50 protein-coding genes (1 of these 50 cut by a window edge) are annotated in these 57020 nt (G+C 68.5%); 25 read left to right on the top strand and 25 right to left on the bottom strand.

Annotation, left to right across the window (positions count from 1 at the left end; all coding sequences use genetic code 11):
• On the bottom strand, nucleotides 1–972 hold the 5' portion of the coding sequence (locus AOZ53_RS00315) for an SPFH domain-containing protein (protein WP_054431665.1). Its footprint begins 66 nt before the window's first position; the window shows 972 of its 1038 coding nt (coding positions 1–972); the start codon lies at nucleotides 970–972; its stop codon lies beyond the left edge, outside the window.
• Between the two features lie 44 nt (nucleotides 973–1016).
• The gene (locus AOZ53_RS00310) at nucleotides 1017–1403 is read right to left on the bottom strand and encodes a DUF350 domain-containing protein (RefSeq protein WP_006390571.1); all 387 of its coding nucleotides are present in this window, start codon (nucleotides 1401–1403) and stop codon (nucleotides 1017–1019) included.
• Nucleotides 1404–1501: 98 nt separating this feature from the next.
• Here AOZ53_RS00310 and AOZ53_RS00305 point away from each other — a divergent pair, with 98 nt between their 5' ends.
• The 4 genes from AOZ53_RS00305 (at nucleotide 1502) to AOZ53_RS00290 (ending at nucleotide 6780) form a co-directional block, all read left to right on the top strand.
• Entirely contained in the window at nucleotides 1502–3013 is a 1512-nt protein-coding gene (locus AOZ53_RS00305; RefSeq protein WP_054486563.1) for a polyamine aminopropyltransferase, read from the top strand.
• The gene (locus AOZ53_RS00300; RefSeq protein WP_054486562.1) at nucleotides 3013–4650 is read left to right on the top strand and encodes an NAD(P)-binding protein; all 1638 of its coding nucleotides are present in this window, start codon (nucleotides 3013–3015) and stop codon (nucleotides 4648–4650) included. Before AOZ53_RS00305 ends, AOZ53_RS00300 begins: the two co-directional genes overlap by 1 nt.
• A 146-nt stretch (nucleotides 4651–4796) precedes the next feature.
• Entirely contained in the window at nucleotides 4797–6047 is a 1251-nt protein-coding gene (locus tag AOZ53_RS00295; protein ID WP_054486561.1) for an NAD(P)/FAD-dependent oxidoreductase, read from the top strand.
• A 28-nt stretch (nucleotides 6048–6075) separates the two neighbouring features.
• Nucleotides 6076–6780, top strand: coding sequence for an aspartate/glutamate racemase family protein (locus AOZ53_RS00290; RefSeq protein ID WP_082380539.1), 705 nt, complete (start codon nucleotides 6076–6078; stop codon nucleotides 6778–6780).
• Between the two features lie 94 nt (nucleotides 6781–6874).
• Here the strand turns inward: AOZ53_RS00290 and AOZ53_RS00285 are convergent, their stop codons facing one another.
• The 3 genes from AOZ53_RS00285 to AOZ53_RS00275 all read right to left on the bottom strand — a co-directional run bounded on the left by AOZ53_RS00285 (nucleotide 6875) and on the right by AOZ53_RS00275 (nucleotide 9922).
• A complete protein-coding gene (locus AOZ53_RS00285) occupies nucleotides 6875–7669 on the bottom strand; it encodes an ABC transporter ATP-binding protein (protein ID WP_054486560.1) in 795 nt (264 codons plus the stop codon).
• 1 nt (nucleotide 7670) lies between these two features.
• Nucleotides 7671–8561: an ABC transporter permease gene (locus AOZ53_RS00280; RefSeq protein ID WP_006390578.1), complete on the bottom strand. Its 891-nt coding sequence runs from the start codon at nucleotides 8559–8561 to the stop codon at nucleotides 7671–7673.
• A gap of 389 nt (nucleotides 8562–8950) precedes the next feature.
• The gene (locus AOZ53_RS00275) at nucleotides 8951–9922 is read right to left on the bottom strand and encodes an ABC transporter substrate-binding protein (protein WP_054431670.1); all 972 of its coding nucleotides are present in this window, start codon (nucleotides 9920–9922) and stop codon (nucleotides 8951–8953) included.
• Between the two features lie 242 nt (nucleotides 9923–10164).
• Between AOZ53_RS00275 and AOZ53_RS00270 the strand changes: the two genes are divergently transcribed.
• Complete coding sequence (locus tag AOZ53_RS00270) at nucleotides 10165–11121, top strand: aldo/keto reductase (RefSeq protein WP_054486559.1); 957 nt, start codon at nucleotides 10165–10167, stop codon at nucleotides 11119–11121.
• Between the two features lie 27 nt (nucleotides 11122–11148).
• On the opposite strand, the gene AOZ53_RS00265 is transcribed toward AOZ53_RS00270, so the two are convergent.
• The 10 genes from AOZ53_RS00265 to bktB form a co-directional block, all read right to left on the bottom strand.
• Nucleotides 11149–13584 (bottom strand): TonB-dependent siderophore receptor, encoded by a 2436-nt coding sequence (locus AOZ53_RS00265; RefSeq protein ID WP_054486558.1) that lies wholly within the window; start codon nucleotides 13582–13584, stop codon nucleotides 11149–11151.
• A 123-nt stretch (nucleotides 13585–13707) separates the two neighbouring features.
• A complete protein-coding gene (locus AOZ53_RS00260; protein ID WP_054486557.1) occupies nucleotides 13708–14670 on the bottom strand; it encodes a FecR domain-containing protein in 963 nt (320 codons plus the stop codon).
• Nucleotides 14664–15170 (bottom strand): sigma-70 family RNA polymerase sigma factor, encoded by a 507-nt coding sequence (locus tag AOZ53_RS00255; RefSeq protein WP_054431674.1) that lies wholly within the window; start codon nucleotides 15168–15170, stop codon nucleotides 14664–14666. The genes AOZ53_RS00260 and AOZ53_RS00255 overlap by 7 nt, the downstream gene beginning before the upstream one ends.
• Nucleotides 15171–15242: 72 nt before the next feature.
• Nucleotides 15243–16217 carry a Bug family tripartite tricarboxylate transporter substrate binding protein gene (locus AOZ53_RS00250; RefSeq protein ID WP_054431675.1) on the bottom strand — a complete coding sequence of 325 codons (975 nt, stop codon included), beginning with the start codon at nucleotides 16215–16217 and terminating at the stop codon, nucleotides 15243–15245.
• A 160-nt stretch (nucleotides 16218–16377) separates the two neighbouring features.
• Complete coding sequence (locus tag AOZ53_RS00245) at nucleotides 16378–17919, bottom strand: malonate--CoA ligase (protein WP_054431676.1); 1542 nt, start codon at nucleotides 17917–17919, stop codon at nucleotides 16378–16380.
• Between the two features lie 5 nt (nucleotides 17920–17924).
• Nucleotides 17925–18716: an enoyl-CoA hydratase/isomerase family protein gene (locus AOZ53_RS00240; RefSeq protein ID WP_054486556.1), complete on the bottom strand. Its 792-nt coding sequence runs from the start codon at nucleotides 18714–18716 to the stop codon at nucleotides 17925–17927.
• A 45-nt stretch (nucleotides 18717–18761) separates the two neighbouring features.
• Nucleotides 18762–20078, bottom strand: a complete 1317-nt coding sequence (locus AOZ53_RS00235; RefSeq protein ID WP_054431678.1) for a malonyl-CoA decarboxylase domain-containing protein — start codon at nucleotides 20076–20078, stop codon at nucleotides 18762–18764.
• On the bottom strand, nucleotides 20029–20778 hold the full coding sequence (locus tag AOZ53_RS00230) for a GntR family transcriptional regulator (RefSeq protein ID WP_054477745.1): 750 nt from the start codon (nucleotides 20776–20778) through the stop codon (nucleotides 20029–20031). The genes AOZ53_RS00235 and AOZ53_RS00230 overlap by 50 nt, the downstream gene beginning before the upstream one ends.
• A 185-nt stretch (nucleotides 20779–20963) precedes the next feature.
• A complete protein-coding gene (locus tag AOZ53_RS00225) occupies nucleotides 20964–21734 on the bottom strand; it encodes a class I SAM-dependent methyltransferase (protein ID WP_054431680.1) in 771 nt (256 codons plus the stop codon).
• A gap of 101 nt (nucleotides 21735–21835) precedes the next feature.
• The gene (gene bktB, locus AOZ53_RS00220) at nucleotides 21836–23017 is read right to left on the bottom strand and encodes a beta-ketothiolase BktB (protein ID WP_054431681.1); all 1182 of its coding nucleotides are present in this window, start codon (nucleotides 23015–23017) and stop codon (nucleotides 21836–21838) included.
• A gap of 369 nt (nucleotides 23018–23386) precedes the next feature.
• Here bktB and AOZ53_RS00215 point away from each other — a divergent pair, with 369 nt between their 5' ends.
• Genes AOZ53_RS00215 through AOZ53_RS00190 form a run of 6 tightly spaced genes read left to right on the top strand, consistent with a single transcriptional unit; the run spans nucleotide 23387 to nucleotide 30456 of the window.
• Nucleotides 23387–24655: a carbohydrate porin gene (locus AOZ53_RS00215; protein ID WP_054431741.1), complete on the top strand. Its 1269-nt coding sequence runs from the start codon at nucleotides 23387–23389 to the stop codon at nucleotides 24653–24655.
• Between the two features lie 26 nt (nucleotides 24656–24681).
• The gene (xylF, locus tag AOZ53_RS00210; RefSeq protein ID WP_054486555.1) at nucleotides 24682–25698 is read left to right on the top strand and encodes a D-xylose ABC transporter substrate-binding protein; all 1017 of its coding nucleotides are present in this window, start codon (nucleotides 24682–24684) and stop codon (nucleotides 25696–25698) included.
• A gap of 14 nt (nucleotides 25699–25712) precedes the next feature.
• On the top strand, nucleotides 25713–27260 hold the full coding sequence (locus AOZ53_RS00205; RefSeq protein WP_054486554.1) for a xylose ABC transporter ATP-binding protein: 1548 nt from the start codon (nucleotides 25713–25715) through the stop codon (nucleotides 27258–27260).
• Between the two features lie 5 nt (nucleotides 27261–27265).
• Entirely contained in the window at nucleotides 27266–28453 is a 1188-nt protein-coding gene (locus AOZ53_RS00200; protein WP_054431684.1) for a sugar ABC transporter permease, read from the top strand.
• On the top strand, nucleotides 28446–29528 hold the full coding sequence (locus AOZ53_RS00195; protein ID WP_054486553.1) for a lactonase family protein: 1083 nt from the start codon (nucleotides 28446–28448) through the stop codon (nucleotides 29526–29528). Before AOZ53_RS00200 ends, AOZ53_RS00195 begins: the two co-directional genes overlap by 8 nt.
• Before the next feature lie 16 nt (nucleotides 29529–29544).
• The gene (locus AOZ53_RS00190) at nucleotides 29545–30456 is read left to right on the top strand and encodes an NAD-dependent epimerase/dehydratase family protein (RefSeq protein WP_054486552.1); all 912 of its coding nucleotides are present in this window, start codon (nucleotides 29545–29547) and stop codon (nucleotides 30454–30456) included.
• 21 nt (nucleotides 30457–30477) lie between these two features.
• Here the strand turns inward: AOZ53_RS00190 and AOZ53_RS00185 are convergent, their stop codons facing one another.
• The 6 genes from AOZ53_RS00185 to AOZ53_RS00160 all read right to left on the bottom strand — a co-directional run bounded on the left by AOZ53_RS00185 (nucleotide 30478) and on the right by AOZ53_RS00160 (nucleotide 37152).
• A complete protein-coding gene (locus tag AOZ53_RS00185; RefSeq protein ID WP_054431687.1) occupies nucleotides 30478–31497 on the bottom strand; it encodes a LacI family DNA-binding transcriptional regulator in 1020 nt (339 codons plus the stop codon).
• A 13-nt stretch (nucleotides 31498–31510) separates the two neighbouring features.
• The gene (locus AOZ53_RS00180) at nucleotides 31511–31885 is read right to left on the bottom strand and encodes a tautomerase family protein (protein WP_054431688.1); all 375 of its coding nucleotides are present in this window, start codon (nucleotides 31883–31885) and stop codon (nucleotides 31511–31513) included.
• Between the two features lie 156 nt (nucleotides 31886–32041).
• Nucleotides 32042–33331, bottom strand: coding sequence for a quaternary amine ABC transporter ATP-binding protein (locus AOZ53_RS00175; RefSeq protein ID WP_054486551.1), 1290 nt, complete (start codon nucleotides 33329–33331; stop codon nucleotides 32042–32044).
• The gene (locus AOZ53_RS00170; protein WP_054431690.1) at nucleotides 33328–34185 is read right to left on the bottom strand and encodes an ABC transporter permease; all 858 of its coding nucleotides are present in this window, start codon (nucleotides 34183–34185) and stop codon (nucleotides 33328–33330) included. The genes AOZ53_RS00175 and AOZ53_RS00170 overlap by 4 nt, the downstream gene beginning before the upstream one ends.
• Nucleotides 34186–34462: 277 nt before the next feature.
• Nucleotides 34463–35464, bottom strand: coding sequence for an ABC transporter substrate-binding protein (locus tag AOZ53_RS00165; protein WP_054431691.1), 1002 nt, complete (start codon nucleotides 35462–35464; stop codon nucleotides 34463–34465).
• 416 nt (nucleotides 35465–35880) lie between these two features.
• Nucleotides 35881–37152, bottom strand: coding sequence for a class I SAM-dependent methyltransferase (locus AOZ53_RS00160; protein WP_156333148.1), 1272 nt, complete (start codon nucleotides 37150–37152; stop codon nucleotides 35881–35883).
• Between the two features lie 212 nt (nucleotides 37153–37364).
• Between AOZ53_RS00160 and AOZ53_RS00155 the strand changes: the two genes are divergently transcribed.
• The 6 genes from AOZ53_RS00155 to AOZ53_RS00130 all read left to right on the top strand — a co-directional run bounded on the left by AOZ53_RS00155 (nucleotide 37365) and on the right by AOZ53_RS00130 (nucleotide 43477).
• Nucleotides 37365–38513 (top strand): Bcr/CflA family multidrug efflux MFS transporter, encoded by a 1149-nt coding sequence (locus AOZ53_RS00155; RefSeq protein ID WP_054486550.1) that lies wholly within the window; start codon nucleotides 37365–37367, stop codon nucleotides 38511–38513.
• Between the two features lie 438 nt (nucleotides 38514–38951).
• Nucleotides 38952–39188: a 50S ribosomal protein L28 gene (gene rpmB / locus AOZ53_RS00150; protein WP_006390601.1), complete on the top strand. Its 237-nt coding sequence runs from the start codon at nucleotides 38952–38954 to the stop codon at nucleotides 39186–39188.
• A gap of 37 nt (nucleotides 39189–39225) precedes the next feature.
• Nucleotides 39226–39393, top strand: coding sequence for a 50S ribosomal protein L33 (gene rpmG, locus AOZ53_RS00145; RefSeq protein ID WP_003810296.1), 168 nt, complete (start codon nucleotides 39226–39228; stop codon nucleotides 39391–39393).
• A 219-nt stretch (nucleotides 39394–39612) separates the two neighbouring features.
• Complete coding sequence (locus AOZ53_RS00140; protein WP_082380540.1) at nucleotides 39613–40842, top strand: ABC transporter substrate-binding protein; 1230 nt, start codon at nucleotides 39613–39615, stop codon at nucleotides 40840–40842.
• Nucleotides 40842–42719, top strand: a complete 1878-nt coding sequence (locus AOZ53_RS00135; RefSeq protein WP_054486549.1) for an ABC transporter permease — start codon at nucleotides 40842–40844, stop codon at nucleotides 42717–42719. The genes AOZ53_RS00140 and AOZ53_RS00135 overlap by 1 nt, the downstream gene beginning before the upstream one ends.
• Complete coding sequence (locus AOZ53_RS00130; RefSeq protein WP_054486548.1) at nucleotides 42716–43477, top strand: ABC transporter ATP-binding protein; 762 nt, start codon at nucleotides 42716–42718, stop codon at nucleotides 43475–43477. The genes AOZ53_RS00135 and AOZ53_RS00130 overlap by 4 nt, the downstream gene beginning before the upstream one ends.
• A 7-nt stretch (nucleotides 43478–43484) precedes the next feature.
• On the opposite strand, the gene AOZ53_RS00125 is transcribed toward AOZ53_RS00130, so the two are convergent.
• The 4 genes from AOZ53_RS00125 to AOZ53_RS00110 all read right to left on the bottom strand — a co-directional run bounded on the left by AOZ53_RS00125 (nucleotide 43485) and on the right by AOZ53_RS00110 (nucleotide 47996).
• The gene (locus AOZ53_RS00125) at nucleotides 43485–45269 is read right to left on the bottom strand and encodes a SulP family inorganic anion transporter (protein ID WP_054486547.1); all 1785 of its coding nucleotides are present in this window, start codon (nucleotides 45267–45269) and stop codon (nucleotides 43485–43487) included.
• 36 nt (nucleotides 45270–45305) lie between these two features.
• Nucleotides 45306–46178 carry a phosphonopyruvate hydrolase gene (locus tag AOZ53_RS00120; protein WP_054486546.1) on the bottom strand — a complete coding sequence of 291 codons (873 nt, stop codon included), beginning with the start codon at nucleotides 46176–46178 and terminating at the stop codon, nucleotides 45306–45308.
• Nucleotides 46179–46273: 95 nt separating this feature from the next.
• A complete protein-coding gene (locus AOZ53_RS00115; RefSeq protein WP_054486545.1) occupies nucleotides 46274–46822 on the bottom strand; it encodes a hemerythrin domain-containing protein in 549 nt (182 codons plus the stop codon).
• Nucleotides 46823–46838: 16 nt separating this feature from the next.
• On the bottom strand, nucleotides 46839–47996 hold the full coding sequence (locus AOZ53_RS00110; protein ID WP_082385477.1) for a D-alanyl-D-alanine carboxypeptidase family protein: 1158 nt from the start codon (nucleotides 47994–47996) through the stop codon (nucleotides 46839–46841).
• Between the two features lie 400 nt (nucleotides 47997–48396).
• Between AOZ53_RS00110 and AOZ53_RS00105 the strand changes: the two genes are divergently transcribed.
• From AOZ53_RS00105 to AOZ53_RS00070, 8 genes are all read left to right on the top strand, one after another.
• Nucleotides 48397–48855: an HU family DNA-binding protein gene (locus AOZ53_RS00105; RefSeq protein ID WP_006385647.1), complete on the top strand. Its 459-nt coding sequence runs from the start codon at nucleotides 48397–48399 to the stop codon at nucleotides 48853–48855.
• A 180-nt stretch (nucleotides 48856–49035) separates the two neighbouring features.
• The gene (locus AOZ53_RS00100; RefSeq protein ID WP_054431699.1) at nucleotides 49036–49548 is read left to right on the top strand and encodes a MarR family winged helix-turn-helix transcriptional regulator; all 513 of its coding nucleotides are present in this window, start codon (nucleotides 49036–49038) and stop codon (nucleotides 49546–49548) included.
• A 35-nt stretch (nucleotides 49549–49583) separates the two neighbouring features.
• A complete protein-coding gene (locus AOZ53_RS00095) occupies nucleotides 49584–50798 on the top strand; it encodes an MFS transporter (RefSeq protein WP_054431700.1) in 1215 nt (404 codons plus the stop codon).
• Between the two features lie 86 nt (nucleotides 50799–50884).
• Nucleotides 50885–53542, top strand: a complete 2658-nt coding sequence (gene leuS, locus AOZ53_RS00090; protein WP_054486544.1) for a leucine--tRNA ligase — start codon at nucleotides 50885–50887, stop codon at nucleotides 53540–53542.
• An 11-nt stretch (nucleotides 53543–53553) separates the two neighbouring features.
• A complete protein-coding gene (lptE, locus tag AOZ53_RS00085; protein WP_054477767.1) occupies nucleotides 53554–54216 on the top strand; it encodes an LPS-assembly lipoprotein LptE in 663 nt (220 codons plus the stop codon).
• Nucleotides 54217–54219: 3 nt separating this feature from the next.
• A complete protein-coding gene (gene holA / locus AOZ53_RS00080) occupies nucleotides 54220–55278 on the top strand; it encodes a DNA polymerase III subunit delta (RefSeq protein ID WP_054486543.1) in 1059 nt (352 codons plus the stop codon).
• Between the two features lie 88 nt (nucleotides 55279–55366).
• On the top strand, nucleotides 55367–56647 hold the full coding sequence (locus AOZ53_RS00075; protein WP_054477769.1) for a glutamate-5-semialdehyde dehydrogenase: 1281 nt from the start codon (nucleotides 55367–55369) through the stop codon (nucleotides 56645–56647).
• 56 nt (nucleotides 56648–56703) lie between these two features.
• The coding region (locus AOZ53_RS00070) for a hypothetical protein (RefSeq protein ID WP_197286432.1) at nucleotides 56704–57020 on the top strand (317 nt) is incomplete at its 3' end.

Here is a 57020-nt window from a genome sequence, read left to right as displayed (position 1 = left end):
CTTGTCGAGCAGGTCCTTGAGCTGCTGCAGGCGCTGCACCGGATCGGCGCCACCGGCCGCCGTCGCGCCCGCCGCGGCGCCCGCGGCCACGGCGCCCGCCGCCGGCTGGCCCGGGGCCACGCCCAGTCCGGCCGCCATGGTCTGGCCCAGCGCCGCGCCGGCCGCCAGGCCCGCGCCGATGCCGGCGATGCCGCCCTCGTTCTGCGCCGCCAGCGGGATCGAGGTGGCGGTCTGGTACTGGGTGAACTTGCCCAGGTCGCCGGCCATGCCCATCGAGATCCGCGTGTCCAGCGCCTTCTGCAGTTCTTCCGGCAGCGACACGTTCTCGACCGTGAAGTTGTCGAGCTTGACGCCATAGCGGTCGAACACCGGGCCGAGCTGCTCGCCGATGCTCTGCGACATCAGGCCCTGGTTGCCGGCGATGTCCAGGAACGGCACCTTTGAGCCGCCGAGCGCGGTGGTCATGGCCGCGACCACCATGTTGCGCAGCTGCGCTTCCAGGTCGTCGACGGTGTAGACGTCGCGCGTGCCGCTGATCTCGCGGTAGAACTTGGCCGGATCGGTGATCTGGTACGAATACACGCCGAAGGCGCGCAGCCGCACCATGCCGAATTCGCTGTCGCGCAGCGTCACCGGCTGGGCCGTGCCCCAGCGCCGGCCCAGCTGCAGGCGGGTGCTGAAGAAGATCACGTCCGACTTGAAGGGTGATTCGAACAGCTTGTCCCAGTTCTTCAGGTACGTCAGCACCGGCAGGGTCTGGGTGGTCAGCTTGTACATGCCGGGGCCGAACACGTCGGCCACCTTGCCTTCGTTGACGAACACCGCCATCTGCGACTCGCGCACGGTCAGGCTGGCGCCGTACTGGATTTCGAAATCCTGCATCGGATGACGCCAGGCCAGCACGCCGTCGCCGTCCTCGTTCCATTGCAGGATGTCGATAAACTGCTTGCGGATAAATGAACCGAGACTCATGGCTAGTTCTCCTGTGTCAGATACGAATCAACGCGCCCGTCGGCTCAGGTGAGGCAGGCGGCGTTGACCACGCCGGCGGCCAGCGAGATCGATCCGATCAGGCCGCCCATGGCGATGTTGTTTTCCTCGATGGCTTCGTTCAGGCCGCGGATGGCGCGCGCCACCACGGCATAGACCACCAGTTGCACCACCATGGCGGCCACGCCCCAGACCAGGAACATGACGAAGCTGGCATGGATGGCGATGCTGGAGCAGAGGGTGAAGGAAAAGCCCACCAGCGCGCCGCCGTACGACAGCACCGCGGCGATATTGCCCTGGCGGATCAGCTCGAATTCCTTGTAGCGCGTCACCGTGGTGTAGACCGCGGTGAAAATGCCCAGCATCACCAACGCCGAGACGATGTAGATCAGATAGGTCACGGCCGGATGCATTGCTTCTCCCATATTCGCCCCCTTCAGGCCCCTAATTGCGCGCAGTATATACGGCGCTTTCGATATACTGCGAACGCATTTTCAGCGTCGGAACCCCCATGCGCGACCGCGTCCTCATCCTGTCGGTATTGATCGTCGCGTCCTGCGGCCTGGGCTATGAGCTCATCAGCAGCGCGCTCGCCAGCTATCTGCTGGGCGATTCCATTCTCCAGTTCTCGTCCGTCATCGGCTGCTATCTGTTCGCGATGGGCATCGGATCGTGGTTGTCAAAATATGTAAAAGACGACGACGTTTTGAATCGGTTCATCGATGTCGAGCTGGCCGTCGCATTATTGGGCGGGGTTTCCGCCGCCGTCCTGTTCCTGGTTTTCGCCTGGCTGTCGGCGCCCTTCCGCGCGGCGCTGTATGTCGGCGTATTCATCATCGGATTGATGGTGGGCATGGAGATCCCGCTGGTGATGCGGGTGTTCAACCAGCGCAAGGCCGAGTTCCGCGAGATCGTCAGCCGCGTGCTGACCTTCGATTACCTCGGCGCGCTGGCCGTGTCGCTGATCTTTCCGCTGCTGCTGGCGCCCAAGCTGGGCCTGCTGCGCACCGGCTTCCTGTTCGGCATGCTCAACGCCAGCGTGGCGCTGTGGACCACCTGGCTGTTCCGCCACGAGATCCGGCGGCCGGCGGAACGGGCCGTGCGCGGCGGCGTGGTGCTGGGCCTGCTGGCGCTGGGCTTCCTGTTTTCCGGCCAGATGACGGCCTGGGCCGAGAAAGGCCTGTACGGCGACGACGTGGTGCACGCCGAGACCACGCCCTACCAGCGCCTGATCGTGACGCGCTGGCATGACGACCTGCGGCTGTACATCAACGGCAACCTGCAATTCTCGTCGCGCGACGAACACCGCTATCACGAGTCGCTGGTGATCCCGGGCCTGCAGGCCCTGCCGTGGGCCCGCAACGTATTGGTGCTGGGCGGCGGCGACGGCCTGGCGGTGCGCGAGATCCTCAAGTACAAGCACGTCGAGCACGTCACGCTGGTCGACCTGGATCCGGCCATGACCGGCCTGTTCTCGCGCTCCGAACCGCTGACGAAACTGAACCAGGGCTCGCTGACCGATCCGCGCGTCACCGTCATCAACGACGACGCCGGGCGCTGGCTCGAAAGCCACGCCGAGGTCTACGACTTCATCGTGGTCGACTTTCCGGATCCGTCCAACTTCGGCCTGGGGCGGCTGTACTCGGTGCCGGTCTACCACCTGATGGCGCGGCACCTGGCCGAGAACGGCTACATGGTGATCCAGTCGACCTCGCCCTACTTCGCGCCGCGCTCGTTCTGGAGCGTGGACGCCACGCTCAAGGAAGCCGGCCTGAACACCTGGCCGTACCACGCCTACGTGCCCTCGTTCGGCGACTGGGGCTTCATCCTGGCCGGCAAGCGCCGCGACTACACGCCGCCGGATGCCGTCACCGTGCCCACCCGCTACCTCGACCCGGCCACGCTACGCGAGCTGTTCCACTTTCCCGCCGACATGCCGGCGCTGGCCATGCCGCCGAACCGCCTGAACGAACAGTCGCTCGTGCGCTATTTCGACGAGGACTGGCGCAGGGTCATCCGCTGATGCGCCGCCGCACCTTCCTGCTGGGCGCGGCCACCGCCGCCGTCGCGGGCACGGCGGGCTACTACCGTTCGCGCGTGATCGAGACCACGCCGGAGGTGCGCTATCCCGGCATGCAGGCCGGCCACGCGCTGCGCGATGGCGCGGCATTGCCGCCGTCCTCAGGCAGCCGCCGCTGCCAGGTGGCGATCCTGGGTTCCGGCGTGGCCGGGCTGTCGTGCGCCTGGAAACTGGCGCGCGAGGGCTTTACCGATTTCGTCGTGGTCGAGGGCCCCGAGTACGGCGGCAACGCCGCCGCCGGCGCGCGCGACGGCCTGGACTATCCGCTCGGCGCGCACTACCTGCCGCTGCCGTCGATGCAGTCCACCCATGTGCGCGAGATGCTGGGCGACTTCGGCATCGCCGAACGCGACGCCTTCGGCGAGCGGCCCTATTACGACGAAGCCCTCCTGGCGCACTCGCCGCAGGAACGCCTGCTGCGCGACGGCCTCTGGGAAGACGGCCTCTTGCCGATGCACGGGCTGCCCGAGGCCGATATCGAACAGCATCGCCAGTTCCTGGCGCTGGTCGACCGGCTGCACGGCGCGACCGGCAACGACGGCCGCAAGGTCTTCTGCATCCCGATCGTGCTGTCCTCGCGCGACCCGGCCTGGCGCGCGCTGGACGCGCTGACCTTCAAGCAATGGCTGGAGCGCGAGGGCTACACCTCGCCCGCGCTGCACTGGTACCTGAACTACTGCTGCCGCGACGACTACGGCGCACCGTACGACCGGGTCTCGGCCTGGGCCGGCCTGCACTACTTCGCCAGCCGCGACGGCCATGCCGCCAACGCCAACGAAGGCGCGGTGCTGACCTGGCCGGGCGGCCTGGCGCCGCTGGCGCAGCGGCTGCGCGACGCCATCAGCACGCGCCTGGGCCACGGCGGCTGGCTGCTGCCCGGCATCGCCGCGCGGCTGCGCGAAAGCGCCGCCGGCCCGCGCATCGATTGCCTCGCCCCGGGCGCGGCCGCCAGCGTCTACACACTGGAGGCGCAACGCGCGGTCTGCGCCATGCCCTTGTTCGTGGCGCAGCGCATCCTGCCGGACATCCGCGCCTACGGCTACGATCCGGCCACGCACGCCTCGCCGCACGCGCCGTGGCTGGTGTCGAACTTCGTCATGGATGGCTATCCGCGCGAGGCGCCGGGCGAGCCGCTGTCGTGGGACAACGTGGTCTACCAGGGCCAGGCCCTGGGCTACGTGGTCTCGACCCACCAGCTGCTGCGCGTGGCGCGCTCGCCGCGCACGGTGTTCACCGCCTACCACGCGCTCAGCAGCCAGACGCCGCAGGCCGCGCGCCAATGGCTGGCCGACGCCCGCCCCGAGGCGCTGCGCGACGAGGCCGCCGCCGACCTGGTCGCCGCCTACGGCGACGAGTTCTGGCGCCGCGCCCGCCAGCTGGAGATCACGGTGCGCGGCCATGCCATGGCCTCGCCCTATTGCGGCTACCTGTCGAACGCCGGCCTGGCGGCGTTGCGCGAGGTCGACGGACCGGTGCTGTTCGCCCATGCCGACCTGTCCGGCTACTCGGTGTTCGAAGAGGCCGCATGGTGGGGCGTGGTGGCGGCCGGCCGCATCCTGGGGCAGCGGCCGCCGGCCTGACCGGCGACGGCACACCCGCCTGGCGGCCGCCCGGCGCGGTGCCGCAATCATGGATTGCCCGCTCTCGCTGGCGCCTGCCCGCTGCCCTACAATCGGCCGCTTACCCCCCCCTTGATTCCGTACCGACTCAAGTAGCGACAGCGACGATGGGAAAGCAAGTCATAGTGCTCGGCGCCGGCATCGTCGGCGTCTGCTGCGCGCTGGAACTGCAGCGGCGCGGCATGGACGTCACCCTGGTCGACCGCCAGGATCCCGGCCAGGAAACCTCATCCGGCAATGCCGGCGTCCTGGCCCGCAGCTCCCTCATGCCCTTCAACCATCCCGGCCTGTGGCGCCAGCTGCCCCGGCTGCTGCGCAATGACACCGTCCAATTCCGCTACCGCGCCGCGTACCTGGCCCGCAACCTGGGCTGGGCGGCGGGCTTCCTGGCGCGCGCCCGGCCATCGGTGTTCCGCGAGACCACGGCGGCGCTCGACGGCCTGATCCGGCGCTCCGCCGCCGAACACCTGCGCCTGCTGGACGCGGCCGGCGCGCGCCGGCGCCTGCGCGACAGCGGCTGGATCTTCCTGTTCCGCAGCGAACAGGCGTGGCAGGGCGGCGCCCTGGCGCGCGAGGCCTACGCCCGCCACCAGGTGCCGACCCAGGCGCTGGATGCCGCCGACCTGGCGCGGCTGGAACCCGCCCTGGCGCCGATCTTCCCGCGCGCGCTGTGGATCCAGGGCTCGTATTCGGTGGACGATCCCGGCGCCGTGACCGCGGCCTACGCCGACCTGTTCCAGCGCTCGGGCGGCGTCTTGCGCACGCTGCGGGCCGCCGCCATCCGCCGCGACGGCGGGCGCGGCTGGATCGTGCAGGGCGACGCCGGCACGCAAACGCTAGCCGCGCCCGACCTGGTGGTGGCGCTGGGTCCGTGGTCCAAGGCCCTGCTCAAGACCACCGGCATCGACCTGCCGCTGGCGTTCGAGCGCGGTTATCACATGCATTACGGCGCCGCCGACGGCCCGGCGCTGGACCGTCCCATCTACGACACCGGCGGCGGCTACGTGCTGTCGCCGATGGCGCGCGGCCTGCGGCTGACCACCGGCGTCGAGCTGGACGACTGCGACGCGCCCGCCCGCCCCGCGCAGCTGGACCTGGCCGAGGCGCGGGCGCGCGAGGCGATCGGCCTGGGCGAGCGGATGGACCCGCAGGCCTGGCTGGGCCGGCGCCCGACGCTGCCGGACAGCCGCCCGATGATCGGCCAGGCGCCGCGCCATCCGGGCCTGTGGCTGGCGCTGGGCCACCAGCACATCGGTTTCAGCACGGCGCCAGGAACCGCGCAGATACTAGGTGAATTGATGACCGACGGCGGCGCGGCCAGCCGCCATGGCGCATTCCGTCCGGAACGGTTCATCTAGGGCGTATCGACATTCACAGGAGCCTTGCGTGGCCACGAACGATGCAACCGTCCCGGCCGCGCCCACGGCCCCCGCCGCCTTTCTCGGCCTGCTGATGCTGGACACGCGCTTCCCGCGCCCGCCCGGCGACGTCGGCAACCCCGAGACCTACGCCCGCGCCGGCATCCCGGCGCGCTTCGTCACGGTGCCGGGCGCCTCGCCGCGCAAGATCGTGCAGGAGGCCGACCCGGCCTTCCTGCAACCGTTCATCGATGCCGCGGTGGGTCTGGCGCGCGACGGCGCCGCGCTGATCTCCACCAGTTGCGGGTTCCTGGCGCGCTACCAGGACGCCCTGCAGGCCGCCGTGCCGGTGCCGGTGGTGTCGTCCAGCCTGCTGCAATGCCGCGGCCTGGCGCGGGTGGGCATCGTCACCTTCGACGCCGCCTCGCTCGACCGCGCCTTGCTGGATGCGGCCGGCGTGCCCGCCAACGCCGTGGTCGAAGGACTGGCGCCCGGTTGCGAGATGCAGGCGCGCATCCTGGAGAACGCGCCGGACATGGATCTGGCGCGGGTCGAGCGCGACGTGGTCGAGGCCGCCGAACGGCTGGCGCGGCGCGCCCCGGACCTGACCGACATCGTGCTCGAATGCACCAACATGCCGCCGTATCGCGAGGCCGTGGCGCGCGCCACCGGCCTGCCGGTGCACGACATCGAGACGCTGCTGCTGCGCGCCTGGCGCGCGCGGGCGGCCTGACCGCGGCACGCGCCGCCATGAAAAAACCCGGCGCGATCCAGGGGATCCGCGCCGGGTCTTGCGCCAGCCGCCCCGTGGCGGCCGGATCATCCGGTCAGCCCAGCAGCAAGGCGTCGTCCGACAGCTTTTCGCCGCGCACGCGCTCGAACATGGCCAGCAGGTCCGGCACGTCCATGCCGCGGCGTTCGTCGCCCGACACGTCCAGCACCACCTGGCCCTGGTGCAGCATCACGGTGCGGTCGCCCACGTCGAGCGCCTGGCGCATGCTGTGCGTGACCATCATGGTGGTCAGCTTGCTTTCGGCCACGATGCGCGCCGTCAGCTGCAGCACGAAGTCGGCGGTGCGCGGGTCGAGCGCGGCGGTGTGCTCGTCCAGCAGCAGGATGCGCGACGGCTGCAGCGCCGCCATCAGCAGGCTCACGGCCTGGCGCTGGCCGCCCGAGAGCAGGCCGATGCGGTCGGTCAGGCGGTTTTCCAGGCCCAGGCCCAGCGTGGCCAGGCGTTCGCGGAAACCTTCCTTCATCGAGGCCTTGACCGCGCGGCCATAGCCGCGGCGCGCGCCGCGCAACTGCGCCAGCGCCATGTTCTCTTCGATGGTCAGGTCTTCGCAGGTGCCGGCCATCGGATCCTGGAACACGCGCGCCACGCGCGAGGCGCGGCCCCACACCGGCTGGCGCGTGACATCGGCGCCGTCGATCTCGATGCGGCCCGAATCGATCGGCAGGTCGCCCGAGACGGCGTTCAGGAAGGTCGATTTGCCGGCGCCGTTGGAACCGATGACGGTGACGAACTGGCCCGAGGGAATGTCCAGCGACAACCCGCGCAGCGCGCGCGTTTCGATCGGCGTGCCGGCGTTGAAAGTGATCTTGAGGTCTTTTGCGGACAACATATCAGCGCCCCTTCTTGCCGAACAGCCGGCGCTTGAGCATGGGAATGACCAGGGCGACCGTGACCAGCACCGCGGTGACGAGGTTCAGGTCCTGCGCCTTCAGGCCGATGAAATCGCTGTTCAGCGCCAGCGCGATGAAAAAGCGGTAGACGATGGCGCCGATGATGACGGCCAGCGTGGCCAGCACCAGCTTGCGCGACGGCAGGATGCTTTCGCCGACGATCACCGCGGCCAGGCCGATGACGATGGTGCCGATGCCCATGGAGATGTCGGAACCGCCCTGGGTCTGCGCGAACAGCGCGCCGGCCATCGCGACCAGCGCGTTCGACAGCGCCATGCCGCCCAGGATCATGCGGCCGGTGTTGACGCCCTGCGCGCGGGCCATGCGGCCGTTCGAGCCGGTGGCGCGCACCGCCAGGCCGGTCTGGGTGGCGAAGAACCAGTCCAGCGCCAGCTTGGCCAGGATCACGATGACCACCAGGATCAGCGGCCGCGCCACGTAGTCCGACAGCCAGCCCGGCTGCAGGATGGTGAACACGGTGGGTTCGGTGATCAGCGGCACGTTGGGCTTGCCCATGATGCGCAGGTTCACGGAATACAGCGCGATCATCATCAGGATGCTGGCCAGCAGATCCATGATCTTGAGCTTGACGTTGAGCCAGCCGGTGACCAGGCCCGCGGCGGCGCCGGCGAAGGTGGCGGCGATGGTGGCCACGAACGGGTCGGTGCCCGAGGCGATCAGCGTGGCACAGACGGCGCCGCCCAGCGGGAAACTGCCGTCAACGGTCAGGTCCGGAAAGCGCAGCAGGCGAAAGGAGATATATACGCCCAAGGCCACCAGGCTGAAGATCAGGCCGATCTCCAGTGCGCCTAACAACGAGAACAATGACATGGGTCAAATCCAATCAGGTAGGGAACGAGCATATTAGAGATTAGGAACGTCCGAATTCTTGCGTTTCGGGGTCAGTTTTACCCGAGCTTTCGCAATAAACGTTTCCTGCCGTGCGATTTTCTCTCGATTCCTGCCAAGGCGTTGCCGGGCTTGGCGGCCAGGGCCGCAAGCGGGCTGCTTGAGGGGCGCTCCGGGGAGCAAAACGCGGCATGCGGTCCGTGACCAACCTGCCGTTCAAGGCCAACGCCATCGCGCCGGGCCGCGCGCATCTTGTGAATGCTGCCGCCCTGTGGACCCCGCGTACCGGCACGGGGCAAACACAAGAAAACAAGATAAAACAAAACCCCGCCATGCCGGGTGGGCACGGGCGGGGCCGAACGACTTGCGCTTTACTTTACCACCACCGCGGCCGACTTGATGATCGCGTCGGACAGCGTCACGCCTTGCTTGGCGGCGGCGCCCGGGTTCACGTAGAGCTCCAGCTTGGAGATGGTTTCGGACGGGATCGCGCCGGGCTTCTCGCCCTTGAGGATGCGCACCACGACCTTGCCGGTCTGCACGCCCAGGTCACGATAGTTGATGCCCAGGGCGGCGATGCCGCCGCGCTTGACGCTGTCGGTGTCCGAGGCGATCAGCGGGATCTTGGCGTCGTTGCCGACCTTCACCAGCGACTCGTAGGCCGAGACCACGTTGTTGTCGGTGTTGGTGTAGATGACGTCGACCTTGCCGATCAGGCTGCGGGCGGCGGACGCCACGTCGACCGAACGCGGGGCGGCGGCTTCGACCAGGCTCATGCCCGACTTGGGCAGGATTTCCTGCAGCTTCTTGACCACCACGACCGAGTTGGCCTCGCCCGGGTTGTAGACGATGCCGACGCGCTTGGCGTTGGGCACGATCTTCTTGATCAGCTCGACCTGCTTGTCCAGCGCCAGCAGGTCCGACACGCCGGTGACGTTGGTGCCGGAGGCATCCATGCTCGGCACCAGCTGGGCGGCGACCGGGTCGGTCACGGCGGAATACACCACCGGCACGTCCTTGGTGGCGGCCACGACGGCCTGGGCCGACGGGGTGGCGATGGCGACGATGGCGTCGGGCTTGTCGCCGACGAACTTGCGCGCGATCTGGGCGGCGGTGCCGGTGTTGCCCTGCGCGCTCTGGTATTGCCACTTCAGGTTCTTGCCCGGCTCGTAGCCGGCTTGCTTGAGGGCGTCCTGCACCCCGTCACGCACGGCGTCCAGCGCCGGATGCTCGACGATGGCGGTGATCGCCACCGACTTCTGCTGCGCCGCCACCGGCGCGGCGATCGCCATCGCCAGCGCCATCGCGCCAACCGTCAGAAAATGTTTTTTTCCGATCAGCATAGGTAAGCTCCTTGAACCCTTGGTATTTGTTCATTATTACGGCTGTTCCGCGGGCTTCCCCGCGGTCCGGACAGCCGTAAAGCCGTATAGTCTAACGTGTCGCAACACAAATTCACTTGGGGGGAATCCCTGAAATGGTGCATGCGCGGCACGCCTGCCCCATGCCGGGGCGCGCGGCGCCAATATACTAAAAGCGCCGCGCCCGCGCGACACGACATCCGCGACATCCAAAGGGCCATATCATGATCAAACGCGCATTGGGCCGTTCCGGCCTGCAGATCCCTCCCCTCACCTTCGGCGGCAACGTCTTCGGCTGGACCGTCGACGAAGCCGGCACGTTCTCGCTGCTGGACGCGCTGGTCGATGCCGGCCTGAACTTCATCGACACGGCCGACGTCTACTCCCGCTGGGTGCCCGGCAACCAGGGCGGCGAATCCGAAGCCCTGATCGGCAAGTGGCTCAAGCGCTCGGGCAAGCGCGACCAGGTGCTCATCGCCACCAAGGTCGGCATGGAAATGGGCCCGGACGCCAAGGGCCTGGCGCCGGCCTACATCCGGCGCTCGCTGGACGCCTCGCTGGCGCGGCTGCAGACCGACCACGTCGACCTGTACCAGTCGCACAAGGACGACCCCGACACCCCGCTGACCGACACGCTGGGCGAGTACGCCAAGCTGATCGAGGCCGGCAAGGTGCGCGCCATCGGCGCCTCCAACTACACCGCGGTGCGCCTGTCCGAGGCGCTGATCGCCAGCGAACGGCACAACCTGCCGCGCTACGAGAGCATCCAGCCGGAATACAACCTGTACAGCCGCGAGCCGTTCGAGGGGCACCTGCAGGCGCTGGTCAAGGCGCAGGACCTGGGCACCATCAACTACTACGCGCTGGCCAGCGGCTTTCTCAGCGGCAAATACCGCAGCCCGGCCGACGTCGGCAAGAGCGCGCGCGGCAAGAAGATCGTCGACACCTACCTGAACGATCGCGGCTACCGCATCCTGAAGGCACTGGATGAAGTCGCCGAGGATGCCAACTGTACGCCCGCGCAGGCCGCGCTGGCCTGGCAGATCGCCCAGCCGGGCATCACCTCGCCGATCGTCAGCGCCACCTCGCTGGCGCAGCTGGACGAACTGGTCAAGGCCGCCAGCCTGACGCTGACGCGCGATCAGCTGGCCAGACTCAGCCTGGCCAGCGACTGGCGCTGAAGGGGCCGGGCAGCCGCGGCGAAGGCCCTAGAAGCGCTGGGTCAGCGTGACCAGCGCGCTGCGGCCTTCGCCATAGAAGACCGAGTTGTAAAAGCCCATCGAGCGGTAGTACTTCTTGTCGGCCAGGTTGCGCACATTGAGTTGCAGCTGGGTCTTGTCGCTGAAGTTGTACTGCGCCATCAGGTCGAACAACGCGCAGGGCTTCTGCACGATCGCGCCGGACTGCAGGCCGTAATAGGTCTGCGCGCTGGTCTGGCTCTGCCAGCGCACGCCGCCGCCCACGGTCAGCTTGTTCAGGGCGCCGGGCAGGCGATAAGCCGTGCTCAGCTTGAGCAATTGCTCCGGTTGCGTGGTCAGCACCTTCTTGCCATTGTTGTCCTTGGACTGGCGATAGGTGTATCCCAGGAACACGTTCCAGCCCGGCGTCACCTCGCCCGCCAATTCGACCTCGAAGCCGCGCGTGCGGGTGCCGTCCAGGATGTAGTACCAGCCGTCGTCGTGCGCGTAGTCGTAACCGCCATACTCGGCGACGTCCTTCTGGTCGGTCTGGAACACCGCCACCGAAGCGTTCAGGCGCCCATCCAGGTACGAGGCCTTCAGACCCGCCTCGTAGTTGTGGCCGTAGGCCGGGCCCGCCATGCTCCAGTCCCGCGTCTTCACCATCTGCGGCTGGAAGATGTTGGTATAGCTGGCGTAGGCGGTATAGGTGTCGTCCAGGTCGTAGGTCATTCCCACGTAGGGCGTGACTTCCGAATAGGTGTGCGAATAGCCCGCGATGCCGCCGCTGGTCTCGGAGGACTGCCAGCGCGTCCAGCGCGCGCCGGTGAGCAGGTGCAGGCTGTCGGTCAGCCCCAGGCGCAGCGTGCCGTAGATGCCGGTCTGTTTGTCGCGGTGAGTTTGCGACAGCGACAGGATGTCCCAATTGGGCGTGGGCCAGTCGCCCGTCCAGTGCCTGATGTCCGGGATCGGATAGCCCGCCTGGTCACTGGTGTCCCAACTCTGGTTCCAGGCCTTGATGACCGAATGCGAGAAACCGAGGTTGAACTGGTGACGCCGGCCGAAGGCATCGAAGCCGCCGTCGAGCGATCCGCCGTACACGTCCTGGTCGCTGCCGCCCTTGAACTTGCGCAGCAGCGGCGGTTCGGAAAAGCCGTCGATGGTCAGCGGCACGTCGGAGGTGAACAGCAGCGGCGCGTTGAAGGTGTTCTCCAGCCGCGTGTATGACAGGCGCGCGTTCCAGCCGTTGGCGAAACCGTGCTCGACCTGGGCGAAATACTCGTGCGAGTCGGTATCCCAACGCGACCACTTGGCGCCCATGGCCTGGCCCTTGGGCCAGTCTATCGGCTTGCCGTTGGCATCCAGCGCCGGCAGGCCGCCCCAGCTGATGCCGCTGGGCCGGGTGCGCTGCACCGATCCGCCGACGCTGACGGTGGTGGCCTCGGCCACGTCGGCCTCGATAATGCCATACAGCACGTCGCGCTTCTTCTTATACAGGTCCATGGTGTCGCCACGGCGCTCCTTGGCGCCGACCAGCCGGCCGCGCACCGAACCCGACGCGTTGAACGGCGTCGACAGATCGATCTCGCCGCGATAGGTATCCTCGGTGCCGGCGGCCGCCTTCACGCTGCCCTGGAAATCCCGCGTCGGCCGCTTGCGGATGAAATTGACCGAGCCGCCCGGATTGCCGGTGCCGCTCATCAGGCCGGTCGCGCCGCGAATGATCTCGACGTGGTCGTAGATCACCGGATCGAGATTGCCGTCGCCGAACTGGTACAGGCTGTTCAAGGGCTTGACCACGCCGTCGAACTGGAAGGTGTCCAGCGAGAAGCCGCGCGAGTAGTAGCTCAGGCGTTCCGATTCGGCCTGCTGCACATTCATGCCGGTGGCGTTTTCCATCACGTCGCGCACGCTGCTGATGGAGCGATCGTCCAGCTGCTGGCGGGTCAGCACGCTGGTGGACTGCGGCGTTTCGCGCTGCGACAGCACCAGTCCGTTGGCCGAACGCATCCAGTCGGCGGTGTAGAGGCCGGAGCCTTCCGTGGTGGCGCCAGCCCCCAGCACCAGCACCGGCGCCAGCTGGGTGGTCTGGCCGGTCCGCTGCAACAGATAGTCGCCGTCACCGCGGCGCAAAACCTCGAGCGAAGTGCCCGCGAGCAACGCCGCAAAGCCTTGCTCCGCGCTGTAATCGCCTTGCAGACCATGGCTCTGCATGCCCTCCGTCAAGGCCGGGTCGAACGACAGCAGCACCTGTTTCTGTTGCGCAAACCCCGCCAATGCCGCGCCCAGCGGACCGGCCGGCACATTGACACCGCGGCCGGCGGTGGCCGCCGGCGCGGCCTGCGCGCGCACCGGCTGCGGCGCCAAGGCGGCGCCTGCCATGGCGGCCAGCACCAGCGCAGCGAACGCCTTCATGCGCAGGCTGGCCGGCGCGTCAGGGTGGGTAGGAGAAAAAGGCAGAGACATATCGTGGGTTTCCAGGCAATGAAAGTCGGGGCTACACCCGTATGCCAATCGAGACCACGAAAGTGACAGGCCCTGCCTGGTTTTTTTTTTCGGACGGCTGGCGCGCGGCCCGCCGCAAGCGGCTCAAGGCCTGGCCCGCAGCGTCACCCAATAGCGCGTGTAGCGCTCGACCCGCACCGGCAGGGCGCGCTCGACCGCGGCCAGGATGCGGTCGCTGTCGCCCAGCGGGTAAGAACCGGAAATGCGCAACGCGGCCACAGAGGGATCGCAGGCGATGCGACCGGACCGGTGCCGCCCCAGCTCGGCAATGAAGTCGTCCAGCCGCATGTTGTCGGCATAGAGCGCGCCTTGGACCCAGGCGGCGGCATGCGGCGCCGGCCGCGCCGGCTGCACCAGCACGCGGTCGAAGTACGCCGAGAAGCCGGCCTCGATGGTGCGCGCCGCGTCGGCGGCGCCATTCGCGGGCTCGATCCGTACCGCGCCTTGGCTCACGGCGGTCCAGGCCTGCCCGTCCAGCAGCCGCACCGTGTAGCGCGTGCCCAGCGCCGTGACCTGGCCCATGGGTGTGACCACCCGCAGCGGCCGCGGCGGCTGACGCGCGTCGGGATGCGAGGCCACGTGCAATTCACCGCGCCGCAGGATGACCAGGCGCTGGCCGGCATCGAAGCGCACGTCAGCGGCGCTGTCGGTATTCAAGGTAAGGATGCTGCCATCGTCCAGCGTGACGCTGCGGCGCTCACCGACACGCGTGCTCAGCGCCGCCGTCCAGGTCTGCCATTGCAGGCCCGCGGCCGTCAAGCCGCCGGCGCCCAATACCAGCGACAGCGCCTTCAAGGCCTGACGCCGGCCCCGCGAGCGAGGCTGGTCAAGCGCGGCTATCCCGGCCTGCGGGTCGACCTGGCCGAACTGGCGGCCCAGGCATTCCACCCGATCCCAGGCGGCCTGGTGCGCCGGACTGGCCTGCAGCCAATGGCGCCACGCCGCGGCATCGGCGGCGCCCGCCTCTTCCGCCCCGAGCCGCACGAACCACAGACTGGCTTCGCGGATCACGGCCTCGGGCAACTTGTCAGCCCGGACATTCACCATGCCGACAGGCAATGCTGCATGGCGCGCGCCAGATACTGGCGCACGGAACTGACGGAGACCTGCAGGCATTCAGCGATCTCGCCGTGGCGCAACCCTTCCAGTTGCGACAACAGGAACGCCTTGCGCACCTTGGGCGGCAGGCCGTCGAGCAGCCGGTCGATCTCGATCAGCGCCTCCAGCGCCAACGCGCGGCGTTCCGGCGACGGGGCCAGCCCATCTTCGTGGGCCGCCAGCGTGTCGAGATAGGCGCGCTCGATGTCGCGCCGCCGGAACAGGTTGACCATCAGGCCGTGGGCGATGGTCACCAGGTAGGCGCGCGGCTCGCGGTAGCTGCGCGCCTCTCCGGCGCGCAGCAGCACCTTGAGGAAGGTGTCCTGCGTCAGGTCGGCCGCGTCGAATGGGCAGCCGGTCTTGCGCCGCAACCAATCGCGCAGCCAGGACTGGTGTTGCTGGTAAAGCCCTTCGACAGGCGCGTGAGCGCCGCTGTGATTGATGGCCATGCGACGGACCGGAAGGTGGATGGAATAATGATAATGGTTATCAATTGTAATCCACTCCGGCCCGACCTCGCATCAATCCAGCTTCACCCCCGAGTCCGACACCACCTTGGCCCAGCGCGCCACTTCACTGTCGACGAACTTGCCGAAGGCCGGACCGGTCAGCGTCGGCACCGCCGTGCCGTTGCTCTCCCAGGTCTCCTTGATCTTGGGCGTGTTCAGGGCCTTGGTGATCTCGGCGGTCATGCGGTCCACCGCCTCCTGCGGCGTGCCGGCGGGCGCCCAGATCGCATACCAGGTCGACACCACGTAGTTCGGCACGCCGGCCTCGGCCGCGGTCGGCACCTCCGGCAGCGACGGCGAGCGCTGGTCGGCGGCCACCGCCAGCGGCTTGATCGCGCCCGAACGGATGTGACCCGACGACGACCCCAGGCCATCGAAGGCCAGGTCCACCTGCCCGCCGATCAGCGCGGTCAGCATCGGCCCCGCGCCCTGGTACGGCACATCGACCAGCTTGATGCCGGTCTGCATGGCGAACAGCTCGCCGGCCAGGTGGTGCGTGCTGCCCTTGCCGGCGGTGCCGAAGTTGATCTCGCCGGGATGCTTCTTGGCGTAGGCGATGAATTCCTGCACCGTCTTGACCGGCAGCTTGCTGGCGTTGATGACCACCACCTGCGGCGGCTGCGCCACCAGCGCCACCGGCACGAAGTCCTTCTGGATGTTGTAGTTCAGGCTCTTGTACAGCGACGGCGCCAGCGCGTGGTGCGCGCCGCCCATGAAGAAGGTGTAGCCATCGGGCCGGGCCTTGGCGGCCACGCCGGCGCCGACGGTGCCGCCCGCGCCGCCCTTGTTGTCGATCACGACCGACTGGCCCATTTGCATCGTCAACTGCTGGGCCAGGGGCCGGGCGAAGGTATCGGTGCCGCCCCCGGCGGGAAAGGGCACGATGAGCGTGATGGGCCGTTCCGGCCAGGACGCGGCGCCGGCGCTGCCGGCAAAGCCCGCGGCCAGCGTGGCCAGCAGGGCCGCGGCGAGTGTGCGGTATTTCATATTGTCTCCTCTTGCTGCAGCGTGGGGACGGCGCGTTTCCCGCGTCTCGTCTCTTGTGTTCTTGGGTTGGGATGCTGCCTGGTTCGGGAATCGTTCTGGAAGGGATCGGGCTCCTTGAAAAAAATGGCCGGCCCCGATGGACCGGCCTGGCATGGCGACGCTACAGCGCCTGATAGGTTTCGCGCAGCACGTTCTTCTGCACCTTGCCCATGGTGTTGCGCGGCAGCTGGTCGACGATGTGCACGCGCTTGGGCACCTTGAAGTTGGCGATGCGCGCCTTCAGTTCGGCCTGCATGGCGGCGGCGTCCAGCGACACGCCGTCCTTGGGCACCACCACCGCCACCACGGCCTCGCCGAAGTCGGCGTGCGGCACGCCGATGACGGCCGATTCGGCCACGCCCGGCATGTCGTCGATGAGCGTCTCGATCTCCTTCGGATAGACGTTGAAGCCGCCGGAGATGATCAGGTCCTTGCTGCGGCCGACGATCGACAAATAGTCGGCGGGCACGTCGCGGCCGGCGGATTCGCCGCCCCAGCGGCCCACGTCGCCGGTCTTGAACCAGCCGTCCTGGGTGAATTCCTCGCGGGTCTTTTCCGGCATGCGCCAGTAGCCCGAGAACACGTTGGGCCCGCGCACCTGCACGTTGCCGATCTCGCCCGGCGCCAGCGCGATGCCGGCGTCGTCCACCACCCGCACCTGCACGCCCGGCAAGGCCCGGCCCACCGTGCCGGCCAGGCGCTCGCCATCGGCCGCGTCATACGGATTGGAGGTCAGCATGACGGTCTCGCTCATGCCGTAGCGTTCCAGGATGGCGTGGCCGCTGCGCTCGCGGAAATCGTTGAAGGTCTCGGACAGCAGCGGCGCCGAGCCCGAGATGAACAGGCGCATGTTGGCGCACACGTCGCGGTTGAAGCGCTTGTCGGCCAGCAGCCGCACGTAATAGGTCGGCACGCCCATCATCACCGTGCTTTGCGGCAGGTAGCGCAGCGCCTGGTCGGCGTCCAGCTTGGGCAGCCAGATCATCTTCGCACCCGCCAGCAGCGCGCCGTGCGAGGCCACGAACAGGCCGTGCACGTGGAAGATCGGCAGCATGTGCAGCAGCACGTCGTCCGAACGCCAGCCCCAGTACTGGTGCAGCACCTGCGCGTTCGACGCCAGGTTGCCGTGCGACAGCATCGCGCCCTTGCTGCGGCCGGTGGTGCCGGACGTGTAGAGGATCGCGGCCAGGTCGTCCGGCTTGCGCTTGACGGTCTTGAAGGTCTGCGACAGGCCGCCGGCGGCGTCCAGCAAGGTGCCGGTGCGGTCTTCGTCGAGCGTGTAGACATGGGCGCAGCCGGCCTTGTCGGCGGCGCGCTGGACCCAGTCGCGGTTCTTGCCGGCGCAGACCACCACGGCCGGTTCGGCGTTGCCCAGGAAGTACTCGATCTCGGCTTCGCGGTAGGCGGTGTTCAGCGGCAGGTACACCAGGCCGGCGCGCAGCGTGGCCAGGTACAGCAGCAGGGCTTCAGGCGATTTCTCGACCTGCACCGCGACCCGCGCGCCCTCGGGCAGCTTGAGCGAGGTCAGCAGGTTGGCCAGGCAGGCCGTGGCGCGGTCGATGTCGTCCCAGGTGTAGGCCAGCTCCGGGGTTTCGAGCGCGACCCGTTTGCGATCGGCGGGGAATCCGCCCTCCAGCACAGCATATAGATTGGCGTTGCTCACCGTCTTCAGTCTCCGGAAAAGTGGGGGTCTACGCCGGCCAGGAAGGCACGCACGCCCTCCTTGTGGTCGCGGCTGTCGGCGTAGGAGAAATAATCCTGGTATTCGGCCTCGGTCAAGGCCCCGCCCTGCGCCAGGCGGGCGGACAGGCGCTTGTTGATGCGCGCGGCCAGCGGCGCGCCCTGGCTGATGCGCTCGGCGCTGCGCCGCGCCTGCTCGCCGACCTCGGCGTCGGCCACGATGCGCGTCAGGAGGCCCAGGTCGCGCGCCTCGGCGGCGCCGAACACGCGGCCTTCGAGCAGGATGGCCAGCGTCGCGGCGCGGCCGACCAGCGCCAGCAGGCCGCGCATTTCGTCGGGCGCCATGGGAAAGCCGAGCCGGTTGATCGGCACGCCGAAACGGGCCGATTCGCCGGCGATGCGCAAGTCGCACTGGCAGGCGATCTCCAGCCCGCCGCCGACGCACACGCCTTCGATCTGCGCCACCACCGGGTGCGGGCATTGCGCCACGGCCATCAAGGCGGGCGCGAGGATCTCGCGGTGGTAGCGCTGCACGCCCGCGGCGTCGGCGCGCTCGGCCGGAAACTCGCGGATGTCCGCGCCCGCGGCGAAATTGCCGCCCTCGCCGCGCACGATCACGCAGCGCAGCGTGTCGTCCGCCGCGATGCGCGTGAACACGCCGCGCAGTTCGCGCCACATGCCCACGGTGATGGCGTTCAAGCGCCCCGGGTGCGACAGCGTCACCCAGGCCAGTTGCCCGTCGCCGTGCAGCCGTACACGGCCTGCCGTGTCGTCCGTCATGTCCCCTCGCTGGTTATCGTTCTTGATCTCGTGGCGCGCCGCCGTTCAGGCCGCGCGCCCCACGCTGCGGCTGACCTGGGGCTTGCCGTCATGCAGGCGCGCCAGGTTGCCGTCCAGTTCATCCAGGTCGTACAGGTAATTGACCATCAGGCCGCAGGACTGCTTGAGTCCCTTGGCCGAGGTGTCCGCCGCCCAGTTCAGGCGCTCGATGCGCGCGCCGTTGCCCAGGTGAAAGCGCGCCACCGCATCCAGCGGCAGGCCGTTCTTCATGGCTTGCAGATAGTGCGCGGCGAGCCGGAAGCCGGCGCGCTTGACCACGTCGGGCGTGGCCTTGCCCTGCGCGGCGCGCGCCAGCCGCGCCACCCAGCGCTGGCCGTCCGGCACGCCGGCGCGCTGGCGCGTCTTGGCGCGCGACTTGTCCTCGCGCACGATGGCCTCGACCGCGTCGGCGTCGAGCTTGCCGAGCCAGTCGGCGAAGCCCGGGATCGGCGACAGGGTCGCGAACGACTTGAGCTGCGGCAGTTCTTCCAGCAATTGCTCGACCACGCGCTTGAGCAGGAAGTTGCCGAAGCTGATGCCCTTCAGGCCGGCCTGCGTGTTCGAGATCGAATAGAAGATCGCCCAGCGCGCCTTGCCCAGGTCCTGCCGCGGCGCGGCGCTGTCCAGCACCGCCTGCACGTTGTCGGCCATGCTGCCGGCGAACGCCACCTCGACGAAGATCAGCGGCACATCCGGCATCTGCGGATGGAAATAGGCATAGCAGCGGCGGTCCGGCGCCACGCGGTGGCGCAGGTCGTCCCACGACTGGATCTCGTGCACGGCCTCGTAGATGATCAGCTTCTCCAGCAGCGAGGCCGGCGAGTCCCAGGTCAGCGGCCGCAGTTCCAGCAGGCCGACGTCGAACCACGCCGACAGCAGGCCTTCCAGGTCCTTGTCGAGCGCCTGGACGCCGGCCACCTGCTTGCGCCAGCGCAGCATGTCGGCGCGCAGCTCCACCAGGAAGCGCAGGCCCGCCGGCTGCGCGTTCAGGCGCTTGAAGAACCGCACGCCTTCGCCGCCGTCGCCGCCGAACGTGCCGCGCACCTGCGTCAGCGCGGCCAGCATCAGGCGGCGGTCCTTGCCATCGGCCGCCACATACAGCTCGCGCCAGCGCCGCGCCAGCTTGTTGGCCGCCACGTCGGTCAGGCGCGCCTCGAACAGCCGCCGCACTTCGGATTCGCTCGGCAGGCGGCCGCGCTCCCACAGGCGCCCGAGGCGCGTGATCAGGCTGTCGCCGGCATCCGCGGCGGTCTCGCCCGACTCGGCGTCGGTGTCAGGCGTGCGTGCGACGCGCGCGGACTCGAGATGGACGGGTGCGTTCATGGACAGACTCCTCAGCAACGGGAAGATCGGAAAGCGGCGGCGCCTCGTCGTCGGCGGCCAGGGCGCGCAGCACTTCGAGCTGGCGCATCAGGTGATGGCGCGCCAGCGCTTCGGCGCGTTCGGGATCGCGGGCCTTCAGGGCCTCGAAGATGGCCAGGTGCTCGGCGCAGGATTCCTCGATGCGGCCGGGCCAGGCCAGGCTGCGGTGGCGCGACAGGCTCAGCACCTTGCGCAGGTTGCCCACCATGTCGACCAGCCACTGGTTGCCTGCGAGCGCCTGCACCGCTTCGTGGATCAGGTAGTTGGTCTGGTAGTACGCGTCGATGCGGCCGGCGGCGGCGTGGCCGGCGAGCGCCTCGTGCAGCGGCGCCAGCGCTTCCAGCTGCGCATCCGAGGCCTTGCACGCGGCCTCGTGGGCGCAGCGCCCTTCCAGCATGGCCATCAGCGGGAAGATGTCTTCCAGGTCCTGCGCCGACAGTTCATTGACGAAGCAGCCGCGGCGCGGCTCCAGCCGCACCAGGCCTTCGGTGGCGAGCACCTTCAGCGCCTCGCGCAGCGGCGTGCGCGAGATGCCCAGTTCGCCGGCCAGCCGCAGTTCGTCGATCCATTCGCCGTTGCGCAGCGCGCGCGCATGGATCATGCCGCGAAGACGATCCGCGACTTCCAGGTACAGGGCTTGCCGGACGATGGGTGAGGTCATGGGCAGACGGCCTGACAGCGCCGTAATTCATAATTATGAATAAGCCCATCATATCCCCGTCCCAGCGAAACGGACCAGTCTGATGTTGTAAGGACTTGCCCTAGGGTCTCGCCAACGGGCGCCGGACGCCCCTGACGCACAACAGGGCGCCCGCGGCCGCCGGGCCGCGGGAAACCGGGGACGGCTCAGAAATGCAGGATGCCGTCGACCGCGTGGCGGGTCAGCGAACGCGCCCAGCGACGCGCCGGCAAGCCGTATTGGGATTCGACCACCTCGGCCCGCGCCAGCAGGTCGGCCGGCGTCACCGCCAGGCGCGGACCCGAAAACGCCAGCACGATCTGGTTGCCGGCGTCGATCTCGGGCAGCAGCACGATGCGGTCGTCGAAGGCCTTGGACAGATTGTCGATGTTCTTGCCAAAGCTCTCGTGACGGCCGAACAGGTTCACCGCCACCACCCCGACCTCGCCCAGCACGCGGCGGCAATCGCGGTAGAACTTGACGCTGTCGCGCACCGGCCCCTGGGCCGAGGCGTCGTACAGATCGACCATCAGCACCGGGCAGCGGCCGGCGTTGAGCGGATCGGCGGCCCATTCGGCGGCGTCGGCGTGCTCGACCCGCAACCGGTTCTCGCCCGGCAGGCGGAAGAACATGTGGCAGGCGGCGGTGACGCGCGGGTTCCATTCCACCGCCAGCAGCGGCGCGCGCGTGTGTTTGGCGCAGAACCGCGCCAGCGAGCCGGCGCCCAGGCCGAACATGCCGATGGCCTCATCCTTGGGCGGTTCCAGGAACAGCAGCCAGGCCATCATCTGGCTGGTGTATTCCAGCACCAGTTCCGCCGGAGTCTTGATGCGCATGGCGCCCTGGACCCATTCGGTGTTGAAGTGCAGATAGCGCACGCCGTCCACTTCCGACAGGGTCGGCTGGTCGAGTTCGGAGGGGAATTTGGATTTGTACATGGCGCGATTGTAGGGCCGGCGCCAGTCACGACAAGGGCGGGCCATCGCGGCCCGCCCTGGATGCGGGATGCGCCGTCAAGGGCGCATCGATGTCGCGGCGCTCAGATACGCTCGAAGATCGCCGCGATGCCCTGCCCGCCGCCGATGCACATGGTGACCAGCGCGTAGCGGCCCTGCACGCGCTGCAGTTCATGCAGCGCCTTGACGGTGATGATGGCGCCGGTGGCGCCGATCGGGTGGCCCAGGCCGATGCCGCTGCCGTTGGGGTTGACCTTGGCCGGATCCAGCTTCAGTTCGCGGGTCACCGCGCAAGCCTGCGCGGCGAAGGCCTCGTTGGCCTCGATCACGTCGAGCTGGTCCACCGTCAGGCCGGCGCGCTTGAGCGCGGCCTGCGTGGCCGGCACCGGGCCGATGCCCATGATGGTCGGATCGACGCCCGCGTGGGCATACGCCACCAGCCGCGCCAGCGGCTTGACGCCGCGCTTGGCCGCAACCGAGGCGTTCATCAGCACCAACGCGCCGGCGCCGTCGTTCAGGCCCGAAGCGTTGCCGGCGGTGACGGTGCCGTTTTCTTTCTGGAACACCGGCTTGAGCGTGGCCAGGCTGTCCGCCGTGACGTCGCGGCGCACGTGTTCGTCGGTGTCGAACACGACCTCGCCCTTGCGCGTCTTCTGCACGATCGGCACGATCTGGTCGCGGAAATAACCGGCCTCGATGGCGCTGGCGGCGCGGCGATGCGATTCGGCGGCGAGCGCGTCCTGGTCCTGGCGGCTGATGCCGAACTGGGCCGCGACGTTCTCGGCGGTCACGCCCATGTGCATGCGCCCGAACGGATCCGACAGCGCGCCGGTCATCATGTCCTGCATGACGCTGTCGCCCATGCGCGCGCCCCAGCGCTGCGCCGGCGCGATGTAGGGCGCGCGGCTCATGCTCTCGGCGCCCGCGCCGATGGCGATCTCGGCGTCGCCCAGCAGAATGGTCTGGGCCGCCGAGACGATGGCCTGCAGGCCCGAGCCGCACAGGCGGTTGACGTTGAAGGCCGGCGTTTCCTTGGCGATGCCGGCGTTCATGGCGGCGACGCGCGACAGGTACATGTCGCGCGGCTCGGTATTGATGACGTGGCCCACGGCGACATGGCCGACCTCGTCGCCCTTGACGCCCGCGCGCTCCAGCGCGGCCTTGATGACCGTGGCGCCCAGATCGCAGGGCGGCACGTCTTTCAGGGCGCCGCCGAAATCGCCGATGGCGGTACGGACGGCGGACGCGACGATGACTTCGTTCATGGTGTTTCCTCCTGGTTATCCGCCCATCATACTCGCGCGCCCCGCCCCTCCCGGCGGCCCTCGGCGCCCCGCTCTCGCCAGGCGAAAGTGCCTCTGCACAACCGCTGAAAAAGCACCGCCCTCCCCGGGCAATCCCTAACCTCCACCTCAATTGACAGCGCTGTCAATTTTGCAGACACTAGCTTCGCCGGTACCTGCCGGTCAACAAAAAACAAGCCGCGACGGCCCACGGCACGGGCGGCATCAGGAGACAAAGTCATGGCAATACCTCCCTGCTTCCCGGCAGCGGCAGGGACCGGCGTGCACCTCCGGCCCCTCCGCTTGCCGTCCCAACCCGCCCGCCCGGGCCGCTGGCTGTCCTGGCTGCTGATGGCGGGCCTGCTGTCGACCGCCGGCGCGGCCCGGGCCTACGACCTGCAGACCAGCCCCTACCTGCTGGGCGACTGGGGCGGCCTGCGCACCCGCCTGGCCGAAAGCGGCGTGACCCTGAACCTGGGCTACACCGGCGAGGCCGCGCACAACTTCAGCGGCGGCCAGGACAAGCTGACGCGCTACACCGACCAGTGGGTCATCGGCGCCACGATGGACCTGGACAAGCTGCTCGGCTGGCATGGCGGCACGTTCCAGATGACCATCACCGACCGCAACGGCCGCAACCTGGGCGCCGACGCCGGCATCGGCAACAACATGCTGATCCAGGAGGTCTACGGCCGCGGCCAGACCTGGCACATGACGCAGTTCTGGTTGAACCAGGCCTTCCTGGACAACCGGGTGCAGTGGAAGATCGGCCGCCTCACCGTGGGCGAGGACTTCGCCAGCTTTTCCTGCGACTTCCAGAACCTGACCTTCTGCGGCTCGCAGCCCGGCAACCTGGTGGGCAGCTACTGGGTCAACTGGCCGACCAGCCAGTGGGCCACGCGCCTGAAGGTCAACACGTCCGAGCAGACCTACGTGCAGGCGGGCGTCTATCAGGTCAATCCCAACTACGTGGACGACGGCTACGCGCGCCGCCACGGCCTGTCGCTGGACAATCCCAACGGCACCACCGGCGCGCTGATCCCGGTGGAAGTCGGCTGGCTGCCGGCCTGGAACGGCCTGCCTGGCTCGTACAAGTTCGGCGCCTGGTACAACACCTCCGACGGCAAGGACCTGTACCAGGACATCAACCACGCGCCGCGCGGCGAAACCGGGCTGGCGCCGCGCGAGCGCAACGGCCAGTATGGTTTCTATCTCAACTTCGAGCAGCAGGTCAGCGGCACCGCCGGCGGCCGCGGCGCCTCGGTGTTCCTGAACGTGTCGCAGGCCGACCGCGCCACCGCCGCGCAGGATCACCAGATCGCGCTCGGGCTGCAGTACAAAGGACCGTTCGGCCTGGCGCGCGACGTCATCGGCGTGGCGATCGGCGCGACCCACAACAACGGCCGCTATGCCGACTACGTGCGCCAGCAGGACCAGCGCCTGGGCACCAGCACCAAGGTGGGCGATGGCTATGAATACGTGGCCGAGGCGTACTACAGCTGGTCGCCGGTCCCCTCCATCTACCTGCGCCCCAATCTGCAGTACATCAGGCATCCTGGCGGCACCAGCGCCAACCACGACGCCTTCATCGTAGGCTTGAAGACCGGTATCACTTTCTGAGCGCGAAGCGCCACTAGGAGACTGACATGACCCCATTCTTGCGCCGCCTGCTGGCCTGCGCGCTGGCCCTGCCCGCGGTCCTGCTCGCCAGCCCCGCCGCCCACGCCAGCAAGGACGCGCCGGTGATCGGCTTTTCCATCGACGACCTGCGGGTCGAGCGCTGGACCCGCGACCGCAACTATTTCGTCGAGGCCGCGACCGCCCTGGGCGCCAAGGTCAACGTGCAATCGGCCAACGCCAGCGAATCGCGCCAGATCGCCCAGGTCGAGAACCTGATCGCCGAAGGCGTCGATGCCCTGGTCATCGTGCCGTTCAATTCCAAGGTGCTGGGCAGCGCCATCGCCAAGGCGCACCGCAACGGCATCAAGGTCATCGCCTACGACCGGCTGATCCTCGGCGCGCCGCTGGACGGCTACGTGTCGTTCGACAACATCAAGGTGGGCGAAATGCAGGCCCAGGGCATGGTCGACGCCGTGCCCAAGGGCCGCTACTACCTGCTGGGCGGCGCCTCCACCGACAACAACTCGCGCATGTTCCGCGAGGGCCAGATGAACGTGCTCAAGCCGCTGGTCGCCAAGGGCGACATCACCATCGTCGGCGAGCAGTGGACGCCCGAATGGGATCCGTCCAAGGCCCAGACCATCATCGAGAACGCGCTGAACGCCAACGACAACAACATCCAGGCCATCGTCGCCTCCAACGACGGCACCGCCGGCGGCGCGATCCAGGCGCTGGCGGGACAGAAACTGGCGGGCAAGGTCGCGGTCTCCGGCCAGGACGCCGACCTGGCCGGCGTGCGCCGCGTGGCGGCGGGCACGCAGACCATGACGGTCTACAAGCCGATCAAGACCATCGCCGAGGCGGCCGCGCAGATGGCGGTCAACCTGGTGCAGGGCAAGACGCCCGCCTTCAACGCCAAGCTCGACAACGGCAAGGGCGAGGTCAATTCCCTCCTCATCACCCCCACGCTGGTCACGCGCGACAATCTGGACATCCTGGTCAAGGACGGGTTCTATACGGCAGACCAGATCGCGGGCAAGTAGCCGGGAGACGCACCATGGAGCAGCAGCAACCGCTGTTTGAAATGCGCGGCATCGTCAAGGAATTCGCCGGCGTGCGCGCGCTCTCGGGCGTCAGCCTGAGCGTGCGGCCCGGCGAATGCCTGGGGCTGTGCGGCGAGAACGGCGCCGGCAAATCAACCCTGATGAAGGTGCTGTCGGGGGTCTACCCGCACGGCAGCTACCAGGGCCAGATCCTGTGGGAAGGGCGCGAGCTGCGCGCGCGCTCGACCCGCGACAGCGAGCACGCCGGCATCGTCATCCTGCACCAGGAGCTGATGCTGGTGCAGCAACTGAGCGTCACCGAGAACATCTTCCTGGGCAACGAAATGCGCCTGCCCGGCGGCCGCATGGACTACCCGTCCATGCACCGGCGCGCCGCCGAGCTGCTGGCGCGGCTCAAGCTCACCGATGTCAACGTGGCCGCCCCCGTCATGAACTACGGCAACGGCCACCAGCAGTTGTTCGAGATCGCCAAGGCGCTGGCCAAGGAGGCGCGCCTGCTGATCTTCGACGAGCCGACCTCCTCGCTCAGCGCCAAGGAAATCGGCGTGCTGCTGGCCATCATCGAAGACCTCAAGCGCGCCGGCGTGGCCTGCATCTACATCTCGCACAAGCTCGACGAGGTCAAGCGCGTCTGCGACACCATCACCGTGATCCGCGACGGCCAGCACATCGCCACCCAGCCGGCGGACGCGCTCGACGAGGACGGCATCATCGGCCTGATGGTCGGGCGCGCGCTCGAATCGCGCTTTCCGCGCACCGAACGCCAACCGGGCGCGGTGGTGCTGGAAGCGCGCGGCGTGACCTGCTGGGACGTCACCAATCCGCGGCGCAAGCGGGTCGACGACGCCGCGCTGCAGGTGCGCGCCGGCGAGATCCTCGGCATCGCCGGCCTGGTGGGCGCGGGCCGCACCGAGCTGGTGTCGGCGATCTACGGCGCCTACGCCGGCCGCTATCACGCGCAGGTGCGGGTGTCCGGCCAGCCGGTGCGCATCACGTCCCCGGCCGATGCCATCGCGCACGGCCTGTGCCTGGTGCCCGAGGACCGCAAGCGCCACGGCATCGTGCCCTTGATGAGCGTGGCCGAGAACATCACCCTGGCCAGCCTCGCCGACCACGCCCGCGCCGCGCGGGTCGACGGCGATTCGGAGCTGGCCACGGTCGAGCGCGAGATCGCGCGCCTGCGCATCAAGACGGCCAGCCCCGGCCTGCCGGTGGCCAGCCTGTCCGGCGGCAACCAGCAGAAAGTGGTGCTGGCCAAGATGGCGCTCAAGCAGCCCAAGGTGCTGATCCTGGACGAACCCACCCGCGGCGTGGACATCGGCGCCAAGTACGACATCTACAAGATGATCTTCGACCTCGCCGACCGCGGCGTGGCCATCGTCATGGTGTCGTCCGAACTGCCCGAGATCCTCGGCATGAGCGATCGCGTGCTGGTCATGAACGCCGGCCGCATCGCGGGAGACTTTCCCATCCAGGGCCTGACGCCGGAACGCGTGCTCGCCGCCGCCCTCAACACCGACCCGCTGCGGCACGCCGCCTGAACGCCATGACCCAGATGCTCGCTTCCTCCTCTTCCGAACCGCGCCCGCGCGGCGGCCATCCGCCGCTGCGGCAACTGTTCGCGCGCCACAAGCTGCTGGCCATGGTGCTGGCCCTGGCGCTGATCTGGCTGTTCTTCTGGCACCAGACCAACGGCAGCTTCCTGCGGCCCAACAGCATCTCCAACCTGCTGCTGCAGATGTCGGTCACCGGCATGCTGGCCTGCGGCATGGTGCTGGTCATCATCGCCGGCGAGATCGACCTGTCGGTCGGCTCGCTGCTCGGCCTGCTGGGCGGCCTGGTCGCCATCCTGACGGTGAACCTGGGCTGGAACACCTGGCTGTCGGTGGCGGTGGTGCTGGCCGCCGGCGCCGCGCTCGGCCTGGTCAACGGCTGTCTCACGACCCGCCTGCGGGTGCCCTCCTTCATCGTCGGCCTGGGCGGCATGCTGGCCTACCGCGGCCTGCTGCAGTTGAGCACCGACAGCGTCACCATCGCCCCGGTGCCCGACGACCTGGGCGCCATCGCCCAGGCCTTCGTGCCGCCGGCCCTGTCCTGGCTGCTGGCGGCGCTGATCATCGCGCTGGCCTGCGGCCTGACGCTGGCGCGGCGTCGCCGCCACCGCCGGCTGGGGCTGGCCGTGACGCCGCGCTGGCTCGATGCCCTGCGCATCGGCGCCATCGCCGCCACCGCCGCCGGCTTCGTGCTGGTGCTGAACCGGGCCAACGGCGTGCCGCTGCCGGTGCTGATCCTGCTGGCGCTGCTGGGCGTGTTCTCATGGATCGCCACCCAGACGGTGTTCGGCCGCCACGTCTACGCGGTCGGCGGCAACGTCGAGGCCAGCCGCCTGTCCGGCGTCAACGTCCAGCGCGTCAAGCTGATGGTGTTCATGCTGATGGGGCTGATGTGCGCCTTCGCCGGCATCGTCACCACCGCGCGCTCGGCGGCCGGCTCGCCGTCCGCCGGCGTGGGCGGCGAACTCGACGCCATCGCCGCCTGCTTCATCGGCGGCACCTCGATGCGCGGCGGCTCCGGCACCGTGTACGGCGCGCTGATCGGCGCGCTGGTCATGGCCAGCCTGGACAACGGCATGCAGCAGATGAACGTGGACACTTCCTGGCAGATGATCGTCAAGGGCGCCGTGCTGGTGCTGGCGGTGTGGATCGACGTCGCGACGAGGCCCGAACGTGCGTAACGACACCCCATCCCCCGCCCCCGGCGATTGCGTGCTCGCGGTGGGCACCTACACGCAGGCCATGCCGCATGTGCAGGGCCGCGGCCTGGGCATCCACCTGCTGGCGTTCGAAGCCGCGACGGCCTCGTTCCGGTCCTTGCAAGTCGTGTCCGGTCCGATCAATCCGTCATACCTGTGCGCGGCCGCCGGGCGCCTCTACAGCGTCAGCGAGCAGGAGCGCGACGCGACGCTCGATATCTACGCGATCGAGGCCGGCGCGACGGTCCTGCGCCCCATCGGCCAGATCGCAACGCCCGGCGCCGCCCCCTGCCACGTCAGCGTCAACCTGGTGGCCCGGCAGTTGTACGTGTCGAACTACGGCTCCGGCGAACTGCTGTGCTACGCGCTCGACGCCGAGGGCCTGCCGCGCGGCGCGCCCCAGGTCATCGCGCGGCGCGGCGCCGGCCCGCGCGCGGACCGCCAGGAAGGACCGCACGTGCACTACGCCGCGCCCAGCGGCGACGGCGCGCGGGTCTACCTGTGCGACCTGGGCACCGACACCATCGCCTGCTACCGCGTGCTGCCCGACGGCCTCGACCCGGCGCCGGCGCGGGAACTGCGCACGCGGCCCGGCGCCGGACCGCGCCACCTGGCCCTGACGGCCGATGGCGCGCACGCGGCGGTGGTCGAGGAGCTCTCGAACACCGTGGCCATCCATGCGCTCGACGAGCCGGCCGGCGAACTGGCGCGCGCCAGCACGCTGCCGCGCGGCTGGCGCGGCGCCAACACCGCCTCCGCCGTGCGCCTGCATCCCGATGGTGAATGGCTCTACGCCGCCAACCGCGGCCACGACAGCGTGGCCGTCTACCGCCTGCACCGCGTCGCCCCCTGGCTCGACCTCGTCGGTTTCATCGACATCGGCGGCCGCGCGCCCCGCGACATCGCGCTCACGCCCGACGGCGCCTTCCTGCTGGCGGCGTCCCAGGACGACCACTTCATCCGCGCGCTGCGCATCGACCCGTCCACGGGCCTGGCGCAGGCGCAGGGCGATCCCCACCTCCTGGCCTCGCCCGCCTGCCTTTGCCCCCTGCCCTGAACCGGAAGCTTTCACCGTGACCTCTCCCCTGCCCCCCGCCCGCATCGTCGTCACCGGCGCCACCGGCCAGCTCGGCCGCAAGGCCCTCGCCATCCTGGCGCGCCAGCCCTGGTGCGATCACCTGATCGGCATCGACCTGCAGGCCGACGACACCGTCTTCAGCCCCGAAGTGCGCGACCGGCTGACCCTGGTGGCGGCCGACCTGGAACGCCCCGACCCCGCCTGGACCCGCCACTTCGCGGGCGTGGACGCCGTGCTGCACCTGGCGGCGCGGCACTCGACGCCGGACGCCAGCTGGGAAGAAGCGCTGGGCTCCTACAACATGACCCTGAACGTACTCACCGCCGCCGCCACGCACGGCGCGCGGCGGCTGGTGTTCTCGTCATCCAACCACGCCATGGGCGGCTATAAGGACCTGCCGCTGGCCGCCGCCATCGGACCCGGCAAGCTCACCGCCGAGACCGAGCCCGCGCCCGGCACGCGCTGGTTCGACGGCGAACGCGAGGTGCACTCGCTGGCCTACGGCACGTCCAAGGTGATGGGCGAACGCCTGTGCCGCGCCTACTCGGCGGTCACGCAGGGCCGGCTGTCCACCGTGATCGCGCGCATCGGCTGGATCCTGCCGGGCGACAACGACCCGCGCGACATGACCTACTCCGGCGTGGCGCATCCGCGCGCGCCAGTCCCTGACGCCCACGACGAACCCGCCCGCCGCGCGCTGGCCTGGTTCCACGACATGTGGCTGTCGAATGAGGATCTCGAACGCCTGCTGATCGCGGCGCTGACGGCGGACGCGTCGCGCTGGTCCGACGGCAGCGTCACGGTCAACGGCGTCTCGGCCAACCAGGGCAGCGCCTGGAACGTGGCCGACGCCCGCGACAGCATCGGCTATGCGCCGCAGGATGACGTGCGAAAGCGCCTGCGCTGAAGGCCGGCGCGCGCGCCGCGCTCAGCCGGGCGGGCGGGTCGAATCCCGCACCACCAGCTCGTAGCCAAGCGTGCGCACCCGCGCCTGCGGTTCGCGCGAGGCCAACTGCTCGACCGCCGCGTAGGCCATCTCGCGGATGGGCTGGCGCAGCGTGGTCAGCTTGGGCCAGGTCTGGCGCGACAGCGGCGTGTCGTCGTAGCCCGCCACCGACAATTCCTGCGGCACCCTGAGGCCGCGCACATGCGCGACATACAGCACGCCGGCCGCCATGTCGTCGTTGGCCGCGAAGATCGCGGTCGGACGCTGCGCGCGCTCAAGCAGCCGCTGGCCGCACTGCACCCCGGAATCGAACGAATGCAGGCCCTGCTCGACCAGCGTCGGGTCGTAGGCGACGCCCTGTTCCGCCAGCGCGTCGCGGTAGCCGTGCAGGCGCTCGCCCACCGCGCCGTGGTCGGGATGGCCGGCCACGAAGCCGATGCGGCGATGGCCCAGGTCCAGCAGGTAACGGGTCATGTCGCGCGCCGCGGCGCGATCGTCGGTGCTGACTTCCAGTCCGCGCGCGCTGGGCGATCCCGGCGCCAGCCGCACATAGGGCACGTCGCCATCGTCCAGCGCCGCGATCAGCGCGCGCACGTCGGACAACGGCGGCGTCAGCACCAGCCCGGCGCAGGCATGCTGCCGCGCCGCCTGAACGATCTGCGCGGCCAGGTCGGGCGCGCGGTAGTCGCAGGGATGCAGCAGCAGGCTGTAGAAATAGCGCTTGCAGGCGTCGAGCGCGCCGTGCTGGATGTTGATCAGGTAGTTGTCGCTGGGATTGTCGTAGACCAGCATGATCAGGTCCGAGCGCTTGCTGGCCAGCCGGCGCGCGGACGGATTGGGCTGGTACTTGAGCAAGGCGATCGCGGCCATGACCTTGGCGCGGGTCTTCTCGCTGGTGTTCGGCTCGTTGTTCAACACCCGCGAGACGGTCTTGATCGACACCCCCGCTTCGGCCGCCACGTCGTCGACGGTGACGGAGCCCTTGTCCTTGCCGATCGCCATGCCGGAGCCCCGCTCAGCGGCCCGCGGCCTTGGCGCTCAGGCCGTTGGCCACGCCCATGTCGGTCTTGGGCACGTCGCGGATCAGCACCCGCACGTCTTCGCCCGAAATGCCGATGCTGTCGCACACGGCCCGGTTCAACGCCGCGATAAGCGCCGACTTCTTGGCTTCGTCGCGGCCCTCGATCAGCGCGGCGTCGACGCGCGCCATGGCCTTGCCGATCTCGCCCGCCACGATCACGTGTTCAGCGGGGATTTCCTGCAGCACGATGCGCACGCTGGACAGCGGCGCGGCGATGCTTTCCACGACCGCCTGCGAGGCCGCCTGCAGCAAGGCGGTCTTCTGGGCGGCCGAATGGCCCTGCATGATCTGGACATTCAAGATTGGCATGACGGATTCCGATATTCCGAATAGTGGCACGCCGGCAGTCGGCGCCGGCCAGCCATCATATCCGGACTGGCCCCGGGCGCAAGCCTGGCCGCGCCGGGACCGCATCGTCATGACGGGCGGCAGCCGCCGCCCGTCCGCCTGACGGCAACCTGGACGTCAGGCCGCCTCGCCCCGCTGCGCGGGTTGCGGCTGGCCCTGCAGTTCGGCCTCCTGCGCCGCCTGGCCGCCCTCGGCGGCGACCGTGACGGACTCGTCCGTCGGCGCCGTCTCGGCCAGCACCGGCGTCACCAGTTCGACCACCTTCTTGCGCGACAGCATGCCGATGAACTCGTCGTTCTCGCCCGTCACCGCCACCGGCTGGTCGCTGTGCACCAGCTGCGCCAGCACCTCGCCCAGGCCGGCCGTGGCCGGCACCGAGGCCAGGTCCTCGACGAAGCGCGACACGTCGCGCCCGCCTTCACGCACCGCCTGCTCGGCCGCCACCAGCGTCAGCACGCCGGCCAGCCGCTTGCCGTCCAGCACAGGCGCGTACTCGTAGTTCAGCGCCCGCATGCGGTCGACCGAGTGGGCCGGCCGCGAACGCATGGTCAGCGTCAGGCGAGCCGGATTGACGGCGTGGGTCGCGTTCAGCACCTTGGTGCGGTTCACGTCCTGCAGGAACGACTGCACGTAATCGTTGGCCGGGTTCAGCAGGATGTCTTCCGGCGTGCCTTCCTGCACCAGTTCGCCGTCCTTAAGGATGGCGATGCGGTTGCCCAGGCGCAGCGCCTCGTCCAGGTCATGGGTGATGAAGACGATGGTCTTGTTGAGCTTGGACTGCAATTGCAGCAGCTGGTCCTGCATCTCGCGGCGGATCAGCGGATCGAGCGCCGAGAAGGCCTCGTCCATCAGCAGGATCTCGGCATCGGTGGCCAGCGCCCGCGCCAGGCCGACGCGCTGCTGCATGCCGCCCGACAACTGGTGCGGATACTGCTGCTCGAAGCCCGACAGGCCGACCTGCTCCAGCCATTCGCGGGCTCGCTGCTCGCGCTCGGCGCGGCCCACGCCCTGCACGGCCAGGCCGTAGGCGGCGTTGTCCAGCACGGTGCGGTGCGGGAACAGGCCGAAGCGCTGGAACACCATGCTCATCTTCTTCTGGCGGAAGGTCTCCAGGTCGCGCTTGTTCAGGCTGACCACGTCGACGCCGTCGACCAGGATGTGGCCGGCGCTGGGCTCGATCAGGCGGTTGAAGTGGCGGATCAGCGTCGACTTGCCGGACCCCGACAGGCCCATGATGACGTAGATGCTGCCCTCTTCGATCGACAGGCTGATGTCGCGCAGGCCCAGCGTGTGGCCGCTTTCGGCCAGCAGCGCTTCCTTGCTCATGCCGCCCTGCGCGGCTTCCAGCCACTTCTTCGGATGCGGCCCGAAAATCTTGTAGATGTTCTTGACTTCGATCTTGCTCATCGCTGGCCTCCCATGCGCATGCGCTGTCCATACGATTGCGTGATCCGGTCGAACAGCACGGCCAGCACCACGATGCCCAGGCCCGCCAGCAGGCCGCGGCCCACTTCCAGGCGGTTGATGCCGAGCAGCACTTCATACCCCAGGCCGCGCGCGCCGATCATGGAGGCGATCACCACCATCGACAGCGCCATCATCGTGGTCTGGTTGATGCCGGCCATGATGTTGGGCAGGGCCAGCGGCAATTGCACGCCGAACAGCTGCTGGCGCGGATTGGCGCCGAACGCGCGCGACGCTTCCAGCACCTCGCGGTCGACCAGGCGGATGCCCAGGTCGGTCAGGCGGATCAGCGGCGGCACGGCGTAGATCACGGTGGCGATGATGGCGGGGATCTTGCCCAGGCCGAACAGCATCACGACCGGAATCAGGTACACGAAGCTGGGCATGGTCTGCATCACGTCCAGCACCGGCAGCATGACCGAGCGCAGCCAGTTGACGCGCGCCATCAGCACGCCCAGCGGAATGCCGATGACCACCGACAGCCCGGCCGCCATGATCATCAGCGCCAGCGTCTGCATGCCGGCGTCCCACAGGCCGAGCACGCCGATGACGCACAGCAGCGCGCCCATGGCCAGGCTCAGGCCGATGCGGCGGCTGACCAGCCAGGCGATGGCGATGGTGACGCCGACCACGGCCCACCAGGGCGAGCTGCGCAGCACCTGCTCCAGCCACACCAGCGCATGCAGCACGGGCTGGGACAGCGTCTCCAGGGTATCGGCGTAGTTGGTGACCAGATGATCGACGAATCCGTCGATGGCCCCCCGCACCTGACGGGCGGGAATGATTTCAGGAAACATGTATTGACTCCATTTCAGCGCATTCGCCACGCGCCGCGCCCACGGCATCCGGCTCGGAGGCCGGGCCGGCTTCCCGCGCGGGAAGCCGGCGGCGGCGATGGCGAAATACGCTTACAGTCCGGCGCGGGAGCTAGGCATCCCGCGCATTGCCCGCGTGGCGGACAGTCCGCCTGCCGGAGGGCTTTTTCCCCTTGGGGTCATCCCAAGGGGAAAAAGTCCAACCCGGCGGTCCGTCCCGGCCAGCCGGAACGGACCGCCGCCGGAAAGGCGGCGGGGGTTACAGCGCGCTTTGCACGCGCCCGGCGACGTCGGCGGGGACCCACTTGGTCCAGACGTCGGGCTTGTTTTTCAGGAACCACTTGGCCACGGCGCCGGACTCGTCACCGGTTTCTTCCATGTGGGCCAGGGTTTCGTTCATCACGGGCAGCGGCACCGAGACCTTCGACAGGAATTCGGTCAGCACCGGCGCTTCCTGCGAGAACTTGGTGTTCACCGCGGTGAAGACGGGATTGTCGGGATAGGCGCTGGGCTCGGGCTTGGCGCACTTGGGCGACGTCAGGCACTTGTGCTTGTCGGCGTCGTAGGGCGGCATTTCCAGCTTGACCAGGTCCATGGCGCCGACCAGCGGCGTGGGCGACCAGTAGTAGAAGACCACGTTCTGCTTGCGCTTGTAGGCCGACATCAGGGCCGCCTTCTGCGCCGCGCCGGTGCCCGGCGAGTACAGCGTGTAGGAATCGTCCAGCTTGAGGGCGTGGAACAGGTTGGTGCTGGTGACTTCGCAGCCCCAGCCCGCCGGGCAGCCGTAGAAACGGCCCTTGCCGGGTTCCTCGGGGTCCTTGAACTTGTCCTTGAACTTCGGCAAGTCGGCCGCGGACTTCAGTTCGGGCAGGCGCTCGGCGGTGTAGCGCGGGATGTACCAGGCTTCGCCGCCCATGTAGAGATCGCCGATCCGCTTGACGCGGCCGGTCTTTTCGGCGCGTTCCCAGGGGTCGGCGACGCTGTTCAGCCAGATCTCGGTGTTGATGTCCAGGTCACCGCGCTCGAGCGCGGCCAGGGCCGGCAAGGTCTCGGTGGGCAGGGTTTCGGTCTTGCAACCATAGCCCTTTTCCATGATGAAACGTTCGACATCGACCAGGACCAGGTTGGATTCCCAGTTCATGGCGCCGAAATTGATCGGACGCTTGAGTTCGCATTGCGGCGCATCGGCGGCTTGGGCCGATCCGGCGAAGGCAAACAAGACGGCCGCGGCGGCCAGGGTCTTGACGGGGGTGAAACGCATTGGCTTTTGCCTCCATAGGTTCAGGGACACGGCGGCGCTGGTCCAGCCGTGCCATGGAGCTAAGGGGGTTGTGCGGAAGACGGGCAGAACCGCCAATACAAACCGACACTAGCAACAAGAGGATCCGCAGGGTGCGGAGTCTTGCAAGACAGGAGCCTCAAAAACAGAGTTTTCGAGAACCCACAGATAGTGAACAAACTGAAAGAAGAAGCCAGCATCTTAACCGAAATTAATGCATGACCCAAGCCCACCCCTGAACGAATCAGATACATTCACGCCGAAAACCGTGCGGAAAAACCCTTATTCCCAAGAGGCGATTCCCCGTTTTCCCCTGGAGAATCGCCTCCCGAAAATGTAGATACATTTAGTTAATATTTTGTTCGTATAAATACATTTAATGGTCCCGAAACTCGGTTTCAGGGCTTCGGATCGGGGTCCCGGTACATGTAATCGCGTCGCCACGGGTAGGCCAGGTCGGGCGGATTGTCGAGTTCATCCGGACGCCCCGTGGCCGGGTGTTGGCCCACGATCTGGTGCAGCGCGATCCAGCCGTGCTCGAAGCCCATGGCGCAACCCGCCAGGTAGAGCCGATAGGCGCGCAGCGAGCGCTCCCCCTGCTCGCCGCCCAGGATCCGCGCGGCCTCGGCCAGGTTGGCCTCGAGCGCGTCGCTCCAGGCCCACAGGGTCCGGGCGTAGTGCGGTCGCAGGTTTTCGACGTCCACCTCTTCCAGGCCGCCGTTGGTCATGGCCTCCATGACGACGCTGATGTGGGTCAGCTCGCCCCCAGGGAAGATGTACTTCTCGATGAATTCGCCCATGCCGCTGCCCAGCTCGGCGTTGTAAACGCCGGCCGCGGTGATGCCGTGGTTCATGATCAGCCCGCCCGGCTTGAGCAGCCGGCGCAGCTTGGCGAAATAGCCTTCCAGCTGGGCCCGGCCGACGTGCTCGAACATGCCGACCGAGGCGATCTTGTCGTAGGGCGCGGCCTCGTCGAGCTTGCGGTAGTCCAGCAGCTCCACGCGCACGCGCTCGCCCAGGCCCTTTTCCTGGATCAGCCTGCTGACGTGCGCATGCTGGTTGCGCGACAGCGTGATGCCGGTGGCGTCGACGCCATAGTGCTCGGCCGCCCACAGCAACAGCCCGCCCCAGCCCGCGCCCACGTCGAGGAAGCGCTCGCCCGGCCGCAGCCGCAGCTTGCGGCAGATGTGGTCGAGCTTGGCTTCCTGGGCCTGCGCCAGGTTCATGCCCGGCTCGCGGTAATAGGCGCAGGAATAGACCCGGCGCGGATCCAGCCACAGGGCATAGAAATCGTCGGACAGGTCGTAATGGAATTCGATCTGGCGGGCGTCGCGCTCCACCGAGTGACGCCACACCGACATCACCTTGCGCACCAGCTCGGTCAGCCAGCCGCCGCGCGCCGCGTCCACCGGTGAACCCGGCAGCAGCGCCGCGGCCGCCGCCATCACATCGCGCATCGACCCTTCGATGTCGATGCGGCCTTCGACGTAGTCCTGCCCCAGCACGCCGACGGCGCCCTCGGCCAGGTGGGCCAGCGCGGTCTTGTCATGCGTCACGAACCGCACCCGGGGATCCGGCGGCCCGACCACGGTGCCATCGGGCAACACCAGCTGGACAGTGACGGGCAAGGCCTGGAGCTTGCGTTCCACAACAGACAACAAAGGACTCACAGCATCTCCTCTGGAATACGTACGGACACGGACAGACTGTATCGGAAATCACTTGCAATTTGCGTGTAAGGCAGTGCGTGATACAGTCTTTGGCTTGGTGCAAAACGCGCAATGCAGCGCGACGCGCCCTGTCCCTTGCGCGAGCCCCCCTCGCGGTCCACATGCCCCCTACCCTTTCTTCCCGCGGCGCGCTGCCGGGCTGGCTCATTCTCATGGGCGCCCTGACGGCGATCGGTCCTTTCGCCATCGACATGTACCTGCCGGCGTTCCCGACGATCGCCGCCAACCTGGGCGTGCCGCGCGGCGATGTCGAGCGCACGCTGGCCGCTTACCTGATCGGCCTGGCGCTGGCGCAGGTGTTCTATGGCCCGATGGCCGACCGCTTCGGCCGCAAGCCGCCGCTGCTGGTGGGCCTGACGCTCTTCATGATCGCGTCGCTGGGCTGCGCCCTGGCCGGCTCGGTCGAGGCGCTGACCGGCTGGCGCGTGGTGCAGGCGATGGGCGGCGCGGCCGGCATCGTGATTCCGCGCGCCGTCATCCGCGACCATTACGAAACCCACGAAGCAGCGCGCGCCATGTCGCTGCTGATGCTGATCATGGGCCTGGCGCCGATCCTCGCGCCGCTGGCCGGCGGACAACTGCTGGGCATCGCCAGCTGGCGCAGCCTGTTCTGGGTGATGCTGGCCGGCGGCGCCATGCTGATGACGGCCGTCGTGCTCATCATGAAGGAATCGCTGACGCCCGAGCGGGTCGTGCCGCTGCGCTGGCAGACCATCGTGCAGAACTACCGCGCCCTGTTCGCGCACCGCGGCTTCATGGCGCACAGCCTGGCCGGCGGCTTCGGCCAGGCCGGCATGTTCGCCTACATCATCGGTTCGCCGCGGGTGTTCATCGAACTGTACGGCGTCGACCCCAAGTATTACGGGCTGCTGTTCGGCACCAACGCGCTGTCGCTCATCATCTGCTCGCAGATCAGCGCCCGCCTGCTGCGCACCCACACCCCGCGCCAGCTGCAACGCCGCGCCCTGACTGCGCTGGCCTGCGCCAGCCTGGCGGCGGTGGCGTTGACGCTGATGGGCTGGATGACGCTGCCGCTGCTGATGGCCTGCCTGATCTGCTACATGGGCAGCCAGGGTTTCGTGAACCCCAACTCGGCGGCGCTGGCGCTGTCCGACCAGGGCAAGCGCCTGGGCGCGGCCTCGGCGCTATTGGGGACGCTTCAACTGTCGTGCGGCGCGCTGGCCGGTTTCGCCGTCAGCGCCTGGCAGACCGACAGCGCCCTGCCCCTGACGACCACGCTGGCGACCTGCGCCTGCCTGTCCTGGCTGTCGGGCCGCGTGGCGCAATCGCACCCGGTCTGAATGCAGGGACACAAGGTATCGGCGGCCGCGCCGCCGCCCGCCGGTGGAGCATGCCCGCTGCTATCAAGCCGGCGGGCGCCGTCCGGACGCGCCCATCGCGGCAGGAAAGCCACGCTTTTCCCTGCGCCGCGCCCCTGGCACTTGATTTATCTCGATTTTTCGTATTAGAATCTACGTCTTCACATGAAGTTTCCCGTGCTGGACTACTATGCTTTGTAGTTCAACACTCTGACCCCCAAGCGCATTTTTGCGGATGGCAGGCAGCGGGTATAAGCACTGGGCGGGATCCCCGATTCCCCCTCATCCACTAAGACTGGGTGGCCGGCAAGATGGCAAGACCTCGTGGCAAGACCACGACGATCCACGCCTCTGATACAGCCCGGCGGCTGAAACCCTGTCTACCCCCCGGCGATGCGCAAGAATAAATGAGGTGCATCCATGGCACGCGTATGCCAAGTGACCGGCAAAGGCCCGATGGTGGGCAACAACGTTTCGCACGCGAACAACAAGACCAAGCGTCGCTTCCTGCCCAACCTGCAATCGCGCCGGTTCTGGGTTGAAAGCGAAAACCGCTGGGTGCGCCTGCGCGTCTCGGCCAAGGCCATCCGCACGATCGACAAGAACGGCATCGACGCCGTGCTGGCCGACATGCGTGCCCGCGGCGAACTGGCCTAATCGGCCCCCCGCCAATCTGACATACTAGGAGCACGACATGGCCAAAGGTATCCGCGAAAAGATCAAGCTCGAGTCGACTGCCGGCACGGGTCATTTCTACACGACCACCAAGAACAAGCGCAACATGCCCGAGAAGATGCTGATCAAGAAGTTTGATCCGGTCGCTCGCAAGCACGTTGACTACAAGGAAACCAAGCTGAAGTAATTCGGCCGGTCTCCGGAAAGTCGAAAAAGCCCTGCCCTCGCAGGGCTTTTTTCATTGCTGGGCCCTGCATCGCAGGGTCTTCTCACGTTGGCGGACGGACCCGTCCCCCGCCGTTTTCCTTGGCGCTCGGACGCCGCGCATGCTTCAATTGGGCCGCAACAGCAATCGTCCCCTACAAGGCCCGGCTCCGGTCGGACCTTCTTGCCTGCGATATCCGCCATGCTCCGTCCCTGCCTGACCCTGCTGCGCCGCGCGCTCGCTCCCGCGCTACTGGCCCTGGTGCTGACTCCCGTCGCGTCCGCCAAGGACGCCAAAGACAAGGAACCGCCGATCCGCATCGGCGAGATCAACAGCTACAAGGCGATTCCGGCCTTCCTCGGTCCGTACAAGAAAGGCTGGCAACTGGCGCAGGAAGAGATCAACGCCGCCGGCGGCGTACTCGGCCGCAAGCTCGAGGTGATCTCGCGCGACGACAACGGCAACCCCGGCGACTCGGTGCGCGCCGCCCAGGAACTGCTGGCGCGCGAAAAGGTCGACCTGCTGTTCGGCGGCTTCCTGTCCAACACCGGGCTGGCGCTGACCGACTTCGCCAAGCAGCAACAGGTGTTCTTCCTGGCCGCCGAGCCGCTGACCGACAAGATCACCTGGCAGGAAGGCAACCGCTATACCTGGCGCCTGCGCCCCTCCACCTGGATGCACGTGGCCGCGCTGGCGCCCAAGGCGCTGGCCCTGCGCAAGAAGCGCTGGGCCATCGTCTACCCCAACTACGAATACGGACAATCGGCGGTGGCCACCTTCAAGGCCATGATGAAGTCGTTCCAGTCCGACGTCGAATTCGTCGCCGAGCAGGCCGTGCCGCTGGGCAAGGTCGACGCCGGCGCGGTGGTGCAGGCGCTGGCCGACGCCAAGCCGGACGCCATCTTCAACGTGCTGTTCGCCGCCGACCTGACCCGCTTCGTGCGCGAGGGCAACACCCGCGGCCTGTTCGAGAACCGCGCCGTGGTCTCGGTGCTGTCCGGCGAACCGGAATACCTGGAACCGCTGGGCGCCGACACGCCGTCGGGCTGGATCGTCACCGGCTACCCCTGGTACGCCATCGACACCCCGGCCAACAAGACCTTCGTCGAGGCCTACCGCAAGCGCTACAACGAGACGCCCAAGGTCGGCTCGGTGGTCGGCTACGCCTCGCTGATGTCGATCGCCCAGGGCCTGAAGGCTGCCGGCGAAGTCGACACCGAAAAGCTGGTCGACGCCTTCGCCGGGCTGAAAGTGGATACGCCCTACGGCCCGATCCAGTACCGCAAGATCGACCACCAGTCGACCATGGGCGTCTACATCGGCGTCACCGCGGTCGAGGACGGCAAGGGCATCATGAAGGACTTCGCCTACATCGACGGCGCGCGCCTGCAGCCGCCGGATGAACAAGTGCGCAAGATGCGTCCGCACTGATGAGCCTGTCGGGGCTGCTGTCGCAGCTGCTCAACGGCCTGGCGGACGCCAGCGCGCTGTTCCTGGTGGCCGCCGGCCTGTCGCTGATCTTCGGCGTCACGCGCGTCGTCAACTTCGCGCACGGCTCCTTCTACATGCTGGGGATCTACCTGGCCTGGAGCTTCACCCACTATTTCGGCGACGGACCGGGTTACTGGGCCGGCCTGCTGCTGGCGGCGCTGGCCACCGGCCTGATCGGCGCCGCCGCCGAACTGCTGGTGCTCAAGCGGCTGTATCGCGCGCCGGAACTGTTCCAGCTGCTGGCGACCTTCGCGCTGGTGCTCATCATCGGCGACGCCGCCTTGGCGATCTGGGGTCCGGAAGACCTGTTTGCGGCCCGCGCGCCCGGCCTGTCGGGCGCGGTCGAGATCCTGGGCCGGCGCTTTCCCCAATATGACCTGCTGCTGATCGTGGCCGGCCCGGTGGTGCTGGGCCTGCTGTGGCTGCTGCTGATGCGCACCCGCTGGGGCCGGCTGCTGCGCGCCGCCGCCGAGAACCGCGACATGCTGGCCGCGCTCGGCGTCAACCAGGCCTGGCTGTTCACCTCGGCCTTCACGCTGGGCGCGTTCCTGGCCGGGCTGGGCGGCGCGCTGGCCGCGCCGCGCGTGCCCGCCACGCTCGGGCTCGACCTGGAGATCATCGCCAGCGCCTTCGTGGTCGTCGTAGTAGGCGGCCTGGGCTCGATCCCCGGCGCCTTCCTGGCCGCGGTGCTGATCTGCTGCGTCAAGGCCGTCTTCGTCTTCCTGGGCCAGGTGCAAATCGGCCCCTGGCTGTTCAACCTGTCCAAGCTCACGCTGCTGGCCGAATTCGCCGTCATGGCGGTGGTGCTGGTGGCGCGGCCGTGGGGCCTGCTGGGCCGGGCGCCGGCGCCCTCCTCGCACGCGCTGGCGGCCGAGGCGCCCATCGCCCCCGCCGGCCGCCGCCTGCGGCTGGCCTATGGCGCGTTGCTGGCGCTGCTGCTCCTGGCGCCGCTGGCGGCTGCGCAATGGCCCTATCTGGGCATCCTGCTGACCGAAGTGCTGATCGCCGCCCTGTTCGCCGCCAGCCTGCATTTCCTGACCGGCCTGGCGGGCATGACCACCTTCGGCCACGCCGCCTGGTTCGGCCTGGGCGCCTATGGCGCCGCGCTGCTGCTGAAGCTGGCGGCGCTGCCGATGGAAGCCGCCTTGCTGCTCGGGCCGCTGGCCGCCGGACTCGGCGCCGTGGTGTTCGGCTGGTTCTGCGTGCGGCTGTCCGGCGTGTACCTGGCGATGCTGACCCTGGCGGTGGCGCAGATCCTGTGGGCGCTGGCCTATCAATGGGACGACGTCACCGGCGGCAGCAACGGCCTGATCGGCCTGTGGCCGTCGCGCTGGCTGACGCAGGGGCCCTGGTTCTACTACCTGACGCTGGCGCTGTGCGCGCTCGGCATCGCCTGGCTGCGGCGCCTGGCGTTCTCGCCGCTGGGCTACGCGCTGCGCGGCGCGCGCGATTCGGCCCTGCGGGCCGAGGCGCTGGGCATGGACACTCGCCGCATCCAGTGGGTCGGTTTCGTGGCCGCCTCGCTGGCCGCGGGCCTGGCCGGATCGCTGTACGCGTTCTCCAAAGGCAGCATCGCCCCCGACGTGCTCGGCGTGAGCCGGTCGGTGGACGGTCTGGTGATGGTGCTGCTGGGCGGCCTGCAGACGCTGGCCGGCCCGCTGGTCGGCGCGGCGGCCTACACCTGGCTGCAGGATGCCGCGGCGCGCAGCACCGACTACTGGCACGCGGTGCTGGGGCTCGCCATCCTGGCGCTGGTGATGGTGTTTCCAGCAGGCCTGGCGGGCGCCGCGGCGCGCGGGTCGCGGAGGCGCGCATGACCACGGCCGACGCCTTGCTGCGGGTCCAGGGGCTGCGCAAATCGTTCGGCGGCATCGACGCGCTGGCGGACGTCTCGTTCCAGCTCGAGGCCGGCCACATGCTGGCGCTGATCGGCCCGAACGGCGCCGGCAAGTCCACCTGCTTCAACGTGCTGGGCGGCCAGTTGCGGCCCGACGCCGGTTCGGTGCGCCTGGATGGACGCGAGCTGGTGGGCCTGCCGGCCGGCAGGATCTGCCGCCTGGGCGTGGGCCGCACCTTCCAGACCGCCGCCACCTTCCGCTCGATGACGGTGCTGGAAAACGTGCAGACCGCCCTGCTGTCGCGCGACCGCCTGCTGCTGCGCCCCTGGCGCCGCGCCGCCTCGCACCGCCCCGACGAAGCCATGGCGCTGCTGCAACAGGTGCGGATGGCCGACCAGGCCGGCGCGCACTGCGGCGCGCTGGCCTACGGCGACGTCAAGCGGGTCGAGCTGGCCATGGCGCTGGCGCACCGGCCTAAGCTGCTGCTGATGGACGAACCCACCGCCGGCATGGCCACCAACGAACGCCATGCGCTCATGCGCCTGACGCGCGAGCTGGCCGATACGCAGCGCATGGCGGTGCTGTTCACCGAGCACAGCCTGGACGTGGTGTTCAAGCATGCCGACCGCATCGCCGTGCTGGTGCGCGGCAGCCTGCTGGCCGAAGGTCCGCCGGACCGGATCGCGGCCGACGCGCGCGTCCAGGCCGCCTACCTGGGCACCGACGCCCCGGGCTGAGACCGGCTCAGTGGCCGGCCTGCGGGCTCTCGGGCTGGCATTCCCAGAACACCCTGGCCTGGCAGCCGGCGCAGATGCCCCGGTCGAGCCGGGCGTAAATCGTGTGCAGCGCGGTCGCCTTGTCGGGGAACACGTGGTCCGCGCCCAGCCGCTCCAGGAAGCCGGTGCGGCGCCACATCGCCAGCACCTCGGGGCGCGGCCGGTGGAAATAGAGGTCGCCGCCCATGGCGCGGCGCGCCACCAGCTCGTCCTCCCAGACCTGGGCGCCGGCCAGGTCGATGAAATTCATGCTCTTGGCCATCACCAGCAAATGACGCGGCGCCGCCGCGCCCTCGCGCAGGTCCTGCAGGCGCTGCGCCACGTGTGCGGCGGCGCCGAAATACACCGACCCTTCCATGCGCAGCAGCTTGAGCTGGGGGCATTCCGGCAATGCCTCGGGCTGCTGCGCCAGCACCACGAAACGGCGGTCCAGCCCGCGCGAATCGAAGCCCATGGTGCGCATCGCCGGCCGCGAGGTGCGGTGCAGGTACGCCATCAGCGACAGCACCGTGCCCAGCAGGATCGCGACCTCCATGCGGATCGTCACGGTGGCCGCCAGCGTGGCCGCGGCGATCGCGCTTTCCCCGGGCTGGGTGCGGATCAGCTGGCGCCAGCGCGGCACGTCCAGCAGGGTCCAGGCCACCAGCAGCAGCAGGCCCGCGATGGCCGCGTGCGGGATCCGCGCCAGCAAGGGGCCGCTCAGCGCCACCAGCGCCATCAGCAGCAACGCCGAGAACACCGCCGCCAGCGGCGTCTTCGCGCCCGCCTCGTAGTTGGGAATGGAGCGGTTGAGCGAACCGCAGGACAGATAACAGGAAAAGAAGCCGCCGACCACGTTGGACAGGCCCTGCCCGACGAATTCACGATTGGCGTCGATGCGCTGGCCCGAGCGCGTCGCCACCGCCTTGGCGATGGAAATGGACTGCGCCAGCGCCACGATGGTCAGCGCGAACGCCAGGCTGAGCAGATCGGGCAAGGCGCGCCAATCGACGCTGGGCACATGGAAGGGCGGCCACGGCTGCGCCAGGTCGCCCAGAAGCGGCACCGGCGTGGCGCCCAAGCGATCCGCCGCCGCGTTGAACGCCGCCGCGGCCAGCGCCCCCGCCGCCAGCCCGGCCAGCATATAGGGCTTGCGCTTGTCGAGCCGCTTGAGCAACAGGGCCGAAGCCAGGGTCACCGCCGTCACCAGCAGCGCGCCCGCCTGCAATTGGTCCCAATGGCCAGCCAGGCTGGCCAGCAAGGCGCCGGCGCCATGCGAGTCCGGCGCCGGCAGGCCCAGGGCATCCTTGAGCGCATGCACCGCGATCAGCAGGGCCGCGCCGCTGGTGAAGCCAAATAGCGCCGACGGCGAAATGAAGTGCGCCAGCGAGCCCAGCCGCAGCGCGCCCACCAGCCATTGCATCAGCCCGACCAGCACCGTCACCGCCAGCGCCAGCTCGATGTAGCCCGGGCTGCCCGCCACCGCCAGCGGCGTCAGCACGGCGAACAGCGCCAGCGAATTGGCATTGGTGGGGCCGGACATGACATGGCGGCTGGAGCCGAACAGCGCCGCCACGATACAGGGCACGATGGCCGAATACAGGCCGTACTGCGCCGGCAGCCCGGCCAGCGTGGCGAAGGCCACGCCCTGCGGCAGCACCAGCAGCGCGCCCAGCAGCCCGGCCGCCAGGTCCGCGCGCAGGGTCGCGGGGCCGACTTCCGGCACCCAATCGCCAAACACCCGCGCCAACCCCGCTTTCCGTCCCGCCGCCATCGCTCCCCTGCCCTTTTTTTCGGTATTCCCGCGCGCTCAGCGCAGGAACCTGCGTTCCAGCTCGCGCATGTCCGCGTCGCCCTGCAGGCCGATGATATCGCGCACCGTCGGCAGGCCGGCGTCGACGGCATGGATGCCACCCTCGGCGCGGATGCGGGCGAAGACCTCGCGCATCGCCCCCACGGCCGCGCGGATCGCATGATTGCCGTAGATCACCAGGCCCACCTTGCCCAGCGCCTGGATGTCGCGCTCGCGCAGCTGTGGATAGGCGGTCGGCACCAGCACCAGCGGCACGCCGCCGGACCAGGCCGCGATGAAGGCCAGCACCTCGTCGGGCGTGGCCTGCTTGGAATGGATCAGGATGGCGTCGGCGCCGGCCGCTTCATAGGCCGCGGCGCGGGCCAGGGCCTCGGCCTGCCCCAGGCCGGCGATCAGGGCCTCGGTGCGGGCGATGACGCAGAAATCCGGATCGCGGCGGGCGGCGCAAGCCGCCTCGATCTTGCCCTGGAATTCCTCGACGCGCACCAGCTCCTGGCGGCCATCGGTCCGCAGGCTGGTGTCCTTGGGGAAGGTCTTGTCTTCCATCACGACCGCCGACACGCCCGCGGCCTCGTATTGCGGCACGACGTAGGAGACGTTGATGGCGTTGCCGAACCCGGTGTCGATATCGGCGATGACCGGCACATCGACCGTGGCGGCGATGGCGCGCATCATGTCCAGGTGCAGCCCGGCCGACAGGATGTTGGCGTCCGGCACCGCATAGCTGGCCGACAGTTCGAAGCCGCTGCCCCAGATCGCATCGAATCCGGCTTCGGCCGCCAGCCGGGCGGACAGCGGATTGTGCGCCGACATGGCGTGCATCAGGGCGGGATCCTGCAGTTTCCGGCGAAAGCGGGCGTTGCGGTGCATGGCGTGGCGGCTCGAGATCCGGCGCGGATTGCCCCGGCTGCGATCATTTAACACTAAAAGAAAGCGGCTGGCGGCCGTCCGGCGCGCAACGACGTTCAGCCGGCCTCGCCGCCGCGCCGCGCCTTCATCGCCCGGCTGATGGCGGCCAGCGCGTCATCGGCGATCAGGCGTGTGGCAAGCGGCAGCAACTCGTCCTCTTCGCGCTGGATATGCGCCGCATAGGCCGCCGCGAACGCCTCCACCTGCGCCGCCGGCAACACCGCGGGATGGCCCGCCGCGATCTCGTCCAGGATTTGCCGCAACGGCGCCCACAGCGCCGCCAGCCGCGCGTGATCCGCAATCAGCCCATCGACCAGCGCATGCAGGCAGACGGCGTCGGAACCCGCCATGGACTCGATCAGGGCCGGGAACAGGTCCTCTTCCTCGTCCTCGTGGTGATGGATCGCGGCCGTCTGGAAATAGCGCGCGACGCCCGCCGCCGCGACCTGGGCGGCGGCGTCGCTGCCATGCGTCGGCAGATGCGCGGCCAGGCGCCGCAAGGTGGCGCATTGCCGCGCAATGCGCCCATGACAGGCCGACAGCAGCCCGAGGGGATCATCGGGGGTCGGCGCCGCGGCCGGCCCGCCCGGAAAACTCACCGCCATGTCCCCTCCCTTCGGATCAGGAATGCCCGCGCCACCACAGGCGGATGGAATCCCAGGCGCGGCCGGCGAATCCGGCTTCGGCCACCGGCTCCAGCGCCACCACCGGGAACTGCATGGCCGGCTTGCCATCGACCATCACGCGCAGCGAACCGACCGCGGCCTGGGCCGCGATCGGCGCCACCAGCGGGTCCTGCGGCGCCCAGACCGACTCGACCTTGGCGCCGGCCGGCACCGTGACGTAGGCGTCGCGCGCAAAGCCGGCCTTGAGCGTGTCGGTCTGGCCCTTCCAGACCTCGGGCGTGGCCACCGCCTGGCCCTTTGCATATAACTTGATGGTATTGAACCCCTGGAAGCCCCATTCCAGCAACTCGCGGCTTTCCTGGGTGCGCAGCTTGTCCGAGGCCGTGCCCACCACCACCGTGATCAGGCGCCGCTGGTCGCGGCCATTGGGCCGATGCGCGGTGGCCACGATGCAGTAGCCAGCCGCCTCCGTATGGCCGGTCTTCAGGCCGTCGACGCTGGGATCGAGCCACAGCAGCCGGTTGCGGTTGGGCTGGGTGATGTTGTTATAGGTATAGGTCTTGGCCGAATCGTAGGTCTTGTACAGCTCGGGGTAATCGCGGATGAAGCGCGTGGCCAGGATCGACAGGTCGCTGACGGTGGAATACGTGCCCGGGTCCGGCAGCCCGTGGGGACTGGCGAAGCGCGTGCCGTGCAGGCCCAGTTGCGCGGCGGTGTCGTTCATGCGCGCCACGAACGCCTCGACGCTGCCAGACACCGCTTCGGCCAGCGCGATCGCCGCGTCATTGCCGGACTGGATCATCAGGCCGCGCAGCAGCTGGTCCACCGACACCTTGGAGCCGGGCTCCAGGAACATCTTGGAGCTGCCGGGCGGCACCTTCCAGGCGCGTGTCGAGATGGTCACCTTCTGGTCCGGCGACAGCTCCTTGTTGTGGATGGCGCTGAACACCACGTACGCCGTCATGATCTTGGTCAGCGAGGCTGGCTCGATCCGGGCGGTGGCGGCGTGCGAGGCGATCACCTGGCCGCTGGTCTCGTCCAGCAGCAACCAGGCCTTGGCGGACAGGTCGGGCTGGGGCATCGATTGCGCCAGGGCGCCTGACATACATGCGGTCGCAACGAGCAGGCTCGCCGCCAACTTCTTCATCAACATAGGGTGCTTCACTTCCATGCGGGGTAAGGATGGCACGCGGGCCAGCGCGCGCAGGCAGCCCGCGGCCGCCTGCATGCGCCCGCCGACGCGCGGCGCGAAGCATTGGAACACGCCGGCCCCGGATGGTTCAAAAGTCCCTTGCGAAAGCACTTTCGCGCGGCGCGCGGCGACGTTGCGCAGCGCTTTCGCGGCACTGAAAAAATCGCAGTGATTGTCACTGCATTTTGCAGAACCCCTTGCAGAAGGGGTTTTTCTGCCTGGAAAACAACAAAGATTGCGCGAAAGGCCTTGCGAAAGCGGCTACAACCGCCACTCTTCCGCTATCATCGGGCGCGTAGTGCTAAACGCCGATACCCGGCGCGCGCGCTGCCCCAATGTCCTCAACATACGGATTTTGACCATGGCCACGAAAGCTAAAGCTCCTGCCAAGAAAGTCACCAAGCCCGCCGCCAAGGCGCCCGCAAAGAAGGCTACCGCCGCCAAACCCGCTGTGAAGCCCGCAGCCAAGAAGGTCGTCGCCGCCAAGAAGGTCGCTGCCGCCCCCAAGGCTATCAAGGCTGCTCTGAACAAGACCCAGCTGATCGCCTACATCGTCGAGCAGTCCGGCGTCGAAGCCAAGTCGGTCAAGGCCGTCCTGGCCAGCCTGGAAACCTCGGTGCTGAGCTCCGTGGACAAGAAGGGCGCTGGCGAATTCACGCTGCCCGGCCTGTTCAAGGTTGCCGTGCAGAAGGTTCCCGCCAAGGCCAAGCGCTTCGGCAAGGATCCGTTCACCGGTGAAGAGCGCTGGTTCCCCGCCAAGCCGGCTTCGGTCAAGGTGAAGGTTCGCCCGCTCAAGAAGCTGAAGGACGCCGCGCAGTAATTCCGCACGGTTATCCGGTCAAGCCGGAAAGGGCCTGCCCCGCAAGGGGCGGGCCCTTTCTTTTTTGCGCGCCCGCGCTTCCTGGCGCGGTCCGCGCCGGCCGGCGGGCGCGCCTTGCATGATCCCGGGCCGGTCTGCTAGAATTTATCTTTACGTCAAGATACTTTATATAAAAACATCATGAACGATCTGGTCGACCTGGTGCTGTCGCAGTGGGAGCAGGAATGCCCCAACCTGGACATCTCGCCGATGAGCGTCCTCAGCCGCGTGTTCCGCTTCCACGCCTTCGCCGCGCGCGACGTCGGCCAGGCATTCAAGCGCCACAACCTGCACCAGGGCGAATTCGACGTGCTCGCGACCCTGTACCGCACCGGCGCGCCGCACGCCATGAATCCGCAGAAGCTGGTCGCGGCGCTGCTGCTGACCTCGGGCGCCATGACCAACCGGCTGGACCGCCTGGAACAGGCCGGCCTGCTGGCGCGCACGCCGAACCCCGATGATCGCCGCGGCGTCATCGTGGCGCTGACCCCCGAAGGCCTGCGCGTCATCAAGCAGGTGCTCAAGGATTACCTGCGCGAACTCGAAGCGCTGCTCGCCCCCCTCAATGCCGCCGAACGCCGCCAGATGGCCGGCCTGCTGAAGAAACTGCTGATCCCGCACGACCAGGAAACGCCCGGCGGCATCGCCGCCTGAGCCCTTCCCCCGCCACTCCCGACTCCCCGCCTCACATGAACGCCGCTCCCGCCCAACCCGCCCCGCTCACCGCGCCCGTCATCCTGCTGATGTCCGTGGCCACCGGCCTGGCGGTCGCCAGCAACTATTACGCGCAGCCGCTGCTGCACACCATCAGCCAGCAGTTCACGCTGTCCAACGCCACCGCCGGCAGCATCGTCATGATCGCGCAGCTGAGCTACGCGCTCGGCCTGATCCTGCTGGTGCCGCTGGGCGACCTGTTCGAGCGCCGCGGCCTGATCGTGCTGATGACCCTGCTGTCGTCCGGCGGCCTGCTGGTATCGGCCTTCGCCCGCAACATCCAGATGCTGATGCTGGGCACCGCGGTGACCGGCATGCTGTCGGTGGTGGCGCAGGTGCTGGTGCCGTTCGCGGCCACCCTGGCGGCGCCGCACGAGCGCGGCAAGGCGGTCGGCACCGTCATGAGCGGCCTGTTGCTGGGCATCCTGCTGGCCCGCACCGCCGCCGGCGTGCTGGCCGACCTCGGCAGCTGGCGCACCGTCTACTGGGTCGCCGCGATCCTGATGCTGGCCATGTCCGCCGCGCTCTGGAAGGTGCTGCCGCGCCACAAGAGCCAGGCCGCCATGAGCTACCCGCGCCTGCTCGGCTCGATCTTCCGCCTGTTCGCCGAGGAACCGCTGCTGCGCGGCCGCTCGCTGCTGGGCGGCCTGCTGTTCGCCGCCTTCAGCATGCTGTGGACGCCGCTGACCTTCCTGCTGTCGGGACCGGACTACGGCTTCAACAACACCACCATCGGCCTGTTCGGGCTGGCCGGCGCCGCTGGCGCCTATGCCGCCAACCGCTTCGGCCGCCTGGCCGACCGCGGCCTGGGCAACCAGGCCACCCGCATCGGCCTCTTGCTGCTGCTGGCTTCCTGGGGGCTGATGGCCTTCGGCCAAGCCTCGGTCATCGCGCTGCTGGTCGGCATCCTGATCCAGGACCTGGCGATCCAGGGCGTCCATGTCACCAATACCAGCTCGCTCTACCGCACCCGGCCCGAGGCCCGCAGCCGCCTGACGGCCGGTTACATGACCAGCTACTTCATCGGCGGGGCGACCGGATCGCTGGTATCGTCCTGGCTTTACTCCCATTACGGCTGGCCCGGCGTGGTCACCGCGGGCGCGGTTCTGGGGGCCATAACCCTGGCTTACGGCATGCTGGGGGCCAGTGCCCGCATCCCGGAAATCGCCCCGTCCCCTATCCGCGCCTAGCACCTCCTATAATCAGGGGTTTTGGCCGCCCCCGCGCCTGGCGCGCGGGGGCGGTTCACCCATTTTTCGCCATCGCGCACGAGCCCATGCAGGAACGTTACCTCCCCACTACCGTCGAAGCGGCCGCCCACCAAGACTGGCAGGCCCGCGACGCCTATCTGGTCCATGAACACGCGAAGAACCCGGACGGCTCCGAGAAGCCGAAGTTCTACGCCTGCTCGATGCTGCCCTATCCCAGCGGCAAGCTGCACATGGGCCACGTGCGCAACTACACCATCAACGACATGATGGCGCGCCAGCTGCGCATGCGGGGCTACAACGTGCTGATGCCGATGGGCTGGGACGCCTTCGGCATGCCGGCCGAGAACGCCGCCATCAAGTCCAAGGTGCCGCCGGCCAAGTGGACCTACGACAACATCGCCTACATGAAGAAGCAGATGAAGGCGATGGGCCTGGCGATCGACTGGTCGCGCGAAATGTGCGCCTGCGATCCCGAGTACTACAAGTGGAACCAGTGGCTGTTCCTGAAGATGCTCGAAAAGGGCGTCGCCTACCGCAAGACCCAGGTGGTGAACTGGGACCCGGTCGACCAGACCGTGCTGGCCAACGAACAGGTCATCGACGGCCGCGGCTGGCGCTCGGGCGCTCCGGTCGAAAAACGCGAGATCCCCGGCTACTACCTGCGCATCACCGATTACGCCGACGAACTGCTGGGCGCGGTGCAGAACGATCTGCCCGGCTGGCCCGAGCGCGTGCGCCTGATGCAGGAAAACTGGATCGGCAAGTCCGAGGGCCTGCGCTTCGCCTTCCCGCACCAGATCGCCGGCCAGGACGGCCAGCTGATCCAGGACGGCAAGCTGTACGTCTTCACCACCCGCGCCGACACCATCATGGGCGTGACTTTCTGCGCCGTGGCGCCGGAACACCCCCTGGCCACCCACGCCGCGCAGTCGAACCCGGCGCTGGCCGCCTTCATCGAACAGTGCAAGCTGGGCGGCACCACCGAGGCCGAACTGGCCACGCGTGAAAAGGAAGGCCTGCCCACCGGCCTGTACGTGACGCACCCGGTCACCGGCGACCAGGTCGAGGTCTGGGTCGGCAACTACGTGCTGATGACCTACGGCGACGGCGCCGTGATGGGCGTGCCCGCCCACGACGAGCGCGACTTCGCCTTCGCCAGGAAATACGACCTGCCGATCCGCCAGGTCGTGGACGTGGCCGGCAAGGCCTATTCCACCGACGCCTGGCAGGAATGGTACGGCGACAAGCAGAGCGGCCGCACCATCAACTCGGGCAAGTACGACGGCCTGTCGCACAAGGAAGCCGTGGACGCCATCGCCGCCGACCTGGGCGCGCAAGGCCTGGGCGAAAAGCAGACCACCTGGCGCCTGCGCGACTGGGGCATCTCGCGCCAGCGCTACTGGGGCACCCCGATCCCCATCATCCACTGCCCGGACTGCGGCCCGGTGCCGGTCCCCGAGAAAGACCTGCCGGTGGTGCTGCCGGCCGACCTGATTCCGGACGGCAGCGGCAATCCGCTGGCCAAGAACGAAGCCTTCCTGTCGTGCGCCTGCCCCAGCTGCGGCAAGCCGGCGCGCCGCGAGACGGACACGATGGACACCTTCGTGGACTCGTCCTGGTACTTCATGCGCTACACCTCGCCGGGCAACAACAACGCCATGGTCGACGCGCGCAATGACTACTGGATGCCGATGGACCAGTACATCGGCGGCATCGAGCACGCGGTCCTGCACCTGCTGTACGCGCGCTTCTGGACCAAGGTCATGCGCGACATGGGCCTGCTCAACTTCGACGAGCCCTTCACCAAGCTGCTGTGCCAGGGCATGGTGCTGAACCACATCTACTCGCGCAAGAACGCCCAGGGCGGCATCGAGTATTTCTGGCCCGAGGAAGTCGAGAACGTCTACGACGCGCGCGGCGCCATCACCGGCGCCAAGCTCAAGTCCGACGGTTCCGACGTGACCTACGGCGGCGTGGGCACGATGTCCAAGTCCAAGAACAACGGCGTCGATCCGCAATCGCTGATCGACACGCTGGGCGCCGACACGGCCCGCCTGTTCGTCATGTTCGCCAGCCCGCCCGAGCAGACCCTCGAATGGTCCGACTCCGGCGTCGAAGGCTCGAACCGCTTCCTGCGCCGCCTGTGGTCCATCAGCTACGCGCAGCGCGACACGATCGCCCGCGGCCTGGCCGCCGGCGCCGACTGGAGCGGCGCGCCCGCCGCGGTCAAGGATCTGCGCCGCGAGGTCTACAACCTGCTCAAGCAGGCCGACTACGACTACCAGCGCATCCAGTACAACACCGTCGTGTCCGCGTGCATGAAGATGCTCAACGCCATCGACGACGCCAAGCTGCCGGAAGGCGCGCACGCCGACGCCGCCTACGCCGAAACGCTGGGCGTGCTGCTGCGCGTGCTGTACCCGGTGGTGCCGCACATCACCTGGCACCTGTGGCGCGACCTCGGTTACGCGAACGAGCTGGGCGACCTGCTCGACGCGCCCTGGCCGCACGTCGACGAGGCCGCGCTGGTGGCGGACGAAATCGAACTGATGCTGCAGGTCAACGGCAAGCTGCGCGGCTCGATCCGCGTCGCCGCCAAGGCCGCCAAGGAAGACATCGAGAAACTCGCCGCCGCCCAGGAAGAAGTCGCCCGCTACCTGGAAGGCCGCCCGCCCAAGCGGGTCATCGTGGTTCCGGGCAAACTGGTCAACGTCGTAGGCTGATGAGGTCAAGCATGTACTTCGCCGGGCAACAAACGCACTCCCCCCGCCAATCCTGGCTGCTGCGCGGCGCCTGCCTGGCGCTGTTCATGCTGATCTCCGCTTGCGGCTTCACGCTGCGCGGCGTCACGCCGCTGCCGTTCGATACGCTCTATCTCGGCATTGCCGACAACACCCAGTTCGGCGCCGACGTGCGCCGCGCGCTGCGGGCCGCGTCGCCCGACACCAAGCTGGTGACTTCGCCGAAAGACGCGCAGGCGATCCTGCAAGAGGTCTCCAATACGCGCGCATTGCGCGAGGTGTCGCTGAACGCCCAGGGCCGTGTCGAGGAATACGAACTGGGCATCAACTACACTTTCCGCCTGATCGACGCCAAGGGCCGCGCCCTGATCCCGGACACGACCCTGTCGATCTACCGCGAAATGCCGTACGACGACCAGATCGTCCAGGCCAAGCAAGGCCAGATCGAAACGCTCTACATCGCCATGCAGCGCGACCTGGTCTCGCGCCTGCTGCGCCGCATGACCGCGCCTGAAGTGCGCAAGGCGTTCGAGAACCGCGAGCAGCGCGGCGAAGACGGCGAAACGCCGCTGTACGATCCGACTGCGCCGACGCCGCGCAGCACCCCGGCGCCGTGGCAGACCCCGTCCACCACCGACCCGGCCAACCTGCGCTGACCGATGGCACAAGTCCTGGACGCGGATCGCCTGGCCGACCACCTGCAGCGCGCTGGCAACCGCCTGGCGCCGCTGTACACGGTGTCCGGCGACGAGCCTCTCCTGGTGACCGAGGCGGTCGACGCGCTGCGCGCCGCCGGACGCGCGGCGGGCTACACCGAGCGCCTGTCGATGGTGATGGATGCGCGCAGCGACTGGAGCGCGGTGATCGCCGCCACCCAGAGCGTGTCGCTGTTCGGCGACCGCCGCATTCTCGAACTCAAGATCCCCACCGGCAAGCCCGGCAAGCCCGGCGCCGACACGCTCGCGCGCCTGGCCGAGCAGGCTGAAAAGCAGGCCGACAACCCCGACACGCTGATCCTGGTGTCACTGCCGCGCCTGGACAAGGCCACCCGTGAAGGCCGCTGGATGCAGGCCCTGGCGCGTGGCGGCATGATGGTCGACATCGCCAGCGTCGAACGCGGCCGCCTGCCCGCCTGGGTCGGCCAGCGCCTGGCGCGCCAGAACCAGCGCGCCGACAACGCCACCCTGCAATGGATGGCCGACAAGGTCGAAGGCAACCTGCTGGCCGCGCACCAGGAAATCCAGAAACTGGGCCTGCTCTACCCCGAAGGCCAGTTGGCGGCCGAAGACGTCGAGCGCGCCGTGCTCAACGTCGCGCGCTACGACGTGTTCGGCCTGCGCGACGCCATGCTGGCCGGCGACATCGCCCGCACCATCCGCATGATCGACGGCCTGCGCGCCGAGGGCGAAGCCTTGCCGCTGGTGCTGTGGGCGGTGGGCGAGGAAATCCGCCTGCTGGCGCGCGTGGCCGAGGCCCGCAGCCTGGGCCAGGACGCCAATGGCCTGATGCGCCGCCTGCGCATTTTCGGCGCGCACGAACGCCTGGCGCTGCAGGCGCTGGGTCGGGTCCGTCCCGACGTCTGGCCCGCCGCGGTGCAGCATGCGCACGAAGTGGACCGCCTCATCAAGGGGCTGTCCGTCCCGGGCCGGCTGTCCGACCCCTGGGAAGAAATGACCCGCCTGGCCCTGCGCGTCGCCGCCGCCGGCAACCGACCGTGAAGGCGGCCCCGGCCGCCTCCTGATCCTCCCGGCCCCCGGCCGGATAAACTATCCCTATCGCACGCGGCGCCCTGGCCGCCCCCTCACCATGATCGACGCCGCCATGTCCTCGTCCTCCATCGAACAAGCCATGCTGACCCTGGGCGACAACGCGCGCCGGGCTTCGCGCGCCATGATGCGCGCCAACAGCGCCGCCAAGAACCAGGCCCTGCTGGCCATGGCCGAGGCGCTCGCCGCCAACCAGGCCGACCTGCTCGCCGCCAATGCCAAGGACGTCGCCGCCGCCCGCGCCAACGGCCTGGAGCCGGCCCTGCTCGACCGCCTGACCCTGTCGGAAAAGACGCTGGCGCACATGGCCGAGGGCCTGCGCCAGATCGCCGCCCTGCCCGACCCGATCGGCAGCGTCACCGCCACCAGCGTGCGCCCCAACGGCATGCGCGTGGCGCAGATGCGCGTGCCGCTCGGCGTCATCGGCATCATCTACGAGTCGCGCCCCAACGTCACCATCGACGCGGCGGCGCTGTGCCTGAAGTCCGGCAATGCCGCCATCCTGCGCGGCGGCAGCGAAGCGCTGCACTCCAACGTGGCGCTGGGCCGCATCGTGCAGCAGGGCCTGGCGGCCGCCGGCCTGCCGCAGGACGCGGTGCAGGTCGTGGCCACGGCCGACCGCGCCGCGGTCGGCAAGCTCATCACCATGACCGAGCATATCGACGTCATCGTGCCGCGCGGCGGCAAGGGCCTGATCGCGCGCCTGTCGCAGGAAGCCCGCGTGCCGCTGATCAAGCACCTGGACGGCAACTGCCACATCTACATCGACGCGGCCGCCGATCCGGACAAGGCCCATGCCATCGCCTTCAACGCCAAGACCTACCGCTACGGCATCTGCGGCGCCATGGAGACGCTGCTGGTGGACGCCGTGGCGGCCGTCTCGATCCTGCCGCGCCTGGCAGCCGCGCTGACCGAACACGGCGTCGAACTGCGCGGCTGCCCGCGCACGCTGGCGCTGCTGCCGCACGCCAAGCCGGCCACCGAGGAAGACTGGGGCACCGAATACCTCGGCCCGATCCTGGCGATCCGCATCGTCGACTCGCTCGACGACGCCATCGAACACATCGCCCGCTGGGGCTCCGGCCACACCGACGCGATCGTCACCGAAGACCTGTCGTCGGCCCAGCGCTTCCAGCGCGAAGTCGATTCCAGCTCGGTCTACGTCAACCTGCCGACCTGCTTCGCGGACGGCTTCGAATACGGCCTGGGCGCTGAAATCGGCATCTCCACCAACCGCCTGCACGCCCGCGGCCCGGTCGGCCTGGAAGGCCTGACCACGCTCAAGTGGGTGCTGACCGGCGAAGGCCAGACCCGCGGCTGACCGCCCTTTCCTACAACCCTCTGTTCGCGGCCGCGCCGCGCGTTACCGGGATTTCCATGCATTCACCCGCCATGGCCATGGCCTTCAGCCTTTTCGTGCTGTGCTTCATCACCTGCTCGCTGAGCGGCCTGGTGCTGTTCTTCGTCAAGAGCAAGCAGATCAACGCCGCGCTCAAGCATCCCTATCTGCAGCACCGCCCCTTCGAGCGCTATCCGCTGGCGATCAAGGCCGCCATCATGCTGGATTATTTCTTCCGCCTGATGTTCCCCGGCACCCGTTTCTGGCTCATCGGCAATGCCAATGACCTGCTGGGCCACGTCGATCCCAAGAAGACGCCGCTGGCCCTGAAATGGCCGATCGTCGGTTTCTGGGG

It is taken from the genome of Achromobacter sp. 2789STDY5608621, from assembly GCF_001299375.1.
Taxonomy (GTDB): domain Bacteria; phylum Pseudomonadota; class Gammaproteobacteria; order Burkholderiales; family Burkholderiaceae_B; genus Achromobacter; species Achromobacter insuavis.
The sequence above is the reverse complement of the archived record's forward strand: the minus strand, read 5'-3'. Positions and strand labels throughout refer to the sequence as shown.

Coding starts and splice junctions, on each gene's coding strand:
- AOZ53_RS00310 (WP_006390571.1), bottom strand. CDS start 1,403: ATGCATCCGGCCGTGACCTATCTGATCTACATCGTCTCGGCGTTGGTG.
- AOZ53_RS00305 (WP_054486563.1), top strand. CDS start 1,502: ATGCGCGACCGCGTCCTCATCCTGTCGGTATTGATCGTCGCGTCCTGC.
- AOZ53_RS00300 (WP_054486562.1), top strand. CDS start 3,013: ATGCGCCGCCGCACCTTCCTGCTGGGCGCGGCCACCGCCGCCGTCGCG.
- AOZ53_RS00295 (WP_054486561.1), top strand. CDS start 4,797: ATGGGAAAGCAAGTCATAGTGCTCGGCGCCGGCATCGTCGGCGTCTGC.
- AOZ53_RS00285 (WP_054486560.1), bottom strand. CDS start 7,669: ATGTTGTCCGCAAAAGACCTCAAGATCACTTTCAACGCCGGCACGCCG.
- AOZ53_RS00280 (WP_006390578.1), bottom strand. CDS start 8,561: ATGTCATTGTTCTCGTTGTTAGGCGCACTGGAGATCGGCCTGATCTTC.
- AOZ53_RS00275 (WP_054431670.1), bottom strand. CDS start 9,922: ATGCTGATCGGAAAAAAACATTTTCTGACGGTTGGCGCGATGGCGCTG.
- AOZ53_RS00270 (WP_054486559.1), top strand. CDS start 10,165: ATGATCAAACGCGCATTGGGCCGTTCCGGCCTGCAGATCCCTCCCCTC.
- AOZ53_RS00265 (WP_054486558.1), bottom strand. CDS start 13,584: ATGTCTCTGCCTTTTTCTCCTACCCACCCTGACGCGCCGGCCAGCCTG.
- AOZ53_RS00260 (WP_054486557.1), bottom strand. CDS start 14,670: ATGGTGAATGTCCGGGCTGACAAGTTGCCCGAGGCCGTGATCCGCGAA.
- AOZ53_RS00255 (WP_054431674.1), bottom strand. CDS start 15,170: ATGGCCATCAATCACAGCGGCGCTCACGCGCCTGTCGAAGGGCTTTAC.
- AOZ53_RS00250 (WP_054431675.1), bottom strand. CDS start 16,217: ATGAAATACCGCACACTCGCCGCGGCCCTGCTGGCCACGCTGGCCGCG.
- AOZ53_RS00240 (WP_054486556.1), bottom strand. CDS start 18,716: ATGACGGACGACACGGCAGGCCGTGTACGGCTGCACGGCGACGGGCAA.
- AOZ53_RS00235 (WP_054431678.1), bottom strand. CDS start 20,078: ATGAACGCACCCGTCCATCTCGAGTCCGCGCGCGTCGCACGCACGCCT.
- AOZ53_RS00230 (WP_054477745.1), bottom strand. CDS start 20,778: ATGACCTCACCCATCGTCCGGCAAGCCCTGTACCTGGAAGTCGCGGAT.
- AOZ53_RS00225 (WP_054431680.1), bottom strand. CDS start 21,734: ATGTACAAATCCAAATTCCCCTCCGAACTCGACCAGCCGACCCTGTCG.
- bktB (WP_054431681.1), bottom strand. CDS start 23,017: ATGAACGAAGTCATCGTCGCGTCCGCCGTCCGTACCGCCATCGGCGAT.
- AOZ53_RS00215 (WP_054431741.1), top strand. CDS start 23,387: ATGGCGGGCCTGCTGTCGACCGCCGGCGCGGCCCGGGCCTACGACCTG.
- xylF (WP_054486555.1), top strand. CDS start 24,682: ATGACCCCATTCTTGCGCCGCCTGCTGGCCTGCGCGCTGGCCCTGCCC.
- AOZ53_RS00205 (WP_054486554.1), top strand. CDS start 25,713: ATGGAGCAGCAGCAACCGCTGTTTGAAATGCGCGGCATCGTCAAGGAA.
- AOZ53_RS00200 (WP_054431684.1), top strand. CDS start 27,266: ATGACCCAGATGCTCGCTTCCTCCTCTTCCGAACCGCGCCCGCGCGGC.
- AOZ53_RS00185 (WP_054431687.1), bottom strand. CDS start 31,497: ATGGCGATCGGCAAGGACAAGGGCTCCGTCACCGTCGACGACGTGGCG.
- AOZ53_RS00180 (WP_054431688.1), bottom strand. CDS start 31,885: ATGCCAATCTTGAATGTCCAGATCATGCAGGGCCATTCGGCCGCCCAG.
- AOZ53_RS00175 (WP_054486551.1), bottom strand. CDS start 33,331: ATGAGCAAGATCGAAGTCAAGAACATCTACAAGATTTTCGGGCCGCAT.
- AOZ53_RS00170 (WP_054431690.1), bottom strand. CDS start 34,185: ATGTTTCCTGAAATCATTCCCGCCCGTCAGGTGCGGGGGGCCATCGAC.
- AOZ53_RS00165 (WP_054431691.1), bottom strand. CDS start 35,464: ATGCGTTTCACCCCCGTCAAGACCCTGGCCGCCGCGGCCGTCTTGTTT.
- AOZ53_RS00155 (WP_054486550.1), top strand. CDS start 37,365: ATGGGCGCCCTGACGGCGATCGGTCCTTTCGCCATCGACATGTACCTG.
- rpmB (WP_006390601.1), top strand. CDS start 38,952: ATGGCACGCGTATGCCAAGTGACCGGCAAAGGCCCGATGGTGGGCAAC.
- rpmG (WP_003810296.1), top strand. CDS start 39,226: ATGGCCAAAGGTATCCGCGAAAAGATCAAGCTCGAGTCGACTGCCGGC.
- AOZ53_RS00140 (WP_082380540.1), top strand. CDS start 39,613: ATGCTCCGTCCCTGCCTGACCCTGCTGCGCCGCGCGCTCGCTCCCGCG.
- AOZ53_RS00135 (WP_054486549.1), top strand. CDS start 40,842: ATGAGCCTGTCGGGGCTGCTGTCGCAGCTGCTCAACGGCCTGGCGGAC.
- AOZ53_RS00130 (WP_054486548.1), top strand. CDS start 42,716: ATGACCACGGCCGACGCCTTGCTGCGGGTCCAGGGGCTGCGCAAATCG.
- AOZ53_RS00125 (WP_054486547.1), bottom strand. CDS start 45,269: ATGGCGGCGGGACGGAAAGCGGGGTTGGCGCGGGTGTTTGGCGATTGG.
- AOZ53_RS00120 (WP_054486546.1), bottom strand. CDS start 46,178: ATGCACCGCAACGCCCGCTTTCGCCGGAAACTGCAGGATCCCGCCCTG.
- AOZ53_RS00115 (WP_054486545.1), bottom strand. CDS start 46,822: ATGGCGGTGAGTTTTCCGGGCGGGCCGGCCGCGGCGCCGACCCCCGAT.
- AOZ53_RS00110 (WP_082385477.1), bottom strand. CDS start 47,996: ATGTTGATGAAGAAGTTGGCGGCGAGCCTGCTCGTTGCGACCGCATGT.
- AOZ53_RS00105 (WP_006385647.1), top strand. CDS start 48,397: ATGGCCACGAAAGCTAAAGCTCCTGCCAAGAAAGTCACCAAGCCCGCC.
- AOZ53_RS00100 (WP_054431699.1), top strand. CDS start 49,036: ATGAACGATCTGGTCGACCTGGTGCTGTCGCAGTGGGAGCAGGAATGC.
- AOZ53_RS00095 (WP_054431700.1), top strand. CDS start 49,584: ATGAACGCCGCTCCCGCCCAACCCGCCCCGCTCACCGCGCCCGTCATC.
- leuS (WP_054486544.1), top strand. CDS start 50,885: ATGCAGGAACGTTACCTCCCCACTACCGTCGAAGCGGCCGCCCACCAA.
- lptE (WP_054477767.1), top strand. CDS start 53,554: ATGTACTTCGCCGGGCAACAAACGCACTCCCCCCGCCAATCCTGGCTG.
- holA (WP_054486543.1), top strand. CDS start 54,220: ATGGCACAAGTCCTGGACGCGGATCGCCTGGCCGACCACCTGCAGCGC.
- AOZ53_RS00075 (WP_054477769.1), top strand. CDS start 55,367: ATGATCGACGCCGCCATGTCCTCGTCCTCCATCGAACAAGCCATGCTG.